This is a genomic window from Pseudomonas sp. AAC (genome assembly GCF_000725445.1).
Classification (GTDB): Bacteria; Pseudomonadota; Gammaproteobacteria; order Pseudomonadales; family Pseudomonadaceae; genus Pseudomonas; species Pseudomonas citronellolis.
This window is the reverse complement of the sequence record NZ_KL647096.1, coordinates 168,423-225,095: the sequence shown is the minus strand read 5'-3', so window position 1 is coordinate 225,095 and position 56,673 is coordinate 168,423. Positions and strand designations below refer to the sequence as shown.

48 protein-coding genes and 1 pseudogene (2 of these 49 running past the window's edge) are annotated in these 56,673 nt (G+C 67.5%); 19 read left to right on the top strand and 30 right to left on the bottom strand.

Going from position 1 to position 56,673, the window contains the following annotated elements; genetic code table 11:
• Both FG99_RS10820 and gshB read right to left on the bottom strand, forming a co-directional pair.
• Positions 1–686, bottom strand: the 5' portion of a protein-coding gene (locus tag FG99_RS10820; RefSeq protein ID WP_009615247.1) for an energy transducer TonB. 208 nt of this gene lie to the left of the window's left edge; the window shows 686 of its 894 coding nt (coding positions 1–686); the start codon lies at positions 684–686; the stop codon falls past the left edge of the window.
• An 84-nt stretch (positions 687–770) separates the two neighbouring features.
• Positions 771–1,742 (bottom strand): glutathione synthase, encoded by a 972-nt coding sequence (gene gshB / locus FG99_RS10815; protein ID WP_043269489.1) that lies wholly within the window; start codon positions 1,740–1,742, stop codon positions 771–773.
• Positions 1,743–1,989: 247 nt separating this feature from the next.
• On the opposite strand from gshB, the gene pilG reads away from it, so the two are divergent.
• From pilG to FG99_RS10765, 10 genes are all read left to right on the top strand, one after another.
• Entirely contained in the window at positions 1,990–2,397 is a 408-nt protein-coding gene (gene pilG, locus FG99_RS10810) for a twitching motility response regulator PilG (protein ID WP_009615249.1), read from the top strand.
• 44 nt (positions 2,398–2,441) lie between these two features.
• The gene (pilH, locus tag FG99_RS10805) at positions 2,442–2,807 is read left to right on the top strand and encodes a twitching motility response regulator PilH (RefSeq protein ID WP_009615257.1); all 366 of its coding nucleotides are present in this window, start codon (positions 2,442–2,444) and stop codon (positions 2,805–2,807) included.
• 45 nt (positions 2,808–2,852) lie between these two features.
• Complete coding sequence (locus FG99_RS10800) at positions 2,853–3,389, top strand: chemotaxis protein CheW (protein WP_043269487.1); 537 nt, start codon at positions 2,853–2,855, stop codon at positions 3,387–3,389.
• A gap of 83 nt (positions 3,390–3,472) precedes the next feature.
• Positions 3,473–5,521 (top strand): methyl-accepting chemotaxis protein, encoded by a 2,049-nt coding sequence (locus FG99_RS10795; RefSeq protein WP_043269485.1) that lies wholly within the window; start codon positions 3,473–3,475, stop codon positions 5,519–5,521.
• 59 nt (positions 5,522–5,580) lie between these two features.
• On the top strand, positions 5,581–6,438 hold the full coding sequence (locus FG99_RS10790; RefSeq protein ID WP_043269483.1) for a protein-glutamate O-methyltransferase: 858 nt from the start codon (positions 5,581–5,583) through the stop codon (positions 6,436–6,438).
• Positions 6,439–6,462: 24 nt separating this feature from the next.
• Positions 6,463–14,382, top strand: a complete 7,920-nt coding sequence (locus FG99_RS10785; protein WP_043269481.1) for a hybrid sensor histidine kinase/response regulator — start codon at positions 6,463–6,465, stop codon at positions 14,380–14,382.
• A complete protein-coding gene (locus tag FG99_RS10780) occupies positions 14,375–15,412 on the top strand; it encodes a chemotaxis protein CheB (protein WP_009615262.1) in 1,038 nt (345 codons plus the stop codon). Before FG99_RS10785 ends, FG99_RS10780 begins: the two co-directional genes overlap by 8 nt.
• Positions 15,409–15,921, top strand: a complete 513-nt coding sequence (locus FG99_RS10775) for a chemotaxis protein CheW (protein ID WP_009615263.1) — start codon at positions 15,409–15,411, stop codon at positions 15,919–15,921. The genes FG99_RS10780 and FG99_RS10775 overlap by 4 nt, the downstream gene beginning before the upstream one ends.
• Before the next feature lie 10 nt (positions 15,922–15,931).
• Complete coding sequence (locus FG99_RS10770) at positions 15,932–16,723, top strand: AraC family transcriptional regulator (protein WP_043269479.1); 792 nt, start codon at positions 15,932–15,934, stop codon at positions 16,721–16,723.
• A 79-nt stretch (positions 16,724–16,802) separates the two neighbouring features.
• Positions 16,803–17,414, top strand: a complete 612-nt coding sequence (locus tag FG99_RS10765) for a LysE family translocator (protein WP_043269477.1) — start codon at positions 16,803–16,805, stop codon at positions 17,412–17,414.
• Positions 17,415–17,701: 287 nt separating this feature from the next.
• Here the strand turns inward: FG99_RS10765 and FG99_RS10760 are convergent, their stop codons facing one another.
• Positions 17,702–18,421: a 16S rRNA (uracil(1498)-N(3))-methyltransferase gene (locus FG99_RS10760; protein WP_043269475.1), complete on the bottom strand. Its 720-nt coding sequence runs from the start codon at positions 18,419–18,421 to the stop codon at positions 17,702–17,704.
• Between the two features lie 85 nt (positions 18,422–18,506).
• The gene (locus FG99_RS10755) at positions 18,507–19,910 is read right to left on the bottom strand and encodes an adenosylmethionine--8-amino-7-oxononanoate transaminase (RefSeq protein ID WP_043269473.1); all 1,404 of its coding nucleotides are present in this window, start codon (positions 19,908–19,910) and stop codon (positions 18,507–18,509) included.
• Positions 19,911–20,064: 154 nt separating this feature from the next.
• Here FG99_RS10755 and FG99_RS10750 point away from each other — a divergent pair, with 154 nt between their 5' ends.
• From FG99_RS10750 to FG99_RS10740, 3 genes are all read left to right on the top strand, one after another.
• Entirely contained in the window at positions 20,065–21,549 is a 1,485-nt protein-coding gene (locus FG99_RS10750) for a flavin monoamine oxidase family protein (protein ID WP_043269471.1), read from the top strand.
• A gap of 237 nt (positions 21,550–21,786) precedes the next feature.
• On the top strand, positions 21,787–22,341 hold the full coding sequence (locus FG99_RS10745; RefSeq protein WP_009615275.1) for a cytochrome b: 555 nt from the start codon (positions 21,787–21,789) through the stop codon (positions 22,339–22,341).
• A 28-nt stretch (positions 22,342–22,369) separates the two neighbouring features.
• Positions 22,370–22,945, top strand: a complete 576-nt coding sequence (locus FG99_RS10740; protein ID WP_009615277.1) for a YceI family protein — start codon at positions 22,370–22,372, stop codon at positions 22,943–22,945.
• A 42-nt stretch (positions 22,946–22,987) separates the two neighbouring features.
• On the opposite strand, the gene FG99_RS10735 is transcribed toward FG99_RS10740, so the two are convergent.
• Positions 22,988–23,434: a MarR family transcriptional regulator gene (locus FG99_RS10735; RefSeq protein WP_009615279.1), complete on the bottom strand. Its 447-nt coding sequence runs from the start codon at positions 23,432–23,434 to the stop codon at positions 22,988–22,990.
• Positions 23,435–23,699: 265 nt separating this feature from the next.
• Between FG99_RS10735 and mexA the strand changes: the two genes are divergently transcribed.
• From mexA to FG99_RS10720, 3 genes are read left to right on the top strand one after another with little or no spacing between them, the layout of a single operon-like run.
• On the top strand, positions 23,700–24,848 hold the full coding sequence (gene mexA / locus FG99_RS10730) for a multidrug efflux RND transporter periplasmic adaptor subunit MexA (protein ID WP_009615280.1): 1,149 nt from the start codon (positions 23,700–23,702) through the stop codon (positions 24,846–24,848).
• A gap of 15 nt (positions 24,849–24,863) precedes the next feature.
• Positions 24,864–28,007: an efflux RND transporter permease subunit gene (locus FG99_RS10725; protein WP_043269469.1), complete on the top strand. Its 3,144-nt coding sequence runs from the start codon at positions 24,864–24,866 to the stop codon at positions 28,005–28,007.
• Position 28,008: 1 nt separating this feature from the next.
• The gene (locus FG99_RS10720; RefSeq protein ID WP_043269467.1) at positions 28,009–29,457 is read left to right on the top strand and encodes an AdeC/AdeK/OprM family multidrug efflux complex outer membrane factor; all 1,449 of its coding nucleotides are present in this window, start codon (positions 28,009–28,011) and stop codon (positions 29,455–29,457) included.
• 1,023 nt (positions 29,458–30,480) lie between these two features.
• On the opposite strand, the gene FG99_RS10715 is transcribed toward FG99_RS10720, so the two are convergent.
• The 13 genes and pseudogenes from FG99_RS10715 to ubiE all read right to left on the bottom strand — a co-directional run bounded on the left by FG99_RS10715 (position 30,481) and on the right by ubiE (position 40,905).
• Positions 30,481–30,909, bottom strand: a complete 429-nt coding sequence (locus FG99_RS10715) for a UPF0158 family protein (RefSeq protein WP_009615389.1) — start codon at positions 30,907–30,909, stop codon at positions 30,481–30,483.
• Between the two features lie 69 nt (positions 30,910–30,978).
• Entirely contained in the window at positions 30,979–32,553 is a 1,575-nt protein-coding gene (locus FG99_RS10710; protein WP_043269465.1) for a methyl-accepting chemotaxis protein, read from the bottom strand.
• Positions 32,554–32,772: 219 nt separating this feature from the next.
• Positions 32,773–33,636, bottom strand: a complete 864-nt coding sequence (locus tag FG99_RS33200) for a methyl-accepting chemotaxis protein (RefSeq protein WP_371263863.1) — start codon at positions 33,634–33,636, stop codon at positions 32,773–32,775.
• Positions 33,631–34,524, bottom strand: a pseudogene (locus FG99_RS33195) (methyl-accepting chemotaxis protein); the annotation flags it as partial. The pseudogene FG99_RS33195 and the gene FG99_RS33200, both read right to left, overlap by 6 nt.
• Positions 34,525–34,843: 319 nt before the next feature.
• On the bottom strand, positions 34,844–35,551 hold the full coding sequence (locus FG99_RS10700) for a 16S rRNA (uracil(1498)-N(3))-methyltransferase (RefSeq protein ID WP_043269460.1): 708 nt from the start codon (positions 35,549–35,551) through the stop codon (positions 34,844–34,846).
• Complete coding sequence (tatC, locus tag FG99_RS10695; RefSeq protein WP_009615398.1) at positions 35,548–36,348, bottom strand: twin-arginine translocase subunit TatC; 801 nt, start codon at positions 36,346–36,348, stop codon at positions 35,548–35,550. Before tatC ends, FG99_RS10700 begins: the two co-directional genes overlap by 4 nt.
• Positions 36,345–36,800 carry a Sec-independent protein translocase protein TatB gene (gene tatB / locus FG99_RS10690; protein ID WP_043269458.1) on the bottom strand — a complete coding sequence of 152 codons (456 nt, stop codon included), beginning with the start codon at positions 36,798–36,800 and terminating at the stop codon, positions 36,345–36,347. Before tatB ends, tatC begins: the two co-directional genes overlap by 4 nt.
• A gap of 13 nt (positions 36,801–36,813) precedes the next feature.
• Positions 36,814–37,059, bottom strand: coding sequence for a twin-arginine translocase TatA/TatE family subunit (locus tag FG99_RS10685; RefSeq protein ID WP_009615402.1), 246 nt, complete (start codon positions 37,057–37,059; stop codon positions 36,814–36,816).
• 25 nt (positions 37,060–37,084) lie between these two features.
• Positions 37,085–37,423: a phosphoribosyl-ATP diphosphatase gene (locus tag FG99_RS10680; RefSeq protein ID WP_009615404.1), complete on the bottom strand. Its 339-nt coding sequence runs from the start codon at positions 37,421–37,423 to the stop codon at positions 37,085–37,087.
• The gene (hisI, locus tag FG99_RS10675) at positions 37,416–37,820 is read right to left on the bottom strand and encodes a phosphoribosyl-AMP cyclohydrolase (RefSeq protein ID WP_009615405.1); all 405 of its coding nucleotides are present in this window, start codon (positions 37,818–37,820) and stop codon (positions 37,416–37,418) included. Before hisI ends, FG99_RS10680 begins: the two co-directional genes overlap by 8 nt.
• A gap of 82 nt (positions 37,821–37,902) precedes the next feature.
• Complete coding sequence (ubiB, locus tag FG99_RS10670; RefSeq protein ID WP_043269455.1) at positions 37,903–39,501, bottom strand: ubiquinone biosynthesis regulatory protein kinase UbiB; 1,599 nt, start codon at positions 39,499–39,501, stop codon at positions 37,903–37,905.
• Positions 39,498–40,121 carry a ubiquinone biosynthesis accessory factor UbiJ gene (locus FG99_RS10665; protein ID WP_043269453.1) on the bottom strand — a complete coding sequence of 208 codons (624 nt, stop codon included), beginning with the start codon at positions 40,119–40,121 and terminating at the stop codon, positions 39,498–39,500. The genes ubiB and FG99_RS10665 overlap by 4 nt, the downstream gene beginning before the upstream one ends.
• A 1-nt stretch (position 40,122) precedes the next feature.
• Entirely contained in the window at positions 40,123–40,905 is a 783-nt protein-coding gene (gene ubiE / locus FG99_RS10660) for a bifunctional demethylmenaquinone methyltransferase/2-methoxy-6-polyprenyl-1,4-benzoquinol methylase UbiE (RefSeq protein WP_043269451.1), read from the bottom strand.
• A 130-nt stretch (positions 40,906–41,035) separates the two neighbouring features.
• Here ubiE and FG99_RS10655 point away from each other — a divergent pair, with 130 nt between their 5' ends.
• From FG99_RS10655 to FG99_RS10645, 3 genes are all read left to right on the top strand, one after another.
• Positions 41,036–41,311 carry a polyhydroxyalkanoic acid system family protein gene (locus FG99_RS10655; RefSeq protein WP_009615409.1) on the top strand — a complete coding sequence of 92 codons (276 nt, stop codon included), beginning with the start codon at positions 41,036–41,038 and terminating at the stop codon, positions 41,309–41,311.
• Positions 41,312–41,440: 129 nt separating this feature from the next.
• Positions 41,441–41,863, top strand: a complete 423-nt coding sequence (locus FG99_RS10650; protein ID WP_009615411.1) for a phasin family protein — start codon at positions 41,441–41,443, stop codon at positions 41,861–41,863.
• A 10-nt stretch (positions 41,864–41,873) separates the two neighbouring features.
• Complete coding sequence (locus FG99_RS10645) at positions 41,874–42,737, top strand: phasin family protein (protein ID WP_043269448.1); 864 nt, start codon at positions 41,874–41,876, stop codon at positions 42,735–42,737.
• A gap of 50 nt (positions 42,738–42,787) precedes the next feature.
• Here FG99_RS10645 and FG99_RS10640 read toward each other — a convergent pair whose 3' ends face one another.
• The 12 genes from FG99_RS10640 to FG99_RS31300 all read right to left on the bottom strand — a co-directional run.
• Positions 42,788–43,402 carry a TetR/AcrR family transcriptional regulator gene (locus FG99_RS10640; RefSeq protein WP_043269446.1) on the bottom strand — a complete coding sequence of 205 codons (615 nt, stop codon included), beginning with the start codon at positions 43,400–43,402 and terminating at the stop codon, positions 42,788–42,790.
• A 275-nt stretch (positions 43,403–43,677) separates the two neighbouring features.
• Positions 43,678–45,360, bottom strand: a complete 1,683-nt coding sequence (phaC, locus tag FG99_RS10635) for a class II poly(R)-hydroxyalkanoic acid synthase (protein ID WP_043269444.1) — start codon at positions 45,358–45,360, stop codon at positions 43,678–43,680.
• Positions 45,361–45,538: 178 nt separating this feature from the next.
• Positions 45,539–46,549, bottom strand: a complete 1,011-nt coding sequence (gene phaZ, locus FG99_RS10630) for a poly(3-hydroxyalkanoate) depolymerase (protein WP_256204847.1) — start codon at positions 46,547–46,549, stop codon at positions 45,539–45,541.
• Positions 46,546–48,225 carry a class II poly(R)-hydroxyalkanoic acid synthase gene (phaC, locus tag FG99_RS10625; protein WP_043269442.1) on the bottom strand — a complete coding sequence of 560 codons (1,680 nt, stop codon included), beginning with the start codon at positions 48,223–48,225 and terminating at the stop codon, positions 46,546–46,548. Before phaC (FG99_RS10625) ends, phaZ begins: the two co-directional genes overlap by 4 nt.
• A 396-nt stretch (positions 48,226–48,621) precedes the next feature.
• Positions 48,622–48,993, bottom strand: a complete 372-nt coding sequence (locus FG99_RS10620) for a gamma-butyrobetaine hydroxylase family protein (RefSeq protein ID WP_009615423.1) — start codon at positions 48,991–48,993, stop codon at positions 48,622–48,624.
• A 165-nt stretch (positions 48,994–49,158) separates the two neighbouring features.
• A complete protein-coding gene (gene hslU / locus FG99_RS10615; RefSeq protein ID WP_043269440.1) occupies positions 49,159–50,499 on the bottom strand; it encodes an ATP-dependent protease ATPase subunit HslU in 1,341 nt (446 codons plus the stop codon).
• Between the two features lie 29 nt (positions 50,500–50,528).
• On the bottom strand, positions 50,529–51,065 hold the full coding sequence (hslV, locus tag FG99_RS10610; RefSeq protein WP_043269438.1) for an ATP-dependent protease subunit HslV: 537 nt from the start codon (positions 51,063–51,065) through the stop codon (positions 50,529–50,531).
• Positions 51,066–51,220: 155 nt separating this feature from the next.
• Positions 51,221–52,009: an SPOR domain-containing protein gene (locus FG99_RS10605; RefSeq protein ID WP_043269436.1), complete on the bottom strand. Its 789-nt coding sequence runs from the start codon at positions 52,007–52,009 to the stop codon at positions 51,221–51,223.
• A gap of 6 nt (positions 52,010–52,015) precedes the next feature.
• Positions 52,016–53,755, bottom strand: a complete 1,740-nt coding sequence (gene argS / locus FG99_RS10600) for an arginine--tRNA ligase (RefSeq protein ID WP_043269434.1) — start codon at positions 53,753–53,755, stop codon at positions 52,016–52,018.
• 351 nt (positions 53,756–54,106) lie between these two features.
• A complete protein-coding gene (locus FG99_RS32075) occupies positions 54,107–55,156 on the bottom strand; it encodes a hypothetical protein (protein ID WP_156060069.1) in 1,050 nt (349 codons plus the stop codon).
• A 17-nt stretch (positions 55,157–55,173) separates the two neighbouring features.
• On the bottom strand, positions 55,174–56,223 hold the full coding sequence (locus FG99_RS31305) for a hypothetical protein (RefSeq protein ID WP_256204846.1): 1,050 nt from the start codon (positions 56,221–56,223) through the stop codon (positions 55,174–55,176).
• A 21-nt stretch (positions 56,224–56,244) separates the two neighbouring features.
• Positions 56,245–56,673, bottom strand: the end of a protein-coding gene (locus tag FG99_RS31300; protein ID WP_256204845.1) for a hypothetical protein. 630 nt of this gene lie beyond the right edge of the window; 429 of the gene's 1,059 nt are visible here — the last part of the coding sequence; its start codon lies off the right edge, out of view — the gene reads right to left on this strand; it ends in the stop codon at positions 56,245–56,247.

Below are 56,673 nucleotides of genomic sequence, written 5' to 3'. Positions count from 1 at the left end.
AGCCGCAGGCTGCCGTAGATGCGCTGGCGGCGGGCCTCGTCGGGGTAGTTGAGGTTGCCGATGCGCTCGATCTTCTTGCGCCACTCCTCCTTGTACCAGGCGCCCTTGTCGCGCATGGTCGAGGCGGCGGTCAGGCGGTGGATGCGCGGGCGCTTGGCGTAGGCCTGGCGCTCCTTGGCAAGGTCCGCCTCGAGGCTGGAGATTTCCGCCGACAGCTGGCTGGAGTCGAACTGCGGCGCCGGCTGGGCGACCTGCTCGGCCTTGGGCTTCTGCGGCTTGGCCTGGACCTTCTGCGGCTTCGGCGCCTTGGTGGCCACGGCGGTCTTGGGCGATTCCGCCTCCTTGGCCTGCTTCGGCGTCGGTGGCGGGGCGACCTTCTTCGCCTCGCTGTCCTGGAACGGCGCCTGCTCGGTGGTCTTGGGGATGGCCTTGTGCTCGAGGGTGCCGCTGCCTTCCTGGTTCATCTGCGCCAGGTAGTCGGCCTTCTCCGGCTTCTTCTCGCTCTTGAAGGTGGCCAGGGTGATTTCCAGCGTCTTGCTCAACTGGCTCGGGTGGGGCATGGAGAAGCCCACGCCGAGGATCAGCGCCACATGCAGCACCGCCGCCACGAACAGGGTGAAGCCCAGGCGGTCCGCCGGGCGGACGCCGGAGGACGGGAAGGCTTGGGGGGAGGTTGCAGCGTTCATTGCATATAGGGTTGGCCGGGGTGGGCGAAGTCTGCTTTCCCCGGCCGCCGCCTGCAAGCGGCAAGCGTCAAGTTGTCGGCTGCGTCAAACTTGCGCCGCCGCCGCGCGGGCCTTGAGCTTGCCCTCGATGGCGTCCATCAGGCGCTCGCCGATGCGGGTGTCGTAGGCCTTGTCGATCTCGCGGATGCAGGTCGGGCTGGTGACGTTGATCTCGGTGAGGTAGTCGCCGATCACGTCCAGGCCGACGAACAGCAGGCCGCGCTCGCGCAGTTGCGGGCCGACCTGCTGGGTGATCCAGCGGTCGCGCTCGGTCAGCGGCTGGGCCACGCCGCGGCCGCCGGCGGCGAGGTTGCCGCGTGTCTCGCCCTGGGCCGGGATGCGCGCCAGGCAGTACTCCACCGGTTCGCCGTCGATCATCAGGATACGCTTGTCGCCGTCCTTGATCTCCGGGATGTAGCGCTGCGCCATGATCTGCTGGTGGCCGTGCAGGGTCAGTGTCTCGAGGATCACCGAGAGGTTCGGGTCGCCTTCGCGGTGGCGGAAGATCATGGTGCCGCCCATGCCTTCGAGGGGTTTGAGAATGATGTCACGATGTTCGGCGGCGAACTCGCGCAGAATGTCGGCTCGCCGTGTGACCAGTGTCGGCGGCGTGCACTGCGGGAACAGCGTGGCGAAGAACTTCTCGTTGCAGTCGCGCAGGCTCTGCGGGCGGTTCACCACCAGGGTGCCGGCGCGCTCGGCCTGTTCCAGCAGGTAGGTGGAATAGATGTACTCGTTGTTGAAGGGCGGGTCCTTGCGCATCAGGATCACGTCCAGCTCGGCGAGCGGCAGGTCGATCTCCTGGTCCAGCTCGTACCAGCGCTCGGCGTCGTCGAAGACCTTCAGGGGGCGGATCTTGGCCCGTGCGGCGTTCGCTTTCTGGTAAAGATCCTGTTGTTCCATGTAGAACAGCGTCCAGCCACGGGCCTGGGCCGCCAGCAGCATCGCCAGGGAGCTGTCCTTCTTGAAGTTGATGCTCGCGATGGGGTCCATCACGATGCCCAGGCGTACGCTCATGGGGAGTCCTCCGAAAGGGGGTGGTGCGGCGACGAACCGCGCCGAAAAGGGCGGAAAAGGATGCTCAGGGTGGCGCCGGATATGTGCCCGGTCAAGGAAAAAGCCAGCGCATCCGGGGTGTTATGGATGGATGCGGGAGAGTGTGCTAAAAGACTCCGACGATTGGGTCGCAGCCCGAACGGTGGCAGGGCGTCAGCGCACTGAATATAAGACAGTAACGATTCACCGAGATGGTAAAAGGGCGAACATGGAACAGCATTCCGATGGTTTGAAGGTGATGGTCATCGACGATTCCAAGACGATCCGTCGTACCGCCGAAACCCTGCTCAAGAAAGTCGGCTGCGATGTCATCACGGCCATCGATGGCTTCGACGCGCTGGCGAAGATCGCCGACACCCATCCGAACATCATCTTCGTCGACATCATGATGCCTCGGCTCGACGGCTATCAGACCTGCGCCCTGATCAAGAACAACAGCGCCTTCAAATCCACCCCGGTGATCATGCTGTCCTCCAAGGACGGCCTGTTCGACAAGGCCAAGGGTCGTATCGTCGGCTCCGACCAGTACCTCACCAAGCCCTTCAGCAAGGAAGAGCTGCTCGGCGCCATCAAGACCCACGTGCCCGACTTCACCCCGGTGGAGCAAGCTTCCTGATGTCCGGCCCTGCGTGCCGGTGATGCCTTTTCCTGGGGGACCCCATGGCTCGAATCCTCATTGTTGATGACTCTCCGACCGAGATGTACAAGCTGACCGCGATGCTGGAGAAGCACTCGCACCAGGTGCTCAAGGCGGAGAACGGCGCCGACGGCGTCGCCCTGGCCCGGCAGGAGAAGCCGGACGTGGTCCTGATGGACATCGTCATGCCCGGGCTGAACGGCTTCCAGGCCACCCGGCAGCTGTCCAAGGACCCGGAGACCAGCGCCATCCCGGTCATCATCGTCACCACCAAGGACCAGGAGACCGACAAGGTCTGGGGCAAGCGCCAGGGCGCTCGCGACTACCTGACCAAGCCGGTCGACGAAGAAACGCTGCTCAAGACCATCAATGCGGTACTCGCCGGCTGACGCCGGGCGGGGCCCGAATAACTATTAGAAAAGGCCAGGGCCGGCATGTCTGAAGTCCAGAGTCCCTTCCAGCTTCTCGTCGAGATCGATCAGCGCTGCCGTCGCCTGGCTGCCGGCCTGCCGGCGCAGCGCCAGGTCGTGCAGAGCTGGAACGGCATCGGCTTCCGCATGGCCGGCCGCCTGTTCGTGGCGCCCATGGGGGAGGTCGGCGAAGTGCTCCACGAGCCGCGCTACACCCTGTTGCCCGGCGTGCGCGAGTGGGTCCGGGGCGTGGCCAACGTCCGCGGTCGGCTGCTGCCGATCATGGACCTGTGCGGATTTCTCGGCGCGGAGCTGTCGCCGTTGCGCAAGCAGCGCCGCGTGCTGGTGGTAGAACACGGGGAGGTGTTCGCCGGGCTCATCGTCGATGAGGTCCTGGGCATGCAGCACTTCCCGGTGGATGCCTTCAGCGAGCAGTTGCCACCCCTTGAGGCGGCGCTGCAACCCTTTGTTCATGGCGTATTCCATCGAGAGCAGCCCTGGCTGGTATTCAGCCCGCATGCCCTGGCGCAGCACCCGGGCTTCCTCGACGTCGCCAGCTAGTTGAAAACGGTTGGGTCGGGAACTTCCGGCCCGTGTCGTGACATGGAAACCGAAATCGTGGTGGGTCCAGGCGGGGGCCGTATATGAAGAAAATCAAGACAGGCAATCTCTTTGCGGGAGCGCGCAGCAGTTCACTGATCGCGGGGCTGTTCATCGTCCTGATCGTCTCGATCGTGCTGCTGTTCGCCAACTTCGCCTACCTCAACACCCAGTCGAACCACGACAAGCAGTACATCGGCCATGCCGGCGAACTGCGCGTGCTGTCGCAGCGGATCGCCAAGAACGCCACGGAAGCCGCGGCGGGCAAGAGCGAGGCGTTCAAGTCGCTGAAGGATGCCCGCAACGACTTCGAGAAGCGCTGGAACGTGCTGCTCAAGGGTGACGAGAGCACCGGCCTGCCGCCGAGCCCGGCCGCCGTGCAGACGCAGATGGCCGACGTGCAGAAGGACTGGGACCTGCTGCGCAAGAACACCGACTCCATCCTCGCCAGCGAACAGACCGTGCTCTCGCTGCACCAGGTGGCCGCGACCCTCGCCGAGACCATCCCGCAGCTGCAGGTGACCTACGAGGAAGTGGTGGACATCCTCCTGGAAAGCGGCGCGCCGGCCGACCAGGTCGCCGTGGCCCAGCGCCAGTCGCTGCTCGCCGAACGTATCCTCGGCTCGGTGAACAAGGTGCTCGCCGGCGACGAGAACTCGGTGCAGGCCGCCGACAGCTTCGGCCGCGACGCCAGCCTGTTCGGCCGCGTGCTCAAGGGCATGAAGGAAGGCAACGCGGCGATGAGCATCTCCAAGGTGACCAACGCCGAGGCCGTCGATCGCCTCAACGAGGTTTCCGAGCTGTTCGAGTTCGTTTCCGGCTCGGTGGACGAGATCCTCGAGACCTCGCCGGAACTGTTCCAGGTCCGCGAATCCGCCAACACCATCTTCAGCAGCTCGCAGACCCTGCTGGACAAGGCCTCCAAGCTGGCCGACGGCTTCGAGAACCTGGCCGGCGGCCGGCACCTGAACCAGGTGGCGAGCGTCGCCCTGGGCATCCTCGCCCTCGGCTCGATCATCCTCATCGGCCTGGTGATGGTGCGCGAGACCAACCGCCGGCTGGCCGAGACCGCCGAGAAGAACGAACGCAACCAGGCGGCGATCCTGCGGCTGCTCGACGAGATCGCCGACCTCGCCGACGGTGACCTGACCGTGGCCGCGACCGTGACCGAGGACTTCACCGGCGCCATCGCGGACTCCATCAACTACTCCATCGACCAGCTCCGCGAGCTGGTGGAAACCATCAACCTCACTGCCGTGCAGGTGGCCGCCGCCGCCCAGGAAACCCAGGCCACGGCGATGCACCTGGCCGAGGCTTCCGAGCACCAGGCCCAGGAGATCGCCGGCGCCTCCGCGGCGATCAACGAAATGGCCGTGTCCATCGACCAGGTATCGGCGAACGCCAGCGAATCCTCCGCGGTGGCGGAACGTTCCGTGGCCATCGCCAACAAGGGCAACGAGGTGGTGCACAACACCATCACCGGCATGGACAACATCCGCGAACAGATCCAGGACACCTCCAAGCGGATCAAGCGCCTGGGCGAATCGTCCCAGGAGATCGGCGACATCGTCAGCCTGATCAACGACATCGCCGACCAGACCAACATCCTCGCCCTGAACGCCGCGATCCAGGCGTCCATGGCCGGTGACGCGGGCCGCGGCTTCGCCGTGGTGGCGGACGAGGTACAGCGCCTGGCGGAACGTTCCTCCGCCGCGACCAAGCAGATCGAGGCGCTGGTGAAGACCATTCAGACCGACACCAACGAAGCGGTGATCTCCATGGAGCAGACCACCTCCGAAGTGGTGCGCGGCGCCCGCCTGGCGCAGGACGCCGGTGTGGCCCTGGAAGAGATCGAGAAGGTATCCAAGACCCTGGCGGCGCTGATCCAGAACATCTCCAACGCCGCCCGTCAGCAGGCGTCGTCCGCCGGCCACATTTCCAACACCATGAACGTGATCCAGGAGATCACCTCGCAGACCTCCGCCGGTACCACCGCCACTGCGCGCAGCATCGGCAACCTGGCGAAGATGGCGAGCGAGATGCGCAACTCGGTATCCGGCTTCAAACTGCCGGACCTGGCAGAACGGGCCTGAGCGGAGGTGCGCGGGGCTGAAGGGCGCCGCGCACGACAGTCTTGAGCGAGAGGCGCGACATGCAGGCAACTGGCGTCTGGTCGTTGCAGCCGTTGGCCGACATGTCGGCGGCGGAGTTCCGCGACTGGCAGGCTCTGCTGGAAGAACGCACCGGCGTTGTAGTCAACGAACAACGCCGGACCTTCCTGCAGACCAGCCTGGGCGCGCGCATGCGCGAGCTGGGCATCGGCGACTACGCCAGCTACTACCGCCAGGTCACCGACGGCCCGCGGGGCGCAGTGGAGTGGTCGAACCTGCTGGACCGCCTGACCGTCCAGGAAACCCGCTTCTTCCGCCACCTTCCGTCCTTCGAGCTGCTCGCCGGCTACGTCCGCGAGCGCCTGCCGGCGCTGGGGCGGCCGCTGGCGCTGTGGAGCGTGGGTTGTTCCAGCGGCGAGGAGCCGTACTCGCTGGCCATGGTGGTCGCCGAGGCGCTGCGCGAGCTGGAACTGCCGTCGCTGTACGGGGTGAGCGGCACCGACATCAGCCTCAGCGCCCTGGGCAAGGCCCGCGAGGCGCTGTACCCGGCGCGCAAGCTGGCGGATGTCGAGGACGAACTGCGGCAACGCTATTTCCGGGAAGAGGCCGACGGCCGCTACCGGGTGCGACCCGAGCTGGCCGAGCGGGTGTGCTGTACGCGATTGAACGTGCTGGACCTGGGGCAGGCGCCCATGTCCGGCCTGGACGTGATCTTCTGTCAGAACCTGTTGATCTACTTCCGCCGCTGGCGGCGCCGGGACATCCTCAACCGCCTGGCCGAGCGCCTGGCGCCGGGTGGGCTGCTGGTGATAGGCGTTGGCGAGGTTGCCGAATGGCAGCACTCGGACCTGGTGCCGGTGGCCGACGAGCGGGTTCTGGCCTTTACCCGGAAGGGATGACACAGACACATGAGTGGAGTGGCTATGGGTGATCGGCACGATTATGTCGCCCTGGAATGGGTGAAAGGCGAGATCGCCGAGACCCTCAAGCAGGCGCGGCAGGCCCTGGAGGCGTTCGTCGAGAACCCGCAGGACCCCACGCGCATGGGTTTCTGCCTGGCCCACGTCCACCAGGTGCGGGGCACCCTGCAGATGGTGGAGTTCTATGGCGCCGCCCTGCTCGCCGAGGAAATGGAGCAGCTCACCCAGGCGCTGATCGACCAGCGCGTGCCCAGCCAGGGCGAGGCCCTGGAAGTGCTGATGCAGGCCATCCTGCAGTTGCCGGTGTACCTGGACCGTATCCAGAGCGCGCGCCGCGACCTGCCGATGGTGGTGCTGCCGCTGCTCAACGACCTGCGCGCCGCCCGCGGCGAGAAACTGCTCTCGGAAACCAGCCTGTTCGCCCCCGACCTGTCCGGCGGCAAGCCGCTGCTGCCCCACGACGCCCTGGCGCGCCTGCGCACCTCCGAGCTGCCGACGCTGCTGCGCAAGCTGCGGCAGATGCTGCAGGTGGCGCTGGTCGGGGTGATCCGCAACCAGGACCTGCCGACCAACCTGGGCTACATGGCGCGGGTCTTCGCCCGCCTCGAATCGCTGTGCAAGGAGGCCCCGCTGGGCCGCCTGTGGACCATCGCCTCGGCCATGGTCGAGGGCCTGGCCAACGGCAGCATCGCCAACGGCACCACGGTGCGCAACCTGCTGCGCCAGGTCGACCGCGAGTTCAAGCGCCTGGTCGAGGAGGGCGCCGACGGGATGAACCAGGCGGCGCCCGACGAACTGGTGAAGAACCTGCTGTTCTATGTGGCCAAGGCGTCCGACCAGTCGCCCAAGGTGCGCGAGGTCAAGGACGAGTACCGTCTCGACGAGGCGCTGCCCGGCGCCGCCGTGGTGGACGAGGAGCGCGCCCGCCTGGCCGGCCCGGACCGCGACGCCATGCGCTCGGTGGTCGGCGCCCTGTGCGAGGAACTGGTGCGGGTCAAGGACAGCCTCGACCTCTTCGTGCGCAGCGACCGCTCCTCGGTGGCGGACCTCCAGGCCCTGGTGACGCCGCTCAAGCAGATCGCCGACACCCTGGCGGTGCTCGGCTTCGGCCAGCCGCGCCGGGTGATCCTCGACCAGCTCGAAGTGGTCGGCGCCCTGGCCGACCGGCGCCGCGAGCCCAGCGACGCCACCCTGATGGACGTCGCCGGTGCGCTGCTCTACGTCGAGGCCACCCTGGCCGGTATGGCCGGGCCCAGCGAGGAACATGGCGACGAGGAGAGCCGCCTGCCGACCACCGACGTGGCGCAGATCCACCAGGTGGTGATCAAGGAGGCGCGCAACGGCCTGGAGCTGGCCAAGGACGCCATCATCGAGTTCATCGCCTCGCAGTGGAACCACGAGCACCTGGCGCGGGTGCCGGAACTGCTGACCCAGGTCCGCGGTGGCCTGGAAATGATCGACCAGGGGCGCGCGGCCCGACTGCTGGAGGCCTGCAACCGCTACATCCAGGAACAGCTGCTGGCGCGCCAGGCGGTGCCGGACTGGCACAGCCTGGACACCCTGGCCGACGCCATCACCGGCGTCGAGTACTACCTCGAACGCCTCTCCGAGGACCAGGGCAGCTCCGGCGAGCTGATCCTCGACGTCGCCGAGGAGAGCCTGGAGCAGCTGGGCTATCCGCTCAAGCCGCGGCCTTCCATCCTCGACACGCCGACGCCCGACGCCCCGGCGGACGAGGCGCTGGCGGAAATCGACCTGCTGGCGACCAGCGCCGCCGCCGACGTGCTGGCGGAACAGGGCGTCGTCGACGAGCTGCAGGCGCCGGACGACATAGTGCCCGAGGCCGCCCAGGCCTTCGCCGCCGAGCCCGGCTGGGAACCGGCCAATGCCGGCGATCTCGCCCAGCCCGGCGACGAGTTGGCCTGGGACCTGCCGGCCACCGAGGAAGCGGCGCCGATCCGCGAGGACGTCGAGGCGCCGTTGCTGGTCTCCGACGACAACTGGACCCTCGCCGAGCCCGAGACACCGGCGCTCGACGATGCCGGCGTCGACTTCAGCCTGGACGCGCCGCTGGAATCGCCCGCCGAGCCGGTGGAGCCGAGCTGGTCGCTGGACGAGAGCCTGTCCCTGGACGGCCTGGAGCCGCTGCCCGGCTCCGAAGTGGCGCCCGCAGCCCCGGGCCTGGCGGCCGCGGGCGATTCCTGGACCCTCGACGACCTGCCGGCCCTGGATGCCGCCGCGAGCCCCGCAGCCGCGGAAGGCGAAATCCATTGGACGCTGGACGAAGAAACCCCCTCCACCTCCGACACCTCGTGGAGCCTGGACGACCTGCCGGCCCTGGATGCCGGGGCCGAGCCGCAAACCAACCCGTCGGCGCCGGCCAGCGAACTCGAATGGGACCTGGCGTTCGACGCGCCGCAACCTGGCGATAGCGCACCGGCCCTGGGCGAATGGAGCCTGGAACCCCTCGCCGACGAGCCGCCGGCGAGCGACGAACTGCCCGCGCTGGAGCTGGATGCCCCGCTCGATGCGCCTGGGTCATCTCTGGAAGAACTGCCCGAGCTAGCGGCCCCGGACCTCGACGAGGCCCCGGCCAGCGAGCAGCCCAGTGCCGCGGACCAGGCCTGGGAGGACTTGGACATGGCCGCGCTGGACCTGCCCGAGGTCGAGCTGCCGTCACCGCCGGCCGAGCCCGAGGCCGAGCCGGAGGAGGCGAAACCGCTGTCCCTGGCCGAGGTGATGGCCACCCCGGCCCAGGCGATCAATCCGCCGGCCCGCGAGGTGCCGCCCAGCCTGCTGCCGCCGCCGGCCGACGAGGAACCGGTGGACGAGGAGCTGCGCGAGGTCTTCATCGAAGAGGCCGGCGAGGTCCTGGAAACCATCAACGAATACCTGCCGCGCTGGCAGGCCGACGTCGACGACCGCGAAGCGCTGACCGAGATCCGCCGCGCCTTCCACACCCTCAAGGGCAGTGGGCGCATGGTCCGGGCGCTGGTGGTCGGCGAACTGGCCTGGTCCATCGAGAACCTGCTCAACCGCGTGCTCGACCGCAGCATCGCGGCCAGCGCGCCGGTGCTGCAGGTGATCGGCGACGTGGTGGCGCTGATGCCGTCGCTGGTGGACGAGTTCGCCGCCAGCGCGCAGCGCCAGCGCGACGACGTCGACCAGCTCGCCGCCACCGCCCACGCCCTGGCCAAGGGCGAACCGGTGCCGCCGCCGGAAGGCGGGGAAACACCGGCGGTCGAAGAGGTGGCGCTGGAGCCGGCGGTCGAAGCCGCGGCCCTGGACGAAGGTCTCGACCCGCAGCTGCTGGAAATCTTCCGCAACGAGGCCGAAGCCCATCTGGAAACCCTCGGCGGCTTCCTCGCCGACTGCGACCGCGAGCTGCCCCAGCCGGTCACCGACGACCTGCAACGCGCCCTGCACACCCTCAAGGGCAGCGCGCACATGGCCGGCATCCTGCCGATCGCGGAAATCGCCACGCCGCTGGAGCGGCTGGTGAAGGAGTTCAAGACCAACCTGCTGCAGGTCGACCTGCGCGAGGCCGAGCTGCTGCGCGAGGCCGAGCGCCTGCTCAGGGTGGGTCTGCAACAACTGGACGCCGGCCGTCCGCTGGCGCACATCGACGGCGGCGACGAGTTGCTGCAGCGCATCGCCCAGGTCCAGCAGGAGCGCCTGGAGGCCGCGGAGGCCAAGCGTCGCGGCGAAAGCGGCGAGAGTGGCGGCGATCCGCAGATGCTCAGCCTGTTCCTCGCCGAGGGCATGAACATCCTGCTGGACGCCGAGGACCTGCTCGGCCGCTGGCGCGAACACCCCCACGAAGGCCAGGAGCTGGGCGCCCTGCACGAGGAGCTGGCGACACTGGCCAAGGGCGCGCAGCAGGCCGAGCTGCCGCAGATGGCCGAACTCTGCGAGGCGCTGCTGGCCGTCTACGGCGCGGTGCAACAGGGCCGGCTGGCGGTGAGCGACGACTTCTTCGGCGCCGCCGAAGACGCCCACGAGGCGTTGATCGGCATGATGGACCAGGTGGCCGCGGCGTTGCAGGTCAGCGCCTGCCCGCAACAGGTCGAGGCCCTGCAGCGCCTGCTCCAGGCGCCTGCGGTGGAGGCCGACGAGGCACCCGTGTCGGTGCAGGCGGAGGCCGACGGCGAGAGCGATCTCATCGACCTCGACCAGCTCACCGCCGACGATTTCCCGCTGGAGGACGAAGAGCTGCTGCTCGACCGCCCCACCGCGCCGGAAGACCTGCCCGAGGACCTGCAATGGTCGGCGGCGCCTCCGCCCGCAGAGGCGCAGGAGCCCACGCCGGTCGAGCCGGAAGACGTTCGCGCGGCCAACCCCGTGCAGACGCTGGACGAGGAAATGGTGGCGATCTTCCTCGAAGAGGCCGTGGACATCCTCGACAGCGCCGGCCAGGCCCTGGCGCAGTGGAGCCAGGCCCCGGAGACGCCGGCGCCGCTGTCCACCCTGCAGCGCGACCTGCACACCCTCAAGGGTGGCGCGCGCATGGCCGAGATCCGCGAGATCGGCGACCTGTCCCATGAACTGGAATCGCTCTACGAAGGTCTGCTCGACCAGCGCTTCCAGGCCGGCCCCGGCCTGGCCGGGCTGCTCCAGGCCTGCCACGACTGCCTGGCGCAGCAGCTCGACCAGTTGCAGGCCGGGCAGCCGCTGACCGACCCGGACGCCCTGATCCAGCGCATCCGCGCCTTCCGCCAGAACCCCGAGTCGGCCTTGACCGCCGCGCCGGCCGAGCCGCAGCCTGAACCCGAAGCCGAAGCCGAAGCCGAAGCCGAAGCCGAAGCCGAAGCCGAAGCCGAAGCCGAAGCCGAAGCCGAAGCCGAAGCCGAAGCCGAGCCGCTGGCGGACGAGCCGCCGCTGCCGATCGTCGACGAGAGCGAATCCGAGCCCGAGCCCGAGCAGGAGCCGGAGACCGAAGGCACGGCGCCCGAGGCGATCGACCCGGTGCTGGAGGAAATCGACCTCGCCACCTTCCTCCATGAGGCGGAAAGCGATCCCAGCGCCCAGGCCCTGGAGCAGTCCGACGACGTCGAGCCCGCGGCGGAACCGGCGTTCGAACCGCTGGAAGTGCACGACCAGGAGTTGGTGGACATCTTCCTCGAAGAAGGCTTCGACATCCTGGAAAGCGCGGCCGGCGCGCTGCAGCGCTGGATGGGCAACGTCGACAACGGCGTCGAGCTCGAAGCCCTGCAGCGTGACCTGCATACCCTCAAGGGCGGCGCGCGCATGGCCGAGATCCGCCCCATCGGCGACCTCGCCCACGAACTGGAATACCTCTACGAAGGCCTCTGCGGCGGGCGCCTACGCGCCAGCGACGGGCTCTTCGCCCTGCTCCAGCGCTGCCACGACCGCCTGGCGGAAATGCTCGAGGCGGTGCAGGGCCGGCGGCCGGTTCCCGAGGGCGAGTCGCTGATCGCGGCGATCCGCGAATTCCGCGCCAACCCCGACGAACAGTTGAGCATGCCCAGCAGCGTCAGCCTGCAGCCGCTGGTGCCGTCGCTGCTGGCCGGCGACGAGCCGGCGGCGGACATCATCGACATCTTCCTGGAAGAGGCCGACGACCTGCTCGAAGGCATGGAGCACGCCCTGGGCCGCTGGGACGCCGATGGCGACCACGGCGCCCTCGACGAGCTGCTGCGCATCCTCCACACCCTCAAGGGCGGTGCGCGGCTGGCCGGGCAGAACGCCCTCGGCGACCTCGCCCACGACCTCGAGGAACACCTCACCGAAGCCCAGCGCCAGGGCGCGCCCTGGCCGGACAGCCTGCTGCTCGACGTGCAGTCCGGCTTCGACGGCCTGCAGAACGAAGTGGACCACCTGCGCCAGCAGGTCGGCGAGGCCGATGCCGCCGCGGAAAGCGCCGCGGCCGTCACGCCGCCGCCCGCCAGCGAGCCGGCGCTGGTCGAGCCGCCGCTGCCGGTCCTGGCCGCCGGCGCCATCATGGCCGTCGCCGAGCCGCCGCGCAGCGAAGCGCCCAAGGTGCTGCCCTTCGTCCAGCGCGCCCAGGAGGCCGCGCAGCAGGCCGCCGCGCGGCGCGCCCCGCAGGAACTGGTGAAGGTCCCGGCGCCGCTGCTGGAGAATCTGGTCAACCTGGCCGGCGAAACCTCCATCTTCCGCGGCCGCGTCGAGCAACAGGTGAGCGACGTCGGCTCCACGCTCACGGAGATGGACGCCACCATCGAGCGGGTGCGCGACCAGTTGCGCCGCCTCGACACCGAGACCCAGGCGCAGATCCTCTCGCGCCACCAGGCCGACGCCGAGCGCGCCGGCTACGAAGACTTCGACCCGCTGGAGATGGACCGCTACTCGCAGCTGCAGCAGCTGTCCCGCGCGCTGTTCGAGTCCGCCTCCGACCTGTTCGACCTCAAGGAAACCCTGGCCGCGAAGAACCGCGACGCCGAGACCCTGCTGCTGCAGCAGGCGCGGGTCAACACCGAGCTGCAGGAAGGCCTGATGCGCACCCGCATGGTGCCCTTTGACCGCCTGGTGCCGCGCCTGCGGCGCATCGTCCGGCAGGTCGCCGGCGAACTGGGCAAGCAGGTGGAATTCATCGTCGGCAACGCCGAAGGGGAAATGGACCGCACCGTGCTGGAGCGCATAGTCGCGCCCCTGGAGCACATGCTGCGCAACGCCGTCGACCACGGCATAGAATCCGCCGACGCGCGCCGCGCCGCCGGCAAGCCGGAGGCCGGCAGCATCCGCCTGGAGCTGGGCCGCGAGGGGGGCGACATCCTCCTCAGCCTGGCCGACGACGGCGGCGGCATCCGCCTCGACGCGGTGCGCCGCAAGGCCGTCGAACGCGGCCTGATGGCGGCCGATGCCGAGCTTTCCGACCACGAGGTGCTGCAGTTCATCCTCGAGGCCGGCTTCAGCACCGCCGAGAAGCTCACGCAGATTTCCGGGCGTGGCGTCGGCCTGGACGTGGTCAACGCCGAGGTCAAGCAGCTCGGCGGTTCCATGAGCATCCACTCGGAGACGGGGCAGGGCACCCGCTTCGCCATCCGCCTGCCCTTCACCGTGTCGGTGAACCGCGCGCTCATGGTGCTTTCCGGCGAGGACCTGTACGCCGTGCCGCTGAACACCATCGAGGGCATCGTGCGCGTCTCGCCCTACGAGCTGGAGGCCCTCTACGAGGAGGGCGGCAGGCAGGGCCATGCGCCGCACTTCGAATATGCCGGGCAGGACTACGAGCTGAAATACCTGGGCGACCTGCTGAACAACGGCCAGCAGCCCAAGCTGGTGGGCCAGTCGTTGCCGTTGCCGGTGATCCTGGTGCGCTCCGCGGAACACGCGGTGGCGGTGCAGGTGGACGCCCTGGCCGGCTCCCGCGAGATCGTGGTGAAGAGCCTGGGCGCGCAGTTCGCCGGGGTCAGCGGCATCTCCGGGGCGACCATCCTCGGCGACGGCCGCGTGGTGGTGATCCTCGACCTGCTGGCGACCATCCGCGCCCGCCTGGCCAGCCTCGCCCTGCATGCCCAGCCGCGCCGCGCGCTGCCCAATGCGCCGCAGGCGGACAGCGAGCAGCAGCGCCCGACCCTGGTCATGGTGGTGGACGACTCGGTCACCGTGCGCAAGGTCACCAGCCGCCTGCTGGAACGCAACGGCATGAACGTGCTGACCGCCAAGGACGGGGTGGACGCCATTGCCCAGCTGCAGGAACACAAACCCGACATCATGCTGCTGGACATCGAGATGCCGCGCATGGACGGCTTCGAGGTGGCCACCCTGGTGCGCCACGACGAGCGCCTGAAGGACCTGCCGATCATCATGATCACCTCGCGCACCGGCGAGAAGCACCGCGAGCGGGCCCTGGCCATCGGCGTCAACCGCTACCTGGGCAAGCCCTACCAGGAGTCCGAGCTGCTCGACAGCATCCAGGCGCTGGTGACCGCCCATGCCTGAGCAGAGCGGCGCAAGGATCGCGATCATCGCCGACACCTCGCTGCAGCGCCACGTGCTGCAGCAGGCGCTGGCCGGGCATGGCTACCAGGTGGTGCTCAACGCCGACCCCGGGCGCCTGGACGAGGCCCAACTGGCCGCCTGCGAGACCGACCTGTGGCTGGTCGACCTGGCCCAGCAGGAGGACACGCCGCTGCTCGACAACCTGCTGGAGCAGGCCCAGGTGCCGGTGCTGTTCGGCGAGGGCCATGCCCCCGAGCGGCTCTCCGAACACTATCCGCGCTGGGAACGGCGCCTGGTGGGCAAGCTGCGGCGCCTGGTGGGCGACCCCAGTGCCAATGTCGGCCAGAGCCTGGAGGCGCTGCTGAGCGAGGCGCAGCGGCCCAACCGCATCGCCTTGCCCGACGACCTGGCGGCCTCGCCGCTGCAGGTGGGCGAGCCGGCGCGCCAGGTCTGGCTGCTGGCCGCATCCCTGGGCGGCCCGGCGGCGGTCAAGGCGTTCCTCGATGCGCTGCCGGGCGGCCTGCCGCTGGCCTTCCTCTATGCCCAGCACATCGCCCCGTCGTTCGAGCAGAGCCTGCCGCAGGCGGTGGGGCGGCATAGCCAGTGGCGCGTCAACCTCGCCCGCGACGCCGACTGGCTGCGCTGCGGCGAAGTGGTGGTGGTGCCGGTGCAGCACGAGCTGGGCTTTGCCGAGGATGGCCGCATGCGCCTGGGCCAGCGGGCCTGGCCGGAGCCCTACAGCCCGTCCATCGATCAGATGATGCTCAACCTCGCCCAGCAGTTCGGCAGCCGCTGCGGGGTGATAGTCTTCAGCGGCATGTGCAGCGACGGCAGCGCCGCGGCCGCCTATGTGCGCCGCCAGGGCGCCGAGATCTGGACGCAGCGCGCGGACGGCTGCGCCTGCTCGAGCATGCCCGACAGCCTGCGCGAGGGCGGCTACAGTACCTTCTCGGCCGATCCGCGCGAGCTCGCCGCGGCGCTGGTCGAACACCTGGCCGCGCAGTGTGCGGCCACTGGAGTGGAGTCATGAGTGATCTTTCCCTGCCGCAGGAAGCCCCTGTGAACGGCACCCCTGCCAACCTCGGCGCCGACGAGGCGCCCGCCAGCCTGACCGGGCTGCTGGTGCCCCTGGCCGACCGCACCCTGCTGCTGCCCAACGTGGCCGTGGCCGAACTGATCGCCTACCGCGCGCCCCAGGCGCAACCGGGCCTGCCGGCCTGGTACCTGGGCCAGGTGGCCTGGCGCGACCTGCGCCTGCCGCTGCTGTCCTTCGAGGCGGCTTCCGGCGGCGCGGCCCAGGTCGGCCCAGGGGCGCGGGTCATCATCCTCAACGCCCTGGGCGGACGGCCCCACGTGAAGTTCCTGGCGCTGCTGGCCCAGGGCATCCCGCGTTCGCTCAAGGTCGGTCCCGAGCTGCCTCGCGCCGAGGCCGAGCTGGCGCCGCTGGAACTGGCGGCGGTGAGCGTCGGCGACGACCTGGTGCGCATCCCCGACCTGGTGGCGCTGGAGCAGAAGCTCGCCGACGCCGGGCTGATCTGAGCCCCCGGCCATGGCGCTGCGTCACGCCTGGCTGGGCGATGGCTGCGAAGTGGCCAGCGCGGCGCTGAGCGGGCACCGCTTCGACAAGCACAGCCACGACGAATTCGTCATCAGCGCCAACCTCTGCGGCAGCGAGGACGTCTGGCTGGACGGCCGCAGCTTCCAGGCCGGCGCTGGCGACATCACCCTCTACAACCCGGGGCAGATCCAGGGCGGCGGCGCCGCCGACGGCCAGCCCTGGCGCTTCGTCAGCCTCTACCTGCCGGAAAGCGTGCTGGCCGCCAGCCTTGGCCTGCAGCGCCTGGCCTTCGAGCGGCCGCTGTTGGCGCATCCGCAACTGGCTGGGGAACTGGCCCGTGCGGTGGAACTGGCCCTTTCCGGCGATCCCTTCCTGCGCGAGCGCGGCGAGGAGCGCCTGACCCTGGTGCTGGCCGAGCTGGCGCGGCACGCGGGCACCCGTCCTCCGGCCACGGCAGCCCTTGGCCGGCGCCCGGTGGAGCGCCTGCAGGAACTGCTCGCCGCCAACCTTGCCGAACCGCTGAGCTTGGAGGCCATGGCGCAGCAGGTGCAGGTCTCCAGGTTCCACCTGCTGCGGGCCTTCAAGCAGCACACCGGGATGAGCCCGCGGCAGTGGGCCATGCAGCTGCGCACCCGGCGCGCGCTGGCGCTGCTGCGGGCAGGCGTCGCCGTGGGCGATGCCGCCCATGCCCTGGGTTTTGCCGACCAGAGCCACCTGGCCCGTCACTTCCGCAGCGCCTACGGCATCAGCCCCGGCCGCTACCAGCGCACGCTGCGCGGCTGAAGCGGCGCAATCCGGTTCAAGTTTTTCCGTCGCCGCCTGGCGAGAATGGGCGCATTTCCGCTTTCCGGAGTCCCGCCCCATGCTCGCCATCTTCCTTGCCGCCCTGCTGTTCGGCTTCGCCTTCAACATCTCGCCGGGGGCGGTGTTCAGCGAAACCCTGCGCCGTGGCCTGACCGGCGGCTTCCGCCCGGCGCTGCTGGTGCAGCTCGGTTCGTTGATCGGCGATGCGGTCTGGGCGCTGCTGGGGCTGACCGGCCTGGCCCTGCTGCTGGCCCACGAGCAGGTGCGCGTGCCCCTGACCCTGGCCTGCGCCGGCTACCTGGCCTGGCTCGGCATCCAGGGCCTGCGCGACGCCTGGCGCCCGCCGCTGGACGACCTGGAGGCGGCCACCAGCGCCGGCAACGCCTTCGCCTCCGGGGCGGCCATCTCGCTGTCCAACCCGAAGAACGTGGTCTACTGGGGCGCGCTGGGCAGCGCCCTGGCCGGCATCGTCGAAGGCGCCCCGAGCCAGGCGCAGTCGCTGGTGTTCTTCGCCGGCTTCATGCTCTCGTCGCTGATCTGGTGCTTCCTCTGCGCCGGCCTGGTGGACTGGCTGCGGCGCAACACCTCGCTGTTCTGGCACCGCGTCAGCTACGCCGGCTGCGGCCTGCTGCTGCTCGGCCTGGCCGGATTGGCGCTGCGCGGGCTTTGAGGGCGCGCGTCTGGCGCGCCAATCGCTACGGCGATGGGTATCGCTTCGCTCAACCCATCCTACGGGGCTTCGAACCCACCTGTAGGAGCGGATTCATCCGCGATCCGGCCGACGGGCCGGTTCCGGGATATCGCGGACGGAGTCCGCTCCTAGGCTGCGCCAACCGCGGCGTTCCCCTGTAGGAGCGCGCCCTGCGCGCGAACCGCGGGCATGGCCCGCCACGATGGGGCCGGGGAGGCACGGTCGCAGGACCTTGTCCGCGATAGCCGAGGGTTCCGGCGGCTACCTCAGAAATCGCCCCACAGCTGCTGCGCCACGCTCAGTGCCACCACCGGCGCGGTCTCGGTGCGCAGCACCCGCGGGCCCAGGCGGGCGGCGTGGAAGCCGGCGGCCCTGGCCTGTTCCACCTCGGCGTCGCTCAGGCCGCCTTCCGGGCCGATGAGGAAGGCCAGGCTGCCCGGGCGGGCGTGGCTGGCCAGGGGCTCGGCCACCGGGTGCAGCACCAGCTTGAGGTCCGCTTCGGTGGCCTGCAGCCATTCGGCGAGGCTGACGGGGGCGTCTATCTGCGGCAGCACCGAGCGGCCGCATTGTTCGCAGGCGCTGATGGCGATCTGGCGCCAGTGGGCGGTGCGCTTGTCGGCGCGTTCGTCCTTCAGGCGCACTTCGCAGCGTTCGCTGACGATCGGGGTGATCCGCGCGGCGCCCAGTTCGGTGGCCTTCTGGATCGCCCAGTCCATGCGCTCGCCGCGCGACAGGCCCTGGCCCAGGTGCAGGCGCAGCGGCGACTCGGCCAGGCCGGCGAAGCTTTCGCGCAGCTCCACGCGCACGTTCTTCTTGCCCACCTCCACCAGTTCGCCGAGGAATTCCTGGCCGGAACCGTCGAACAACTGCACGGCATCGCCGGCGGCATGCCGCAGCACGCGGCCGATGTAATGGGCCTGGGCCTCGGGCAGCTCGTGCTGGCCGAGGGAGAGGGGGGCGTCGATGAAGAAGCGGGAAAGGCGCATAGGGGCTGGAAGCTGGAGGCTGGAAGCCGGAAGTCTACCCGCGGTGCGCTTCCGGCTTCCAGCTTCAGGCTTTCAGCTTTTTGGGCTAGCCCGGATCCCGATGATCCGGGTACAACCCGCTGACCGCCACGCTCACCGAGTCCCGGCAGGCGATGTCGATGCCTTCGCTGGCCACTTCGGCGAGGAAGTCGATTTCCTCCGGGGTGATCACGTAGGGCGGCAGGAAGTACACCACGTTGCCCAGCGGGCGCAGCATGGCGCCGCGTTCCAGGGCGTGCTGGTAGACCTTCAGGCCGCGGCGCTCCTGCCAGGGGTAGGCCGCGCGGCTGGTCTTGTCCTGGACCATCTCGATGGCCAGGGCCATGCCGGTCTGGCGGACCTCGGCCACGTGGGGATGGTCGGCCAGGTGCGCGGTGGCCGAGGCCATGCGCGCGGCCAGGGCCTTGTTGGCCTCGATCACGTTGTCCTGCTCGAAGATGTCGAGGGTCGCCAGGGCCGCGGTGCAGGCCAGCGGGTTGCCGGTGTAGGTGTGCGAATGCAGGAAGGCGCGCAGGGTGGCGTAGTCGTCGTAGAAGGCCTGGTAGACCTTGTCGGTGGTCAGCACCGCGGCCATCGGCAGATAGCCGCCGGTCAACGCCTTGGACAGCACCAGGAAGTCCGGGGTGATGCCGGCCTGCTCGCAGGCGAACATGCTGCCGGTGCGGCCGAAGCCGACGGCGATCTCGTCGTGGATCAGGTGCACGCCGTAGCGGTCGCAGGCTTCGCGCAGCAGCTCGAGGTACACCGGGTGGTACATGCGCATGCCGCCGGCCCCCTGGATCAGCGGCTCGACGATGACAGCGGCGACTTCCCGGTGATGCTGTTCCAGGGTGCGCTCCATGTGCTCGAACATGGTCCGCGAATGGGCTTCCCAGCTCTCGCCCTCGGCGCGCAGGTAGCAGTCCGGGCTGGGCACCTTGAGGGTGTCGAGCAGCAGCGACTTGTAGGTTTCGGTGAACAGCGCCACGTCGCCCACCGACATCGCCGCCACGGTCTCGCCGTGGTAGCTGTTGGTCAGGGTGACGAAACGCTTCTTCGCCGGCTGGCCGCAGTTCTGCCAGTAGTGGTAGCTCATCTTCAGCGCCACCTCGATGCCCGAGGAGCCGTTGTCGGCGTAGAACACCCGCGACAGCCCCTCGGGCGTGAGGCGCACCAGGCGCTCGGACAGCTCGACCACCGGCGCATGGGTGAAGCCGGCGAGGATCACGTGCTCCAGTTGGTCGACCTGGTCCTTGATGCGCTGGTTGATGCGCGGGTTGGCGTGGCCGAAGACGTTCACCCACCAGGAGCTGACCGCGTCCAGGTAGCGCTTGCCCTCGAAGTCCTCCAGCCACACACCCTTGCCGCGGCGGATGGGGATGACCGGCAGGCGCTCGTGGTCTTTCATCTGGGTGCAGGGGTGCCAGAGCACCTCCAGGTCGCGCTGCATCCACTCGGCGTTCAGGCCCATGGAAGGTCTCCTCTTGAAGTCGTCGGGCAAGCCTATGCAATGGGACATGGACGGACAAGGCGCGCGCCGCGACACACGGCAGAGGGTGGCATCTGGCCGGCCACTGGGCGCTGGCGTATGCTGCGCGCCTTCGCACCAAGTTGGGGGATGCACGATGAAGATTCGATGGCTGCGCGCGGCCTCGCTGCTGGCGCTGGCGGCGTTCAGCGCGTTCGCGCTGGGCAAGGACAAACAGCCGACCGCGATCGTGGTCGGCGGGGGGCTGGCCGGTCTCAGCGCCGCCTATGAACTGCAGCAGTCGGGCTGGCAGGTCACCCTGCTGGAGGCCAAGCCGCAGATCGGCGGGCGCTCGGGCCTGGCCACCAGCGAATGGCTGGGCAACGCCAAGGCCCAGCCGACCCTCAACGGCTACCTGGACACCCTCAAGCTGAAAGCGGTGCCGGCGCCGGAATTCGTGCGTACCCCCAGCTACCTGATCGACGGCGTCTACTACAGCTCCGCCGACCTGAAGCAGAAGATGCCCGCCGTGGCCGCCGACCTGGAGCGCTTCGAGAAGTCGCTGAACGATCTCTCGGCGTCCATCGACGACCCGCTCGACCCGCTGGCCAACAAGACTCTGTTCGCCCTCGACCAGCTCAACGTCGCCCGCTGGCTGGACAAGCTGAACCTGTCGCCGACCGCGCGCCTGCTGGTCAACCAGCGCATCCGCTCGCACTACGACGAGCCCTCGCGCCTATCGCTGCTGTACCTCGCCCAGCAGGGCCGGGTGTACCGCAACGTCGACGACCGCGACCTGCGCGCCGCGCGCCTGCCGGGCGGCAGCCAGGTGCTGGCCCAGGCCTTCGTCAAGCAGTTGAAGACCATCAAGACCAACGCCCGCGTCAGCGCCATCGTGCAGGACAAGGACGGCGTCACCGTCAAGGCAGGCAGCACCGGCTACAGCGCCGACTACGCGGTGCTCGCCGTGCCGCTGCGCGCCCTGGCCCAGATCCAGCTGACCCCGGGGCTCAACGCCAGGCAGCAGGAAGCGCTGAAGAACACCAACTACGGCTGGCGCGACCAGATCCTGCTGAAGTTCAAGCGCCCGGTGTGGGACGACAAGTCGCGCCTGTCCGGCGAGATCTACAGCGACCAGGGCCTGGGCATGATCTGGGTCGAGCCCGCGCTCAAGGGCGGCGCCAACGTGCTGATCAACCTCTCCGGCGACAATGCCCGGGTACTGCAGGCCTTCGGCGACCGGCAGATGGTCGACCAGGTGCTGATCCGCATGAACAAGTACTACCCGAAGATGCGCGGCGCCTATTCCGGCTACGAAATGCGCCGCTACAGCACCGACGTCAGCACCGGCGGCTCCTACCTGGCCTACGGCCCGGGGCAGATCAGCCGCTTCTGGCGCGCCTGGGAACAGCCGCTGCCGCGCGTCGCCTTCGCCGGCGAGCACACCGACGCGCTCTACCCGGGCACCATCGAGGGCGCCCTGCGCAGCGGCAAGCGCGCCGCCGCGCAACTGCGCGACCTGGCCGACGGCAAGAACGTCAGCATCCCCGCGCCGGCCAAGGCCAGCGAAGCGCCGGCGGCGCCGGCCGCGGGCGAGGGCAAGAAGAAGGGCGCGTTCTCCTGGTTCACCGACATGTTCTGAGCCGCGGCTCCCGCCACTGCCTGTGAAAAAGGGGCGCCTTCCAGCGCCCCTTTTTCTTTGGCGGCGAATAATTCCCGCGCCCGGGGTGTTATCTCGAAAGAGGCACAGAAGGCTCTGGAATGCTCGTTAGCCAGCGAAGCTATCTTGTGAATCGATGTTTCAAAGCAGTAATTTCCACTTTTATCCGATCGTTTTGCCGCTAGTCTTGATGCTCCGGCTTTATCAGGAAACCTTTCGATGCAATGGCGTAATTCGCCCTCCCGTTACGGTCTGGTCAGTCTCTTCCTGCACTGGGGCAGCGCCCTGGTGGTCTTCGGCCTGTTCGGCCTGGGCCTGTGGATGCGCGAGCTGGACTACTACGACACCTGGTATCACCGCGCCCCGGAAATCCACAAGAGCATCGGCATCCTGCTGGCCATCGCCCTGATCGTGCGCATCGCCTGGCGCTTCCTCAGCCCGCCGCCGCCGGCCCCGGCCAACCATGGCGCGCTGACGCGCAAGGCCAGCAAGCTCGGCCACCTGGCGCTGTACGGGCTGCTGATCGCGGTGATCGTCGCCGGTTACCTGATTTCCACCGCCGAGGGCAAACCCATCAGCGTGTTCGGCTGGTTCGACGTGCCGGCGACCCTGAGCGGGCTGCCCGAGCAGGCCGACACCGCCGGCGCCATCCACCTGTACCTGGCCTGGGCCCTGGTGGTCTTCGCCGTACTGCACGCCCTGGCGGCGCTCAAACACCATTTCCTCGACCGCGATGCGACCCTCACGCGCATGCTCGGCCGTTCCACGGATTGACCCCACCTAGCACCATATGGAGATCACCATGCTGAAGAAGACCTTCGCCGCCCTGGCCCTGGGTACCGCCCTGTTCAGCGCCGGCCAGGCCATGGCCGCCGACTACAAGATCGACAAGGAAGGCCAGCACGCCTTCATCGAGTTCCGCATCAAGCACCTGGGCTACAGCTGGCTGTACGGCCGCTTCGACGACTTCGACGGCGCCTTCACCTTCGACGAGAAGAACCCGGCCGCCGACAAGGTCAAGGTGACCATCAACACCAACAGCGTGAACACCAACCACGCCGAACGTGACAAGCACCTGCGCAGCGGCGACTTCCTCAACGTCTCGAAGAACCCCACCGCGACCTTCGAGTCCACCGGCGTCAAGGCCGACGGCAAGAACGCCGAGATCACCGGCAACCTGACCCTCAACGGCGTGACCAAGCCGGTCACCATCAAGGCCGAGCTGGTCGGCCAGGGCGACGATCCGTGGGGCGGCTACCGCGCCGGCTTCCTCGGCACCACCACCCTGAAGCTGAAGGACTTCAACATCCAGCGCGACCTCGGCCCGGCTTCCCAGGAAGTCGAGCTGACGCTGTCGGTAGAGGGTGTGCGTCAATAAGACGCGGTTGCAGCGAAACGCCGGCGCAAGCCGGCGTTTTCGTTACTGCGGCAGCTCTTCCTGGGCGTCCAGGCAGCGTTGCAGCAGGTGCGCCATGCAGCGCTGCTCCTCGGCATCCAGTGGTGCAAAGAGCCTGTCATGGGTGCATGCGAGAATCGCCTGGGCCTGGGCATGGACGACCTTGCCGGCCTCGGTGAGGAACAGCTGGAAGCTGCGCTGGTCCCCCGGGTTGCGCTCGCGGCGGACCAGGCCGCGGCTCTCCATCTCGCGGACCTTGCGGGTGATCAGCGCCTTGTCGCGGCACATCTGCCGGCCGACGTCCTGCAGGTTGATGAGGCCCTCGGCCTCGGCGATCAGCTCCAGCAGACGGATGTCCGGCGGCGCCAGGTCGATGCCCTGGGCGAGCAGGCCCATCTGCAGCTGGTTGCGCAGATGCTCGAAGAGCGCCATCAGGTTCTCTGGCAGGTCGGGATTCACGGGACGGGTCATGGCCTGGACGGGGTAAACGGAATGTAAAGCCGATTGATCGGCCGATTCATTTTCCTTATTTTAGTTGACGCTATCAACTTTATGACAAGCCGCTCACGCCGAATGGGAATCGTCTGAAGCGCCCGCCATGGGCTAAAACGTTTCAGGTGGTTACCGACAAGGCTTTCGGTCGTTTACAAACAAACCTGAATGTAAGTATTTTGCCAGCCTTTCCGGCCCGGCTGCCGCCGTGGTGCCGGATGCTTTCGCTTACGAGGACAACGATATGCAACGAACGCCAGCCAAGCGCGCCCTGGTTCCGGCCCTGCTCGTCGCCATGGCTACCCTTGCCGGTTGCGGCAAGAACGAGGCCCCGCAGCAGGCGCAGACCCCCGAGGTCGGCGTGGTGACCCTGCAGGCCCAGACGGTGCCGCTGAGCACCGAGCTGCCCGGCCGCACCACGGCGTTCCGGGTGGCCGAAGTCCGGCCGCAGGTCAACGGCATCATTCTCAAGCGCCTGTTCAAGGAAGGCAGCGACGTCAAGGAAGGCCAGCAGCTGTACCAGATCGACCCGGCCACCTACGAAGCCACCTACCAGAGCGCCAAGGCCAACCTGATGTCCACCCAGCAGCAGGCCGAGCGCTACAAGCTGCTGGTGGCCGACGAGGCGGTGAGCAAGCAGCAGTACGCCGATGCCCAGGCCGCCGCGCTGCAGGCCAAGGCCGCCGTCGACCAGGCGCAGATCAACCTGCGCTACACCAAGGTGCTGTCGCCCATTTCCGGGCGCATCGGCCGTTCGGCGGTGACCGAGGGCGCGCTGGTGACCAACGGCCAGGCCACCGCCATGGCCACGGTGCAGCAACTGGACCCCATCTACGTCGACGTCACCCAGCCCTCCACTTCGCTGCTGCGCATGCGCCGCGAGCTGGCCGCCGGCAACCTGCAGAAGGCCGGCGACAACGCGGCCAAGGTCAAGCTGTTCCTCGAGGACGGTTCGGCCTACCCGCTGGAAGGCAGGCTGGAGTTCTCCGAGGTCTCGGTGGACCAGGGCACCGGCTCGGTGACCATCCGCGCGGTGTTCCCCAACCCCAGGCATGAGCTGCTGCCGGGCATGTTCGTGCATGCCGTGCTGCAGGAAGGGGTGAAGGACAAGGCCATCCTCGCGCCCCAGCAGGGCGTCACCCGCGACCTGCGCGGCCAGCCCACCGCCCTGGTGCTGGGCGCCGACGACAAGGTCGAGCTGCGCAACATCAAGACCGACCGCACCGTCGGCGCCTACTGGCTGGTCACCGAGGGCCTGAAGCCCGGCGACCGCCTGATCACCGAAGGCCTGCAGTACGTCCAGCCCGGCGCCAAGGCCAAGGCCGTGCCGGCGAAGAACGTCGCCCCCGCGCCTGAGGCCGGCAAACCCGCCGCCTCGGACAGCCAGGGTTAACCAAGGGGTTTCGCAATGTCGAAGTTTTTCATTGACCGGCCTATCTTCGCCTGGGTTATAGCCCTGGTGATCATGCTGGCGGGCGGGTTGTCGATCCTCTCGCTGCCGGTGAACCAGTACCCGGCCATCGCCCCGCCGGCGATCGCCATCCAGGTCAGCTACCCGGGCGCCTCCGCGGAAACCGTGCAGGACACGGTGGTCCAGGTGATCGAGCAGCAGATGAACGGTCTCGACCATCTGCGCTACATCTCCTCGGAGAGCAACGCCGACGGCAGCATGACCATCACCGTGACCTTCGACCAGGGCACCAGCCCGGACATCGCCCAGGTCCAGGTGCAGAACAAGCTGCAGCTGGCCACGCCGCTGCTGCCGCAGGAAGTGCAGCAGCAGGGCATCCGCGTGACCAAGGCGGTGAAGAACTTCCTGATGGTCGTCGGCATCGTCTCCGAAGACGGCAGCCTGACCAAGGAAGACCTGTCGAACTACATCGTCTCCAACATCCAGGACCCGCTGTCGCGTACCGCTGGCGTGGGCGACTTCCAGGTGTTCGGTTCGCAGTACGCCATGCGCATCTGGCTGGACCCGGCCAAGCTCAACAGCTACCAGCTGACGCCCAGCGACATCGTCACCGCGGTGCAGGCGCAGAACGTGCAGATCTCCTCCGGCCAGCTGGGCGGCCTGCCCGCCTTGCCGGGGCAGCAGCTCAACGCGACCATCATCGGCAAGACCCGCCTGCAGACCGCCGAGCAGTTCGGCGACATCCTGCTCAAGGTCAACACCGACGGCTCCCAGGTGCGCCTGAAGGACGTCGCCCAGGTGGGCCTCGGCGGCCAGGACTACAGCATCAACGCGCAGTTCAACGGCAAGCCGGCCTCGGGTATCGCCATCAAGCTGGCCACCGGCGCCAACGCGCTGGACACCGCCAAGGCGATACGCGCCACCATCGGCCGCCTGCAGGAGTTCATGCCCGAGGGCATGAAGGTGGTCTACCCGTACGACACCACCCCGGTGGTCTCCGCTTCCATCCATGAAGTGGTCAAGACCCTCGGCGAGGCGATCCTCCTCGTGTTCCTGGTGATGTACCTGTTCCTGCAGAACTTCCGCGCCACCCTGATCCCGACCATCGCCGTGCCGGTGGTGCTGCTGGGCACCTTCGGCGTGCTGGCGGCGTTCGGCTTCTCGATCAACACCTTGACCATGTTCGGCATGGTGCTGGCCATCGGCCTGTTGGTGGACGACGCCATCGTGGTGGTGGAGAACGTCGAGCGGGTGATGGCCGAGGAAGGCCTGCCGCCCAAGGAAGCGGCGCGCAAGTCCATGGGCCAGATCCAGGGCGCGCTGGTGGGCATCGCGATGGTGCTCTCGGCGGTGTTCCTGCCGATGGCCTTCTTCGGCGGCTCCACCGGGGTGATCTACCGGCAGTTCTCCATCACCATCGTCTCGGCCATGGCCCTGTCGGTGCTGGTGGCGCTGATCCTCACCCCGGCGCTGTGCGCCACCATGCTCAAGCCCATCGAGAAGGGCGACCACGGCGAACACAAGCGCGGCTTCTTCGGCTGGTTCAACCGCAAGTTCATCGACACCACCCACGGCTACGAGCGTGGCGTGACCTCGATCCTCAAGCACCGCTCGCCGTACCTGCTGCTGTACGTGGTCATCGTCATCGGCATGGCCTGGCTGTTCACCCGCATCCCCACCTCCTTCCTCCCCGACGAGGACCAGGGCGTGCTCTTCGCCCAGGTGCAGACGCCGCCGGGCTCCACCGCCGAGCGCACGCAGAAGGTGGTCGACCACATGCGCGAGTACCTGCTGGACAAGGAAGGCCAGGCGGTCAGCTCGGTATTCACCGTGACTGGCTTCAACTTCGCCGGCCGCGGCCAGAGCTCGGGCATGGCCTTCATCATGATGAAGCCCTGGGAAGAGCGCCCCGGCTCGGAGAACAGCGTGTTCGCCGTGGCCCAGCGCGCCCAGCAGTACTTCTTCAGCATCAAGGACGCGATGGTCTTCGCCTTCGCCCCGCCGGCGGTGCTGGAACTGGGCAACGCCACCGGCTTCGACATCTACCTGCAGGACCAGGCGGGCGTCGGCCACGACGCGCTGATGCAGGCGCGCAACCAGTTCCTCCAGCTCGCCGCGCAGAACCCCGTGCTGCAGCGCGTGCGCCCCAACGGCCTGAACGACGAGCCGCAGTACCAACTGCTGATCGACGACGAGAAGGCCAGTGCGCTGGGCATTTCGCTGGCGGACATCAACAGCACCATCTCCATCGCCTGGGGTTCGAAGTACATCAACGACTTCATCGACCGCGGCCGGGTGAAGAAGGTGTACGCCCAGGGCGAACCCGGTGCGCGCATGAGCCCGGAAGACCTGGCCAAGTGGTACGTGCGCAACAGCAGCGGCGAGATGGTGCCCTTCACCGCCTTCGCCACCGGCAAGTGGGCCTACGGCTCGCCGAAGCTGGCGCGCTACAACGGCGTACCGGCCATGGAAATCCTCGGTGAGCCGGCCCCGGGCCGCAGTACCGGCGAGGCCATGGCGGCGGTGGAAGAGATCGTCCAGCAACTGCCCAAGGGCATCGGCTACTCCTGGACCGGCCTGTCCTACGAGGAACGCCTGGCCGGCTCGCAGACCACCTCGCTGTTCGTGCTCTCGGCCATCGTGGTGTTCCTCTGCCTGGCGGCGCTGTACGAGAGCTGGTCGATCCCGTTCTCGGTGATGCTGGTGGTGCCCCTGGGGATCATCGGTGCGCTGCTGGCCACCTCGATGCGCGGGCTGTCCAACGACGTGTTCTTCAAGGTCGGCCTGCTCACCACCATCGGCCTGTCGGCGAAGAACGCCATCCTCATCGTGGAGTTCGCCAAGGAACTGCACGAGCGCGAGGGCAAGCACATCGTCGACGCGGCCATCGAGGCCTGCCGCATGCGTCTGCGCCCGATCGTCATGACCTCGCTGGCGTTCATCCTCGGCGTGGTGCCGCTGGCGATTTCCAGCGGCGCCGGCTCCGGCAGCCAGCACGCCATCGGTACCGGCGTGATCGGCGGCATGGTCACCGCGACCGTGCTGGCGATCTTCTGGGTGCCGTTGTTCTACGTGGTGGTCAGCACCCTGTTCAAGGACAAGGCGTCCAAGGAACAGGCGACCACCGAGAAGGGGCATTGATATGAGAAAGTCCTTACTCAGCCTGGCCCTGGCGACCGCCGCGCTGTCCGGCTGTTCGCTGATCCCGGACTACCAGCGCCCCGAGGCGCTGGTAGCCCAGGCCTACCCCCAGGGCCCGGCCTACGCCGGCGCCCAGGGTGGCGGCGCGACCGCCGCCGCCGACCTCGACTGGCAGAGCTTCTTCAGCGACCCGCAACTGCGCCGCCTGGTCGAAGTGGCCCTGGACAACAACCGCGACCTGCGCGTCGCCGCGCTGAACGTCGAGGCCTACCAGGCGCAGTACCGCATCCAGCGCGCCGAGCTGTTCCCGGCGGTGAGCGCCGACGTGAGCGGCTCGCGCCAGCGCCTGCCGGAGCGGGTGTCGACCACCGGCAACGACATGATCAGCAGCCAGTACGGCGCCACCCTGGGCGTCACCGCCTGGGAAGTGGACCTGTTCGGCCGCCTGCGCAGCCTGCGCGATGAGGCCCTCGAGCAGTACCTGGCGACCGAAGAGGCGCGCCGCAGCACCCAGACCGCGCTGGTGGCCAACGTCGCCAACGCCTACCTGACGCTGCGCGCCGACCAGGCCCAGCTGCAGCTGACCCGCGACACCCTGGCCACCTACCAGAAGACCTACGACCTGACCAAGCGCAGCAACGAGGTCGGCGTCGCCTCGGCCCTGGACCTGCGCCAGGCGCAGACCTCGGTGGAAAGCGCGCGGGCGACCCTGGCGCAGTACACCCGCCTGGTGGCCCAGGACCAGAACGCCCTGACCCTGCTGCTGGGTTCCGGCGTGCCGGCCGACCTGCCGCAAGGCATGGACCTGGAGCAGCAGGTGCTGGCCCAGGTGCCGGCGGGCCTGCCCTCGGACCTGCTGCAGCGGCGCCCGGACGTGCTGGAAGCCGAGCACCAGCTCAAGGCGGCCAACGCCAACATAGGCGCGGCGCGGGCGGCTTTCTTCCCGAGCATCAGCCTGACCGCCAACGCCGGCAGCCTGAGCCCGGACCTGTCCGGCCTGTTCGACGCGGGTTCCGGCACCTGGCTGTTCAAGCCGTCCATCAGCCTGCCGATCTTCAACGCCGGCAGCCTGAAGGCCAGCCTGGACCTGGCCAAGGTGCAGAAGAACATCTACGTCGCGCAGTACGAGAAGGCCATCCAGACCGCCTTCTCGGAAGTCGCCGACGGCCTGGCCGCACGGGGCACCTACGGCGAGCAGCTGACCGCCCAGCGCGCCCTGGTCAAGGCCAGCGAGGACTACTATCGCCTGGCCGAGAAGCGCTACCGCACCGGCGTGGACAACTACCTGACCCTGCTCGACGCCCAGCGCTCGCTGTTCAGCGCCCAGCAGCAGTTGATCACCGACCGCCTGAACCAGCTCACCAGCGAGGTGAACCTGTACAAGGCGCTCGGCGGCGGCTGGCAGGAAAGCACCGCGCAGAAGCAGTCCAAGGCGCAGCCCAAGGGCTGAGGCCCATGCCCACGAAAACGCCGCCCCTCGGGGCGGCGTTCTCGTTTGTGGAGCCCGGCGATTTTTGTCCTGCAGGCCGCGCCGGGATGCTCTTCGTAGGAGCGGGCCCTGCCCGCGATTCGCGCGCAGGGCGCGCTCCTACAGGGGAATGGCGCGGGTGGGGTTGCGTAGGAGATCTCATCCGCGAATCGCGCCGGGACGTTCGGCTATCGCGGACAAATTCCGCTCCTACGACCGCGCTTCCCTGGAATTGTAGGAGCGGGCCCTGCCCGCGATTCGCGCGCAGGGCGCGCTCCTACAGGGGAATGGCGCGGGTGGGGTTGCGTAGCGGATCTCATCCGCGAATCGCGCCGGGACGTCCGGCTATCGCGGACAAGGTCCGCTACGACCGTGCCTCCCTGGAATTGTAGGCGGGCCCTGCCCGCGATTCGCGCGCAGGGCGCGCTCCTACAGGGGAATGGCGCGGGTGGGGTTGCGTAGCGGATCTCATCCGCGAATCGCGCCGGGACGTCCGTCTATCGCGGACAAGGTCCGCTACGACCGTGCCTCCCTGGAATTGTAGGCGGGCCCTGCCCGCGATTCGCGCGCAGGGCGCGCTCCTACAGGGGAATGGCGCGGGTGGGGTTGCGGATCTCATCCGCGAATCGCGCCGGGACGTCCGGCTATCGCGGACAAGGTCCTACGATCGTGCCTCCCTGGAATTGTAGCGGGCCCTGCCCGCGATTCGCGCGCAGGGCCCGCTCCTACAGGGGAATGGCGCGGGTGGGGTTGCGTAGGAGCGGATCTCATCCGCGAATCGCGCCGGGACGTCCGGCTATCGCGGACAAGGTCCGCTCCTACGATCGTGCCTCCCGGGAATTGTAGGAGCGGGCTCTGCCCGCGATTCGCGCGCAGGGCGCGCTCCTACAGGGGAATGGCGTGGGTGGGGTTGCGTCGACATCGTAGGATGGGTTGAGCGGAGCGATACCCATCGCCATGGTCCGATGGGTATCGCAAGCTCAACCCATCCTACGAAGAGCGTCCCTACAACGCGGCGCCTTGCCCGGCCGGGCGGATGTCGTGGTCGGCCAGCCAGTCCAGGGCGCATTCGCGCAGGCGTTCGGCCTGGTAGTCGTACCAGGCCTGGAGCAGGTCGGGGTAGCCCATGAGCACGTGGCGGAAGGCCTTGAACGGCTTGCGGCCTTCCAGGGCCGAGGCCATGGCGGCGTAGGCGTGGGGTTCGCCGACCTCGCGGAGGAAGTCGCGCATCAGTTCCAGGGATTCGCGGCTGCTCAGCGGCTCGATCGGCAGCAGGCGCTCCGGGTCCTGCTCCAGCAGGAGCAGCAGGTCCGGGTCGGGGGAGTCGCTCAGCAGCGGCACCACCTGGCCGCTGCCCAGGTCCAGGTAGTGCTCTATGTCGCTGGTGTCGAGGGCGACGGCGAGTTCGTCGAGGTCGATGGTCAGCGGGCGCATGGTCACTCTCCGGTTGGGCGAGAGCCCCAGCCTATCCCATGCGCGGCCTTCCTGTCCGCTGCAATCCTGTTACAGGCGGAAGCGCCCGACCTGGCCCTGCAGGTCGCTGCCCAGGCGCGCCAGTTCGTTGCTCGAGGCGGCGGTCTGCTGGCTGGCGGCGGCCGATTGCTCGGCGATGTCGCGGACCTGGCCGACGCTGCGGCTGATCTCGGCGGCGACGCTGCTCTGCTGTTCGGCGGCGGAGGCGATCTGCAGGTTCATGTCCTGGATCTGCGCCACGCTGCGGGCGATGGCGGCCAGCGCGTCGCCGGCGCGGCGCGTCAGCTCGACCGAGTCGCCGGTCAGCTCGCGGCTGTCGTCCATGCACTGCGCGGCGTCCTCGGCGCCGCGCTGCAGGGCGGCGATCAGCGCCTCGATCTCGGCGGTGGACTGCTGGGTGCGCTGGGCCAGCGCGCGCACTTCGTCGGCGACCACCGCGAAGCCGCGCCCGGCCTCGCCGGCGCGGGCGGCTTCGATGGCGGCGTTGAGGGCCAGCAGGTTGGTCTGCTCGGCCACCGACTTGATCACGTCGAGCACGCTGCCGATCTTCCCGCTGTCGCCGCGCAGGCGCGCCATGGCCTGGGTGGAGCGTTCCACCTCGGCGGCCAGTTGGTCGATGCGGGCGATGGCCTGGCCGACCACCTGCTCGCCGTCGCGGGCCTGGGCGTCGGCCTGGCGGGCGGCGCCGGAAGCCTGCTCGGCGTTGCGCGCCACTTCCTGCACGGTGGCGGCCATTTCCTCGATGGCGCTGGCCACCTGCTCGGTTTCCAGGCGCTGGCTGTCGACGCCGGCGCGGGTCTGCTCGGTGACCGCCGACAGCTCGTCGGCGGCGGTGGCCAACTGGCCGACGCTGCCGCCGATGTGGCCGATCAGCTCGCCCAGGCTGTCGCGCATGCGCAGCATGGTGCGCTGCAACTGGCCCAACTCGTCGCGGCGCTGCAGGTGCAGGTCGCCGCCCAGGTCGCGGGACAGGTCGCCCTGGGCGATGTGCTCGGCCAGTTCGAGGGATTCGTGCAGCGGGCGGACGATCTGGCGGTTGATCGCCCACACCGAGAGGGCGCCGAAGAACAGCGCGAACAGGGCGGTCAGCGCTTGGTGCCATTGCGCCTGGCTGGCCGCCGCGTCGCGCTGCTGCAGCCCTTCTTCGAACAGGGCGCCGCTGGCGCGGAACAGGGCTTCGGCACGGCTGTCGAGGCCGGGGTTGGCTTGCCCGCGCTGTTGTGCGTCGGCGCGCAGCAGGTCGTCGGCGGCCCGGGCGTAGTCGGCAAGGGCCTGGCGCAGGGCGTCGAGACGGGGCCCGGCGAGGCCGTCGCGGGCCAGGCGCTCGCTGCCGGCTTGCAGCTCGCCCAGTACCGAACGCAGGCGCTGGGCCTGCTCCGCGCTGCCTTCGAGCTGGTAGCGCAGGCGCGCCAGTTCCGCCTGGCGGGCGCCGCCGTCGAGCTGGCCGATGTGCGTCAGGCGTTCGCTGTAGGCGCCCTGTTCGTTCAGGCCCTGGATGCCGCCGAGCAACACCAGCAGGGTCAGCAGCAGGCAGATGCCGAAGCCCACGGCGAGCTTGAGGCTGACGTTCATGCGGCCGAGCTGAAGGACCAGCCAATCGTACATGTCGAATACTCCAGGCAGACGAGGCCGCGGGACGGGCCCGAAGCCGGAAATGCAGGCTGTTTTGTCGTTCTTCTTGTCGTGCAGGCGAGGGACTTTTTCGGGACGCATCTGTGTGCGTCACAGCTTATCGGCGATGCTGTCTGAAACTTCAGTGCCAGATTGGTAATTTTTCTTACGTCGGCAAAGGCCCGCCAGGACGGCGGGCCGGAGGGGGAGGGCTCAGAGGCGGAAGCGGCCGACCAGGCCCTGCAGCTCGGTGCCCAGGCGCGCCAGCTCGACGCTGGAGGCGGCGGTCTCCTCGCTGGCGGCGGCGGTCTGCTCGGAGATGTCGCGCACGCTGAGCACGCTGCGGTTGATCTCCTCGGCCACCGCGCTCTGCTGTTCGGCGGCGGCGGCGATCTGCTGGTTCATCGACTGGATGCCGGAGACGGTGCGGGTGATGGCCTCCAGCCGCTCGCCGGCGCGGCGCGCCAGTTCCAGGGTGTTGTCGGTGAGCGCGCGGCTGCTCTCCATGCGCTGCACGGCCTGCTGGGTGCCGCTGTGCAGGCCGGCGATCAGTTCCTCGATCTCCTCGGTGGACTGCTGGGTGCGCCGGGCCAGGGCGCGCACTTCGTCGGCGACCACGGCGAAGCCGCGCCCGGCGTCGCCGGCGCGGGCCGCCTCAATGGCGGCATTGAGGGCCAGCAGGTTGGTCTGCTCGGCCACCGCTTTGATCACGTCGAGCACGCTGCCGATCTTCTCGCTCTCGCGCTTGAGCTGCTGCACCGCTTCGTTGGAGCGGCCCACCTCGCCGGCCAGGCGGTCCATCTGCCCGACCGCCTCGCTGACCGCCTGGGCGCCGGCGCCGGCCTCGCGGTCCGCGGCGCTGGCGGCTTCCGAGGCTTCCTCGGCGTTGCGCGCCACTTCCAGCACGGTGGTGGCCATCTCGGTCATGGCCGTGGCCACCTGGTCGGTCTCGCTCTTCTGGTTGTTCACCCCGGCGCTGGTCTGCTCGGTGACCGCCGAGAGTTCCTCGGCGGCGCTGGCGATCTGGGTGACGCCGTCGTGGATGCGGCCGATCAGCTCGCGCAGCGACTGGTTCATGCGCTGCATGCTGGCCTGCAGCTGGCCCAGCTCGTCGCGGCGTTCGACGCGCAGTTCCTGGCTGAGGTCGCCGTCGGCGATGCGCGCGGCGGCGGCCAGCGACTGGCGCAGCGGCAGGACGATCTGCCGGGTGATCAGCCAGGCCGCCAGCACGCCCAGCACCAGGACCAGCAGCGAGGCCAGGGCCAGCAACTGCTTGGCGTGGCTGGCGTCTTCATTGCGCTTGGCGGTCTGGCCGTCGCTCAGTTCAACGCTGAGTTTCTCGATCAGCAGGCCGCTGTCGCGCATCTGGTCGCGCGCCTGCTGGCTGTTGTTGACTTCGTTGCGGTAGCGGTCCAGCGCCTTGCGGTAGTCGCGCAGGGCGTTCACCACGGCCTGGTAGTTGGCCTGCTGCTCCGGCACGGCGGCCTGGGCGCGTTGTTCCACGGTGGCGGTGACCTGCTCCAGGGCGCTGAACGCGCCCTGTTCGAGGCTGGGGTCTTCGTTGGCGGTGTAGCTGAGCACCTGGAAGCGGGCGTCCATCAGCTGGCGGCCCAGCTCGGAGACGTCGGCGATGGCCTTGAGGGAGTCGACGCTGCCGCTCTCCACCAGGTGCTGCTCCACCAGCTCCAGCCCCTGGGTGACCACCGAGGCCTTGCGGATCAGCGTCTTGCGCGCGCTGTCGCGGCTGTCGAAGGACTTCTGCAGGCCCTTGAACAGGGTGCGGTACTGGCTGGTGAGCTGGCGTTGCTGCTCGACCTTCTCCAGGTCCGAGGGCACGACGAGCAACTGGCCGACGCGCTGTTGCTGCCGGTCCAGCTCGTTGATGCTCTGTTCCACCAGCTTGGCGTCTTCCGCGGTGCGGCTGGACTGGTATTTCAGGCGGGTAGTGCGCAGGTCCTTGGTCATGGCGAGCAGCTTGGAGATTTCGCCGATCTTGTCGCCCCGGGATATCAGGCTGTTCAGGTTGAGCGCGCCGGTCAGCGCGATGAGCAGGGTGAGCAGCAGCACCAGGCCGAAGCCGATGGCGAGTTTCCAGTTGACCGTGAGATTGCTGAACCAGCGGGACATGAACGCGGCGCTCCAGGGGACGATGGGGCTGCGGCTGCCGCGGGGGCGGCCGCCGATTGACCAATGCCTGTCATATCGGCGAGGCGACACGAATCTGAAATTTCTTTAGTGATTTTCTGACGGACGCTCTCCGGCGGGCCTGCCGCGGCGCTTGGCCTCAGAACAGCCGGGCCAGCAGGGCGGTGACCGCGGTTTCCACGCGCAGGATGCGCTCGCCCAGTTGCACCGGGGCCAGCCCGGCCTCGCGCAGCTTCTCGACTTCGTAGGGAATCCAGCCGCCTTCGGGGCCGATGGCCAGGGTCACGGCCTGCTCGACCGCGCGCGGGCAGGCCGGCCAGGGCCCGGGGTGGCCGATCAGCCCCAGGCTGCCGGCGGCCAGGGCCGGCAGGCGGTCTTCGACGAAGGGCTTGAAGCGCTTTTCGATGGTCACTTCCGGCAGCACGGTGTCGCGGGCCTGCTCCAGGCCCAGGACCAGTTGCTCGTGGATGGCCGCGGGCTCCAGGAAGGGCGTCTGCCAGAAGCTCTTCTCCACCCGGTAGCTGTTCAGCAGCACCAGGCGCGGCACGCCCATGGCGGCCACGGTCTGCAGCACGCGGCGGAGCATCTTCGGCCGCGGCAGGGCCAGCAGCAGGGTCAGCGGCAGCTTGGCCGGCGGCGCCTGGGTGAAGCTCACCTGCAGCTGCGCCTCGTCGCGGGAAAGGCTCAGCAGGCGGCCTTCGCCCATCAGCCCGCCCAGGCGGCCGACGCGCAGGCTGTCGCCGCTTTCGGCGCGGTGCACTTCGTGCAGGTGGGTGAGGCGGCGGTCGCGCAGCAATACGCGGTCCGCCGCGACGAAGTCGGCGTCGTCGAGCAGCAGCAGGTTCACGGGCGCGTCGCTGGCGGCTGGTCGCCTTTCTCTTCGGGCTGCTCATCCTCGTCGCGGTTGCGCTTGCGGATCAGCCGGCTGAACAGCACGCCGGCCTCGAACAGCATCCACATGGGCACGGCCAGCAGCGTCTGCGACATCGGGTCCGGCGGGGTGAGGACCATGCCGACCACGAAGCAGCCGATGATGACGTAGGGGCGGATTTTCTTCAGGTAGGCCACGTCGACCACCCCGATCCACACCAGCAGCACCGTGGCCACGGGGATTTCGAAGGCCACGCCGAAGGCGAACAGCAGGGTGAGGAAGTCCAGGTAGCTGTTGATGTCGGTCATCGGCGTCACCCCTTCCGGGGCCTGGCCGAGGAAGAAGTGGAACATCAACGGGAACACCAGGAAGTAGGCGAAGGCCATGCCGGTGTAGAACAGCACCACGCTGGAGGCCAGCAGCGGCAGGGCCACGCGCTTCTCGTGCTTGTACAGGCCGGGGGCGATGAAGCCCCAGATCTGCGCCAGGATCACCGGCATGGCCAGCAGCACGGCGACGATCATGGTCAGCTTCAGCGGCGCGAGGAAGGCCGAGGCCGGGTCGATGGCGATCATGGTCGCGCCTTCCGGGAGGAAGCGGCGCAGCGGCGCGGAGGCCAGGGCGTAGATCTTCTGCGAGAAGTACAGCAGGCCGATGAAGATCACGAAGATCGCCACCACGCAGCGCAGCAGGCGCGTGCGCAGCTCGGTCAGGTGCGAGACCAGGGGCATTTCCTGGTCGTTTTCGGGCTGTTCGGGTTTTTCGTCGCTCATGGGGTACGCGGCGTCTCGGACGGAGGGGCGGCGGCCGGCGCGGCCGGGGCCTCGGGCGCTGCTGGCGCGGCGGGTGCCTCGGGTGCGGCCGGGATACCGACGCCGGGCATGTTGGCCAGGCGGCTGTTCGGGGCGATGGTCGGCGGCGCCGGCGGTGCCGTGGGCTCGGCCTGCGCGGCGCTATCGGCCGGCGGCTGCTGGCCGGTGAGCGGCGCCATCAGCTTCTGCGCTTCACGCTCCATCTGCAGGATGTGCTCGTTGTGCAGTTGCCGGCGGATTTCGTCGGCGCCCAGCTCGCGCTCCACTTCCTGCTTGATGGCGTTGAAGCTGCGTTTCAGCCGGCCGATCCACAGGCCCGCGGTGCGCGCGGCGCCGGGCAGGCGCTCGGGGCCGAGCACCAGCAGGGCGACCAGGCCCACCAGCAGCAGTTCGCTGAAGCTGATTCCGAACATGGCGTTCTTCCCATCAGTCCTTGCGCTGCGGCTCTTCGACCTTCTGCGCCTGGGCGTCGATGGTGTGCGGCTGGTTCAGCGGCGGGTTGGCCGGCGGCTGCTGCTGGGGCTTCTCGTCCTCTTCGGTGTTCATCGCCTTGCGGAAGCCCTTGACCGCCTCGCCGACGTCCGAGCCCAGGGTCTTCAGGCGCTTGGTGCCGAATACCAGCACCACCACGATCAGGATGACGACCCAGTGTTTCCAGTCAAAGATGCCCATCTTGTTCTCCTCGAAGTAATCGGGTTCAGGCCGACGGCTGGCGCGCAGCTTTCTCGTCGTGGCCGGAGAGGCCGAAACGGCGCTCCAGCTCGTCCAGCACCGCCTGGGGATGCTGGCCGAGGGCGGCGAGCATGACCAGGGAATGGAACCAGAGGTCGGCGGTTTCGTAGATCAGGTCCGTGCAGTCGCCGCTCTGCGCGGCGTCCTTGGCGGCGAGGATGGTTTCCACCGATTCCTCTCCGACCTTTTCCAGGATCTTGTTCAGTCCCTTGTGGTACAGGCTGGCCACGTAGGAGCTTTCGGGGGCGGCGTTCTTGCGCCCCTCCAGCACCTCGGCCAGGCGCGCGAGGGTGTTGTCACTCATGGCTGTGCCCCGGCTTGTCGTAGATGGCGTGCGGGTCCTTGAGCACCGCGTCGACGACCTTCCAGCCGCCGTCCTGGTAGACCCGGTAGAAGCAGCTTTCGCGGCCGGTGTGGCAGGCGATGCCGCCGACCTGCTCGACCATCAGGATGACGACGTCGGCGTCGCAGTCCAGGCGCAGTTCGTGCAGCTTCTGTACGTGGCCGGACTCCTCGCCCTTGCGCCAGAGCTTGCCGCGCGAGCGCGACCAGTAGATGGCGCGGCCCTCGGCGGCGGTCAGGGCCAGGGACTCGCGGTTCATCCAGGCCATCATCAGCACGCGGCCCGTCTTGTGGTCCTGGGCGATCGCCGGCACCAGGCCGTCGGCGTTCCAGTGAATTTCGTCCAGCCAGTCTTTCATCTTCGCTTCCGTACAGCGGGCGTTTTCGCGCCCCGCGGCAGTTTCATCAACGACCAAGTGTGCCAGCAGTGGCGACGACTGGCTATCGGCGCAGAATCAGATACAGACCGCCGGCCAGCATGGCCCAGGCCGGCCAGGCCTCGATACTGTGGGTGGCCAGGCCGATCTGGGTGGCGCCGGCCACCAGCACTGCGCCGATCAGTCGCGGCACCCAGGCGCCGGCCAGGGGCTGGGCGCCGGTCGCTTGCGGCTCCCGGGGCTGCGCCAGGCGCTCCAGGGTGTCGCGGGTCATCTGCGCCAGGTGCGGCAGCTGCTCGACGTGCTGCTGGGCGTTGCGCAGCAGCTGGGCGGGGCTCATGCGCTCGCGCATCCAGCGTTCCAGGTAGGGCTGGGCGGTGCTCCACAGGTCCAGCTCGGGGTAGAGCTGGCGGCCCAGGCCCTCGATGTTCAGCAGGGTCTTCTGCAGCAGCACCAGTTGCGGCTGCACTTCCATGTTGAAGCGCCGCGCGGTCTGGAACAGGCGCAGCAGCACCTGGCCGAAGGAGATGTCCTTGAGCGGCTTCTCGAAGATCGGCTCGCACACCGTGCGGATCGCCGCCTCGAAGTCGTTGACGCGGGTTTCCGCCGGCACCCAGCCGGAGTCGATGTGCAACTGGGCGACCTTGCGGTAGTCGCGCTTGAAGAAGGCGATCAGGTTGCGCGCCAGGTAGTCCTGGTCCTCGTCGGTGAGGCTGCCGACGATGCCGCAGTCCACCGCGATGTACTGCGGGCTCCAGGGCGTGCGGGTGCTGACGAAGATGTTGCCCGGGTGCATGTCGGCGTGGAAGAAGCTGTCGCGGAACACTTGGGTGAAGAAGATTTCCACGCCGCGCTCGGCCAGGGCCTTGAAGTCGGTGCGCTGGTCGCGCAGGGTGTCCAGGTCGGTGACCGGGATGCCGTAGATGCGCTCCATCACCAGCACCTTGGGCCGGCACCAGTCCCAGTACACCTGGGGCACGTAGAGCAGCGGCGAGCCGTCGAAGTTGCGCCGCAGCTGGCTGGAGTTGGCCGCCTCGCGCAGCAGGTCGAGTTCGTCGTAGATGGTCTTCTCGTAGTCGCTGACCACCTCCACCGGGTGCAGGCGGCGGGCGTCGGCGGAGACGCGCTCGGCCAGGCGGGCGAGGATGAACAGCCAGGACATGTCGGCGCGGATCACCGGCTTGAGGCCCGGGCGGATCACCTTGACCACCACTTCCTCGCCGCTTTTCAGCTGCGCAGCGTGGACCTGAGCTACCGAGGCCGAGGCCAGCGGCTCGCGCTCGAAGCGGGCAAAGACCTGCTCGACCTTCGCCCCCAACTGCTCCTCGATCAGCGCCACCGAGGCTTCCGGCGGGAACGGCGGGACCTTGTCCTGCAGGCGCGCCAGCTCGTTGGCGATGTCGTCGGGCAAGAGGTCGCGGCGGGTGGAGAGGATCTGCCCGAACTTGATGAAGATCGGCCCCAGGCCTTCCAGGGCCAGGCGGATGCGCTCGCCGCGGCTCAGCTCCAGCTTGCGCCGCGGCAGCCAGCGCCAGGGCAGCAGGCCGCCGAGCAGGCGCAGATACCAGGGCAGCATCGGCAGTTCGAGGATGAGGTCGTCGAGGCGGTAGCGGATCACCACGCTCTGGATGCGCAGCAGGCGGCGGAAGGCGAGCAGCTTCATGCGTCGGGTTTCAGCTTCTTGGACAGGCGCGCCAGGCGCGCGTCGAGGCGATCGAGGGCGATCTTCAACTGGTCGAGTTCGGCGAAGCGCGCTTCGGCCTCGTTGCGCCCGACCAGGGTGCGGCTTTCCTCGGCGAGGTAGTCGGCCAGGCTCAGGCGCAGGCTTTCCAGGCTGTCGCCGGCCCAGCGCGCGCCGCCGCGCACGCGGCTGCCGAGCAGTTGCGCGGGCAGCGGGCCGAGCCAGCGCTGCACTTCGTATTCCCAGTCCAGCTCCAGGCTCTGGAGGATGTCGGCCAGCTCCAGGAGCAGGGCGCTATCGCCGCCCATCTCCACTTCCGGGCTGTGCAGCACGCTGGTCTTGTCGGCCGCCAGGGCCAGCTGCAGCAGGCGCCCGGCCGGGGCGCGCAGGGTGCAGTCGACCGCGGCCTCGTGGTGCGCGGCCAGGTGCAGGCCGTCGGCGTCGGGGAGGATGAACAGGCGCAGCGGCGGCGCCTGGCAATCCACTTCCAGGACCCGCCCGGCGAGCCGGGCGAGACGCTGCAGGGCCACGCCGTCCAGGCGCAGCACGCGGTTCACGCCGGCTTCGGCGCTGGCCAGCAGCGCCTGGGTCAGGAGCGCCATTTCAGGGCTTGATGCCGCGGTGCAGGGCGACCACGCCGCCGGTCATGTTGTGGTAGGTGACGCGGTCGAAACCGGCCTCGACCATCATCGACTTCAGGGTTTCCTGGTCCGGGTGCATGCGGATCGACTCGGCCAGGTAGCGGTAGCTCTCGGCGTCGTTGGTGACCAGCTTGCCCATCAGCGGCAGCAGGGTGAAGGAGTAGGCGTCGTAGGCCTTGGACAGCAGGCTGCTGGTGGGCTTGGAGAATTCCAGCACCAGCAGGCGCCCGCCCGGCTTGAGCACCCGCAGCATGGAGCGGATGGCGGCGTCCTTGTGGGTGACGTTGCGCAGGCCGAAGGCGATGCTTACGCAGTCGAAGTGGTTGTCCGGGAAGGGCAGCTTCTCGGCGTCGGCCTGGACGAAGCTGACGTTGCCGGCCACGCCGCTGTCCAGCAGCTTGTCGCGGCCGACCTTGAGCATGGAGGCGTTGATGTCCGCCAGCACCACCTCGCCAGTGGGGCCGACCAGGCGCGAGAACTGGCGGGTCAGATCGCCCGTGCCGCCGGCGATATCGAGCACGCGGTTGCCGGCGCGCACGCCGGACAGCTCGATGGTGAAGCGCTTCCACAGGCGGTGGATGCCACCGGACATCAGGTCGTTCATCAGGTCGTACTTGGCGGCGACCGAGTGGAACACCTCGGCGACCTTCTCGGCCTTCTCGCTCTCGCGCACGGTCTTGTAGCCGAAGTGCGTGGTGGGGTCGGCGGGGCCCTGGTCCCCGGCGGGTTTGCGCGGCTCGCTCATGGCGTTTCTACCCTGGAAGTCAATGGCGGGCATTCTAACAGGATGTGGGAAAAACGCCGCCCCGTGGCGCGGGGTGCGGCGAAACGTCGTGCGGCGTATCATCCACCGGTCTGTCATTCCGGAGTCGCCCATGTCCCGCATCCACGTCGAACGTCCCCATTGCCTCGGCCGCGAAGCCGCCCGCGAGAAGGCCCAGAAGCTGGCCGAGAAGCTCGCCCGCGAGCACGGCGTGAGCTACGAGTGGCAGGGCGACGTGCTGACCTTCAAGCGCAGTGGCGTGGACGGGCGCATCGAGGTGGGCGAGGACCGCGTGGCGGTGGAGGTCAAGCTGGGCCTGCTGCTGTCGGCCATGGGCGGGATGCTCAAGGGCGAGATCGAGCGCGCGCTGGACAAGGCGCTGGCCTGAGGCCGAGCACCTTGTCCGGCGCTCCGCGCCGGCTGGTATGTGTTTTCTAATTTTCCCCGATACCTTGCACTCAAGCTCGCAACGCTGCGGGCCTCTACGGACCCCCGAGAACAGTGTGAGGAAACCATCATGGCCAAGGTCGCCAGCAAGAAGAAAGTCGAGAAAGCCGTCAGCGAATCGTCCCTGATCACCGACGTCAAGCACTACGCCCGCCAGATCTGGCTGGCCGGCCTGGGCGCCTATGCGCGCGTCGGCGCCGAAGGCACCGAGTACTTCAAGTCGCTGGTGAAGGAAGGCGAAGGCCTGGAAACCAAGGGCCGCCAGCTGGTGACCGAGCAGGTCGAGTCGGCCAACGACAGCGTCAAGAGCAGCGTCTGGCTGGTGAAGGACAAGTTCGAGGTGCAGCTGGACAAGGTCGAGAAGGCTTTCGACAGCCGCGTGGCCTCCGCGCTGAACCGCATGGGCATTCCGTCGCGGCAGGATGTCGAGGCGCTCTCTGCTAAGCTTGACGAGCTGAGCGCGGTGCTCGAGCGTGTCGCGAAAACTCATTGAGGAGAGCGGGATGGCTGGCAAGAAAACTACCGATAAAAAAGAGTCCAGTTGGGTCGGCGAGATCGAGAAATACTCGCGGCAAATCTGGTTGGCTGGTCTGGGGGCCTACTCGAAGGTCAGCAAGGACGGCAGCAAGCTGTTCGAGACCCTGGTCAAGGATGGCGAGAAGGCCGAGAAGCAGGCCCGGACCGAAGTCGATAAATCCGTCGGCGCGGTGAAGTCCACCGCCCGTTCGGCGCGTTCCAAGGTCGACGAAGTGAAGGACCGCGCCCTGGGCAAGTGGGGTGAGCTGGAGGAGGCGTTCGACAAGCGCCTGAACAGCGCCATCTCGCGCCTGGGCGTGCCGAGCCGCAACGAGGTGAAGGACCTGCATGCGAAGGTCGAGACCCTGACCAAGCAGATCGAGAAACTCACCGGCATCAGCGTCAAGTCGGTGGCCAAGCCCGCCGCCGCCAAGGCCGCTGCCAAACCTGCGGCCAAGGCTGCAGCGAAGCCCGCAGCCAAGCCGGCTGCCAAGACCGCGGCGGCCAAGCCTGCTGCCAAGGCTGCTGCGAAACCGGCTGCGGCCAAGGCCGCGGTGAAGCCTGCAGCCAAGCCGGCCGCCAAGCCTGCTGCTGCGAAGGCCGCGGCGAAACCGGCCGCCAAACCGGCTGCCGCCAAGCCTGCTGCGAAACCGGCTGCTGCGAAACCGGCAGCCAAGCCTGCCGCAGCGAAGAAGCCGGCGGTGAAGAAGCCTGCGGCGCCCAAGGCGGCCAAGCCTGCTGCAGCGGCCACGCCGGCCGCGGCTCCGGCTCCGGCGGCCACCCCGGCGCCGGCTGCGGCAGCTCCGGTCGCTCCGGTAGCGGCTCCGGCCACGCCGCCGACCCAGGCCTGACGCGTTACCCGTGGTACCCGACGCCCGGCCTCGTGCCGGGCGTCTTCATTTCAGGCGTTCAGGTAGCGCTGCGCCAGGCGCTCGGCGGCGAGTCGCGAGTCGCCGCGCAGGTGCGGCGCCACCAGCATCATCACCTGGTAGACCACCAGGCGTATCTCGCCTTCGCGGCCGAGGATGCGCTGGTAATCCAGGGAGAACAGCAGGGTCAGGGTGATCTGCTCCACCAGTTGGCCGAGGGCGTCGGTGTCGCTGGTCAGCTCGCCGTCGGCCTTGAGCCGGGCGAGCAGGGCGGCCAGGGTGCGCTTGAGCGCATTGAGCCAGCTGCGCATGCCGCGGGCCAGCTTGGGCAGGCGCCCGGCCAGGTTGGAGAGGTCCTGGAAGAGGAAGCGGTAGTGCGCCAGGCGCTCGACGATCAGGTGCAGGAACAGCCAGTAGTCCTCGGCGCCCAGGCGCGCGTCGGCGGGCGGGTCGAGCAGCGGCTGCAACTCCTCCTCGAAACGGGCGAACAGGCCCAGCACCAGCGGTTCCTTGCCGTGGAAGTGGTAGTACAGGTTGCCGGGGCTGATACCCAGCTCGGTGGCGATCTCCAGGGTGGAGACGTTGGGTTCGCCCTGCTCGTTGAACAACAGCAGGGCGCATTCGAGGATGCGGTCGCGGGTTTTCATCCGTGTGCTGGTTCCGGCTTCGGGAGGCTCGACGATAGCCGGGGCGGGGCGCGCCGGCCAGTCCCTCGAAAGCGTGAGGGGGTGGGTTTTCTGCGACCGTGCTGCCCTGAAGTCGTAGGGCGCATAACCGTTCGCGGTTATCCGCCGATGCGCCGGGGCCACAGCCAACGCCCAGGTCAACCCCGGAGCCGCCGGAAACCAAGGCCAAACGGCGGATAACGCCGTAGGCGTTATGCGCCCTACGTCAGACCTGTCCGGTACAGCTCCATCGAGACTCACCGCTCGTGCACGTAAGTCCCCGGCGCCGCTTCCATCGGCGGGTGCTCGGCGTTGCCCAGTTCGAAGCTCACCGGCCGGCGTTCGCCCGAGCGTTCCTGGATCCACGCCAGCCACACCGGCCACCAGCTGCCTTCCTGGCGCTGGGTGTCGTAGTACCAGGCGCGCGGGTCGGAGGCGAGCTTGCCGTTCTCGAAGTAGCAGGCCTTGGGGTTGCCCGGCGGGTTGAGGATGCTCTGGATGTGCCCGCTGTTGGACAGCACGAAGCGGCTGTCGCCGCCCAGCAGCAGGGCCGAGCGGTAGACCGCGTCCCAGGGGGTGATGTGGTCGGTGATGCCGGCGACGTGGAAGTTGTCCACCGCCACCTTCTTCAGGTCGATGGGCGTGCCGCAGATTTCCATGGCGCCGGGGCGGGCCAGCGGGTTGTGTTTGAAGAAGTCGAGGAAATCGCCGTGCAGCGCCGCCGGCAGGCGGGTGTTGTCGTTGTTCCAGTAGAGGATGTCGAAGGCCGGCGGCAGCTTGCCCAGCAGGTAGTTGTTGACCCAGTAGTTCCACACCAGGTCGTTGGGGCGCATCCAGGCGAACACCTTGGCCATGTCCTTGCCCTCCAGCACGCCGTGCTGGTAGGAGCGGCGCTTGGTGCTTTCCAGCGTCTGCTCGTCGGCGAACAGCGCCGCCGGGGTTTCCACCTGGCTGTCCAGCAGGCTCACCAGGTAGGTGGCGCTGCTGATTTTGCGCAGTTGCCGGCGCGCCTGCAGGTGGCCCTGCAGCGCGGCGATGGTCAGGCCGCCGGAGCAGGCGCCCATCAGGTTGACGCTGCGGCTGCCGCTGATCGAGCGGACCACCTCGATGGCCTCGTCCAGGGCCTTCACGTAGGTCGACAGGCCCCACTCGCGGTGGCGCGCATCGGGGTTGCGCCAGCTGACCATGAACAGCTGCAGGTTGTTCTTCAGGGCGTACTGGACGAAGCTCTTTTCCGGGCTCAGGTCGAAGATGTAGTACTTGTTGATCTGCGGCGGGACGATCAGCAGCGGCTTGGCGTGCAGGTGCTCGCCCAGGGGCTTGTACTGGATGAGTTCGAGCATCTCGCTGCGGAACACCACGGCGCCCGGGGTGGTGGCCAGGTTGCGGCCGACCTCGAAGGCGTGCTTGTTGACCTGGCTGGGCATGCCGCCGTTGTGCAGCAGGTCGTCGAGCATCTGGCGGCCGCCCTTGAGCAGGCTCTGCCCGCCGGTGTTGAACAGCTCTTTCACCGCCAGCGGGTTGATCAGGCTGTTGGTCGGCGCCATGGCGTCGGCGAACAGCGACAGCAGGAAGCGCGCGCGGGCGCGGTCGTCGCCGTCCAGGTCGCTCTCGTCGATCCACGCCAGCAGTTGCTGTTGCCAGGCCAGGTAGGCCTGCAGGGTGCGCCGGTAGAAGGGGTTGAGGCGCCAGGACGGGTCCTGGAAGCGGCTGTCCTGGGGGTTGGGCTGCAACGGCGAGTCACCCAGCAGCACGTGGCCCATCTGCTTGCCGAAGGCCGCCAGGTGGCGGGCGCTGTGCAGCGGCCGGCGCACGCCCTGGACGGCGAGCTGGCGCAGGGTGGACAGCATGTCCTTGCCGCGCAGGCCGAGCATGGCGCTCTGGGCGTTCATGAAGTCGGCGGGGGCCGGCAGCCTGCCGGTGCTGGAGTTCTCTCGCATGTGCAGCTCTCCCTGGGAAAAGAACCGTCGTCAGTCGGGCGCAGCAAGGCCCGTACCAGAATCGGCGCAGGTGCATTCCTGACGCACGCAGGGGCTGAAGCATAGGCACGAATCGGCGCGCCTGCCGGTCACCGACGATGAACGTGCACTGTTACGAGGCGATGATCGAGGCCGGGGGTCAGCCGGCCTTGGGGGCGAACGGACGCGGGTGCATGACCGCGCGCTGCCGTTCCTCGGCGAGGAACTTCATGATGATCGGCGCCACCGTCTCGGCGCGGGTCACCAGGAACAGGTGGCCGTCGTCGATCACGTGCAGCTCCGCGTTGGGGATGCGCCAGGCCAGCAGGCGCATGTTCACCAGCGGGATGATCGGGTCGTCGTCGCCGGCCAGCACCAGGGTCGGCTGCTGGATGCGGTGCAGCCAGTGGATGCTGGTCCAGCCCAGGCCGGCGAACAGCTGCCAGTAGTAGCCCAGCTTGCCCGAGGAGCGCACCTTGGCGGCGAAGGCCATGGCCAGCCGGGGATCGCGGCGGAAGGCCCCGCCGTAGATGTCCGGGGCGATGTGCGCGCCATAGGACGGCTGGATGTAGCGCCGCGGGCTGGCCATGCGCCAGAGCACCTTGGGCTTGCCCGGGACCATCACCGCCCCGGCGGCGGTGGCCGCCAGGATCAGCTTCTTGCAGCGCTCGGGGTAGTCGTGGGCGAACTGCTGGGCCAGGGCCCCGCCCCAGGACACGCCGATGGCGGTGACCTGCCCGTAGTCCAGGTAATCGAGCATGCGCGCGGCCAGCTTGGCCAGGCCGGGGAAGCGGTAGGGCGTGCTCGGCGTGGACGAGCCGCCGACGCCGGGCACGTCGAAGGCGATCACCTCCAGGTCCGGGTCCAGCGCGGCGACGAAGGGGAACACCAGCTCCAGGTTGGCGCCGATGCCGTTGAAGATCAGCAGCGGCGTCATGTGCCCCTTGCCCGGGCGCACGGCGGTGCGGATGGTCTGCCCGTCGAGGTCGATGGTGCGGAACACGAAGGGCTGCGGCGCGAGCACGCGCGCCCGCGTCTCGGCCGGCTGCTGCGGCTCGGCCGCCTTGGCGGCGGGGCGCGCCTTGCGCTGGCGCGTGGCCTGCGGCGCCAGCTCGGGCTGGGCCGGCGCGTCCTGCTGCGCGGTGGCGTCGGGTAGGTTTTCTGTCTTCATCGTTCGTGTACGTAGGTGCCGGGGGATGCTTCGCCAGCCGGGTGGGCCTTGTTGCCCAGGGCGGTCGGCGCCTTTTTCAGCTTGCCCGCGCGCTCGGCCAGCCACTGTTGCCAGTGCAGCCACCAGGAGTCGGCGTGCTTGCTCGAGTTTTCCTGCCAGGTCTTCGGATCGACGGTCAGGTCCGGGCCGGTCATGAAGCGGGCCTTGGGGTTGCCAGGCGGGTTGAGGATGCTCTGGATGTGCCCGCTGTTGGAAAGGATGAACTCGCACTTGCCGCCGAGCAGGCGCGCCGAGCGGTAGCAGGCTTCCCAGGGGGTGATGTGGTCGCTGAGGCCGGCCACGCAGTAGAAGTCGCAGGTGACCTGCCTGAGGTCGATGGGCGTGCCGCCCACTTCCAGGGCGCCGGGGCGCGTCAGCGGGTTGCTCTTGAACATCTCCACCAGCTCGCCGTGCAGCGCGGCCGGCAGGCGCGTGGTGTCGTTGTTCCAGAACAGGATGTCGAAGGCCGGCGGCTCGTTGCCCAGCAGGTAGTTGTTGACCCAGTAGTTCCAGATCAGGTCGTTGGGGCGCATCCAGGCGAACACCTTGGCCATGTCCTTGCCCTCCAGCACGCCGGACTGGTAGGAGCGGCGCTTGGCGGCCTCGAGGGTCTTCTCGTCGGCGAACAGGGCGACGGTGGTGTCCAGCTCGAAGTCCAGCACGCTGACCATCTGGGTGAAGGCGTGCACCTTCTCCTCGCCCAGGGCCGCGTAGTGGCCGAGCAGGGTGACGGTGGTGATACCGCCGGAGCAGGCGCCGAGCATGTTCAGGTCCTTGCTGCCGGTGATGGCCAGGACCACGTCGATGGCTTCCTTGAGCGCCTCGATGTAGGTAGTCAGGCCCCATTCGCGCTGGGCCTTGGTCGGGTTGCGCCAGCTGACGATGAAGGTCTGCACCTGGTTGCGCAGGCAGAAGCGCGCCAGGCTCTTCTCCGGCGACAGGTCGAAGACGTAGAACTTGTTGATCTGCGGCGGCACCACCAGCAGCGGGCGCTCGTGCACGCTCTCGGTGATCGGCCAGTACTGGATCAGCTCCAGCACGTCGTTGCGGAACACCACCGCGCCCTCGGTCAGGGCCAGGTTCTTGCCGACCTCGAAGGCGTCCATGTTGACCTGGCTGGGCATGCCGCCGTTGTTCACCAGGTCCTTGGCCAGGTGGCTGAGGCCGTCGAGCAGGCTCTTGCCGCCGGTCTCGAAGAAGCGTTTGACCGCGGCCGGGTTGCTCAGGGTGTTGGTCGGCGCCATGGCTTCGGTCATGAGGTTGATGACGAACTGGCCGCGGTTGATGTCCTGGGGCGACAGGTCGCTGTTGCCGATCCACTGCTGCAGCTCCTTGCGCCAGGCCAGGTAGGTCTGCAGGTAGCGGCGGTACAGCGGGTTCTGGCTCCAGGCCGGGTCGTTGAAGCGGCGGTCGTCGTCGGCCGGGCGCAGCTGCGAGGTACCGAGCAGGACATTCTTCAGCTCCAGGCCGAAATGGCCGACGTGCTTGACGCTGTGGAAAGGCTGCCGGAGGGCCTGCAGCAGCACCATGCGGGCAGTGGACAACAAATCCTTGCCGCGAATGCCTATCACCGGGTTGAGGTTCAGGGTGTTTTCCGCGGCTTGCTGGGGCAGATCGTTGTTCTTCTTTTCGGTCATCGGCGACGCTCCATTGTCCTGAGACGAATACTGGCGGGGCTGCACCTAGGTGACGGGCCAAGTACTGCTCGGGTTAGCGGAACGTGGAGCAGGCTCCACGCAGGTCAACACTTGGCGGCATCGCTGGGGTCCTGGGCCCGCGTCTGCAACGGCGTTGCACTGACTTGGTTACCCGAGATTCCCCCGCCGCGCAAGCTGGTGCAGCGTGGTTCCCTGCGCCCGAGTATCGCGCGAAAGATTAGAAAACGCGCCCTAGAGCGCTCGCTCGTCCGCGACTCGAACACGGGAAACACGTCGCTTCCAGTGTGCAGGGCGAATGTTGCAAATGACGTGCCCTGATCGGGGGCAGGAGGATGGCGAGGCGCCGGCGCCGGGTAAACCGGCGCAAAGGTGGGTTCAGAGCATCAGCCGGACCACCGACTCGTCGGGGTCGCGGGACTTGCCGGCGGCGGCCAGCTCGGCGAGGTATTCGGCCCACAGCTGGTCCTTGCGGGTGCACAGCTGGTAGAGGTAGTCCCAGCTGTACAGGCCGCTGTCGTGGCCGTCGTCGAAGGTCAGCTTGAGCGCGTACTGCCCGGCCGGCTCCAGGCCGATGAGGGCGACGTTCAGCTTGCCGACCTGCAGCACCGGGTTGCCATGGCCCTGCACCTCGGCCGAGGGCGAGTGCACGCGCAGGAACTCGGCGGAGAGGTCATAGGACTGCTCGCCGTACTTCAGCGTGAGGGTGCGCGAGGCCTTGTGCAGCTGGATGGCGGTGGGGATGTGCATGGGAAACTCCGACTAAAGGCTGCTCTTCGTAGGATGGGTTGAGCTTGCGAAACCCATGCGGTTGCGGCGATGGGTATCGCTTCGCTCAACGCCATCCTACGACGGTGAGGGGCATCGGCTTTTCGCTCTTGCCTATAGCCTCCAGCCTATAGCCTCCAGCGGCTGTTAGAGAATATACCGCGACAGATCCTCGTCCTGCGCCAGCTCGCCCAGGTGGCCGTTGACGTAGGCGGCGTCGATCACGATCGGCTTGTCGCTGTGCTCGCTGGCCAGGTCGGCTGCGTCGAAGGAGACTTCCTCCAGCAGGCGTTCCAGCAGCGTGTGCAGGCGGCGGGCGCCGATGTTCTCGGTCTTCTCGTTGACCTGCCAGGCGATCTCCGCCAGGCGCTGGATGCCGTCGTCGGCGAAGGCGATGTCCAGGCCCTCGGTCTTGAGCAGCGCGGTGTACTGCTCGGTGAGCGAGGCGTGCGGCTCGCGCAGGATGCGCTTGAAGTCGTCCGGGCTCAGGGCCTTGAGCTCGACGCGGATCGGCAGGCGGCCCTGCAGCTCCGGCACCAGGTCGCTGGGCTTGGACAGGTGGAAGGCGCCCGAGGCGATGAACAGGATGTGGTCGGTCTTGACCATGCCCAGCTTGGTGTTGACGGTGCAGCCTTCGATCAGCGGCAGCAGGTCGCGCTGCACGCCCTCGCGGGAGACGTCGGCGCCGCCGACGTTGCCGCGCTTGGCGATCTTGTCGATCTCGTCGATGAAGACGATGCCGTTCTGCTCCACGGCTTCCAGGGCGCGGGCCTTGAGGTCCTCTTCGTTGACCAGGCGCTGGGCCTCTTCGTCGCGGATCAGCTTCATGGCCTCGGCGACCTTCAGCTTGCGCGTCTTGCGCTTGCCCTTGCCCATGTTGGAGAACAGGTTCTGCAACTGGTTGGTCATCTCCTCCATGCCGGGCGGCGCCATGATTTCCACGCCGGCCGGGACGTCGGCCACCTCGATGTCGATTTCCTTGTCGTCCAGCTGGCCTTCGCGCAGGCGCTTGCGGAACAGCTGGCGGGTGTTGGAGTCCTCGCGCGCCGGCTCGTCGCCGAAGCCGCCGGTGCGCGCCGGCGGCAGCAGGGCGTCGAGGATGCGTTCCTCGGCGGCGTCCTCGGCGCGGTACTTGACCTTCTGCACTTCCTGCTCGCGGAGCATCTTGATCGCGGCGTCGGCCAGGTCGCGGATGATCGACTCGACGTCGCGGCCGACGTAGCCCACCTCGGTGAACTTGGTCGCTTCCACCTTGATGAACGGGGCGTTGGCCAGCTTGGCCAGGCGCCGGGCAATCTCGGTCTTGCCGACGCCGGTGGGGCCGATCATCAGGATGTTCTTCGGCGTCACCTCGGCGCGCAGCTCGGCCGGCAGCTGCATGCGCCGCCAGCGGTTGCGCAGGGCGATGGCCACGGCGCGCTTGGCGTCGTCCTGGCCGATGATGTGGCGGTTGAGTTCGTGGACGATCTCGCGGGGAGTCATGGACATTTGTTCGGCTACTCCGGAGCGACAGGGCCTCAGATGGCGCTGTCGAGCTCCTCGATGGTGAGGTTCTGGTTGGTGAACACGCAGATGGAGCCGGCGATGTTCAGCGCCGTTTCGGCGATCTCGCGGGCGGACATGGCGTCATCGGCCTTCTGCAGCAGGGCCATGGCCGCGGCCTGGGCGAAGCCGCCGCCGGAGCCCATGGCGATCAGGCCGTGCTCGGGTTCGACCACGTCGCCGTTGCCGGTGATGATCAGCGAGGCGTCCTTGTTGGCCACCGCCAGCATGGCTTCCAGGCGGCTCAGGGAGCGGTCGGTGCGCCAGTCCTTGGCCAGCTCGACGGCGGCGCGGACCAGGTGGCCCTGGTGCTTTTCAAGCTGCTGCTCGAAGCGTTCGAAGAGGGTGAAGGCGTCGGCGGTGGCGCCGGCGAAACCGGCCAGCACCTGGCCGTGGTAGAGGCGGCGGACCTTCTTCGCGTTGCCTTTCATGACGGTGTTGCCAAGGGAAACCTGGCCGTCGCCGCCCATGACGACTTTGCCGTTGCGGCGGACAGAAACGATAGTGGTCAAGGGGGAGTTCTCCACACAGCGGGGCATTGGTGCCCGAATGCGGAGTCATATGGGGATGAAGGACGCGGCCTTCAAGGCAGGGCGACGGACGTGCCTTGAAGGCGTCGTCCGACAGCCGCCGCGCGAGCCCGCTTGAGGCGGGCCCGCGCGGGGCTTCAGCGGGTCTGGCGCTGCTGTAACAGCAGGTTGCTGAAGCCGTTGGCCGACAGTTGCTTCTGCGCCGCGGAAACCTGCGAGCGGTCGCTGAACGGCCCGACCATCACCCGGTACCAGGTCTCGTCGCGCACCGCGCCGGATTCCACCCGCGCGCTCTGGCCGAGGAGGATCACCTGGGCGCGCACGCGGTCGGCGTCGGCCTGCTTGCGGAACGAACCGGCCTGCAGGAAGAACTGGGTGGCGGCCACCGCCGGCGGGGCGATCGGCTTGCTCGCCGGGGCCGTGGCCGGCGGCGTGGCCTTGGCCTGGGCGGCCGGCTGCTGCGCCGTTGCCGGTTGCGGCGGTGTGGCCGGCTTGACCACCGCCGGCGGCGGCGGAACCTGGCCGTTGAGCGCGGCCTGGGCGCGGGCGGCGTCGATCTTCGCCGCTTCCTCCGGGGTGCTGACCACCGTCGGCGTCTGCGGCTTCTCCGGCACGGCTTCCGGCGGCACCACCACTTCCGAGCCCGGCAGCAGGGTGTAGAAGTCGTACTTGGGCTTCACCGCGATGGCCGCCGGCGGCTGCGCCGGCGTGGCCGGCTTGGCGCCCTGGGATATGCCCGGCTTCTGCTGCTCGGGCTTCTCCCGGCGCACGTCGTTGCGGCCCGGTTCCAGCTTCGTCAGGAACATGATGAAGCCGCCGATGGCAAGGCCTGCGACCAGCCACACCCAGCCGGGGACCGAGGTCTTCTTGGCCGGGGCCTGGTAGCGGCTGGCGCCGCGCTTGGGAGCGGGTTTCTTCTTGGCCATGGAGGGTTACATGCGTTCCAGGGTTTCCAGGCCCAGCAGTTCCAGGCCCTGCTTGAGGGTGCGGCCCGTCAGTGCGGCCAGTTTCAGGCGGCTTTCCTGCTGCTCCGGGGTCTGCGCGGCGAGGATCGGGCAGTGCTCGTAGAAGCTGGAGAACAGCCCGGCCAGTTCGTACAGGTAGGCGCAGAGGATGTGCGGCACGCCCTTGAGCGCGACATTGTTGAGCAGGTCGCCGAACTGCGCCAGCTGGGCGGCCAGGGCCTGCTCCTGCGGGGCTTCCAGGACGATCTTGCCGCCGACCTCGTCATAGCCCTTGCCCAGCTTGCGGAAGATGCTGGCCACGCGGGTGTAGGCGTAGAGCAGGTAGGGCGCGGTGTTGCCCTCGAAGCTGAGCATCTGCTCGAAGTTGAAGCTGTAGTCGCTGGTGCGGTGCTTCGACAGGTCGGCGTACTTCACCGCGCCGATGCCCACGGCATGGGCGATGTGGCGCAGTTCGTCCTCGCCCAGCTCGGGGTTCTTGGCCTTCACCAGGGTGTAGGCGCGTTCCTCGGCCTCGTCGAGCAGGTCGATCAGCTTCACGGTGCCGCCGTCGCGGGTCTTGAACGGCTTGCCGTCGGCGCCGTTCATGGTGCCGAAGCCCATGTGCTCCAGGTCCATGCCGGCCGGGACGAAGCCGGCGCGGCGCGCCACCTCGAACACCTGCTGGAAGTGCAGGGCCTGGCGCTGGTCGACGAAGTACAGCACGCGGTCGCAGTGCAGCACCTTATTGCGGTAGCGCATCGCCGCCAGGTCGGTGGTGGCGTACAGGTAGCCGCCGCCGGCCTTCTGCACGATCACCGGCAGCGGGTTGCCCTCGGCGTTCTTGAACTCGTCGAGGAACACGCACAGGGCGCCGTCGTCCTCGGTCAGCAGGCCCTTGGCCTTGAGTTCGTCGACCACGTTGGCGAGGTCGTCGTTGTAGGCGCTCTCGCCCTTGACGTCGGCCATGGTCAGCTTCACGCCCAACTGGTCGTAGACCTTCTGGCAGTGCGACAGGGAGATTTCGTTGAAGCGCGTCCACAGGCGCAGGCACTCGGCGTCGCCGGCCTGCAGCTTGACCACCAGCTCGCGGGCGCGGTCGGCGAACTCGGCGGACTCGTCGAAACGCTTCTTGGCGGCGCGGTAGAAGACTTCCAGGTCGTGCAGTTCGGCCTGGGCGTCCACCGGCTGCTCTTCCAGGTAGGCCAGCAGCATGCCGAACTGGGTGCCCCAGTCGCCCACGTGGTTCTGGCGGATCACGGTGTCGCCGAGGAACTCCAGCACCCGGGCCACGGCGTCGCCGATGATGGTCGAGCGCAGGTGGCCGACGTGCATCTCCTTGGCCAGGTTCGGCGAGGACATGTCGATGGCCACGCGCTGCGCCGGGCCGGCCTTGCGCACGCCCAGGCGGTCGTCGCCCAGGGCGGCGTCGAGGCTCGCGGCCAGCCAGGCCTGGTCCTGGAAGAAGTTGAGGAAGCCGGGGCCGGCGATCTCCACCTTGGCCACCTGCGGGTTGGCCGGCAGCGCGGCGACCAGCTTGGTCGCCAGGTCGCGCGGCTTCAGGCCGGCGGGCTTGGCCAGCATCATGGCGATGTTGCTGGCGTAGTCGCCGTGGCTGCGGTCCTTGGTGGTCTCGACCTGGATGTCCGGGCTCAGCCCGGCCGGCAGGGTGCCGTCCTCGACGAGGCTGGCGAGGGCGTGCTGGATCAGCTGGCGGATGGTGTCTTTCATGGCGTTTCTCCGTGCTCGCGCGCGACTCGGGGCGCTCGACCGCATATCTGGCTCAGAACCGCGCATTATCGGTGCCTGAAGGGCGCAGCAGCAAGCCGTAAGCTTAAAGCTACAAGCAAAAGCCCATCTGGACCTTGATTTCTGCCAGGGTGGGAGAGGGCGGTGGGGCGTATACCCTACTGTGGCTATGGCGTATCGGGTCGTGATTGCCACTTAAAGAGCGCGCTGTAGTGCCTTGGCGAGCTGTCTTGTCAGGAGCGCCGGTGCTTCCTGGTATGAGCGGGCTTTCATTGAGGCTCTGAATATAACGGCCTCTTTCTTATATTGATGGCACCGTAAATCACTATCTTCCTAATTCAGATATTCGACATGCCGAGCCATCAGGTTGGGGCGGGAGAAGGTGTCGATGGCTTCTATTTTTACTGCCATCTCACGGCAACGGGCTTTGAAGGTCTCATCGTCCATATCGCTCCAATAACGAGGGTTGCGGCCGGTCTTGCGGTCATGCTCGGCAGTGATCGGGTCGTTGGCGCGGTACTCTTCCAGGCTCGGCACGTCGGGTAATGGCCGGCTGGTATCCATAAAGTTCTGTAGGTAGTCCCAAAGGGCGCAGACCTCTTGTGGCGTCTGCTCCGCTCCGAGCAGTGCACCGACCTTGACTCGGATATCGCGGTAGCGATGCATCAGGAACAGCACATTGAGCGGGGAGCCTTGGCGATCCGGGCTGGTATGGATATAGGCATCGAATTCATAGAAAGGCGCGCTGATTTCACCGATCGCACCGGTCTTTTTGAAGGCTTTATAGTCATACAGCGTGACGAGACCTGTTCGGCGATTCAAGTCCCATAGCGGACCTTTTGGGAGGCGAAACCAAATTCTTGGAAAGTAATCGGTAACTATAAGCGTAACTGCCCAGCAGACTGTAAAAGGGCCCACCATTATAAGAAGGCTTCCAAATAGCAGTTCAAAGGAAGGCTCAGATTCTTTCACTTTGCCTAGGCTTATCAGCCAAGTTAAAGAAACTATTATTGAAAGAATAATTGTTCCATACTTTCCTAGTATTCTCAGGATAATCCAAATCTGTGAGCTAAGAGGTAGCTTTGCCATCCTGATGTGCTCATGATCATATTTCTGGTGAAAATCGATACCATCAAGTGGTGTTGGCTTATATGAGCCACTTTTTTGTTTTTCGGATTTTTCCTTTAGATTCTTTTCGTCCTGGCGTATAGCTTTTGGAGAAGAATCTCTCATGAGAGATACAGGTCCAATATCTTGCGTATTTCCCCAAGGTAGGCGCGTGCACGAAAAAATTTTATATAAATCACGCGCAAGAGATGCCGGTTGATCTGGGATTCGATCTGGTCGATAACTGGTCAAGGAATAGTAATCTTGGCTTGCCATCAAGTTCCTTGCATCCCCTAGTCTGTGTATTCAACATGTTTAGCCATCAGGTTGGGGCGCGAGAAGGTATCGATGGCTTCTATTTTTACTGCCATCTCACGGCAACGGGCTTTGAAGGTCTCATCGTCCATATCGATCCAATAGCGAGGGTTGCGGCCGGTCTTGCGGTCATGCTCGGCAGTGATCGGGTCGTTGGCGCGGTGCTCTTCCAGGCTCGGCACGTCGGGTAATGGCCGGCTGGTATCCATAAAGTTCTGTAGGTAGTCCCAAAGGGCGCAGACCTCTTGTGGCGTCTGCTCCGCTCCGAGCAGTGCACCGACCTTGACTCGGATATCGCGGTAGCGATGCATCAGGAACAGTACATTGAGCGGGGAACCTTGGCGATCCGGGCTGGTATGGATATAGGCATCGAATTCATAGAAAGGCGCGCTGACTTCACCGATCACACCGGTCTTTTTGAAGGCTTTATAGTCATACAGCGTGACGAGACCTGTTCGGCGATTCAAATCCCAGAGTGGGCCTTTGGGAGGGCGGAACCATATTTTAGGGAAGTAATTTACAATGACATGGCTGATAAGCCAGAAAAATGCAAAAGGTCCGGCAATGAAGATTTGGCTTTCAATTAATGATTTTATAGCTTCGTCCGTTTCTCCTCGCTCATCAAAAGTGAGTATCCCAATGATAAATAAAATTGCAGACAAGGTTATTGCGCCAAACTTCCCTATAATTCCTAGTATTAGCCAGGCTTGTGATCCTAAGGGAAGTCTTGCCAGCCTAATATGTTCGTGATCATATTTTTGATGGAAGTCTACTTTGTCGAAAAGGGTTGGTTTGTAAGTCCCGCTAGACAACTGCTCGGCTTTTTCTCTACGGTTCTTCTCATCCCTGCGCATGTTCTCTGGGGAGGAAACATTCATGAGATTGGAAGGTTCAAGTTCCTGCGTACTTCCCCAGGGCAGACGAGTGCAGGAAAATTTCTGGTACAGACCTCGCGCCTGCGAGGCTGGTTGATCCGGAATCCGATCCGGGCGGTAACTGGTAGGCGAGTAGTATTCCTGGCTTGTCATCAAGTGCTTGCCTTGCAGCCCCTAGCCTGTGTATTCGACATGCCTAGCCATTAGGTTGGGGCGCGAGAAGGTGTCGATGGCTTCTATTTTTACTGCCATCTCACGGCAACGGGCTTTGAAGGTCTCATCGTCCATATCGCTCCAATAACGAGGGTTGCGGCCGGTCTTGCGGTCATGCTCGGCAGTGATCGGGTCGTTGGCGCGGTACTCTTCCAGCGCTGGCGTGTCGGGCAGAGGGCGGCTGGTATCCATGTAGTTCTGAAGCAGATCCCAGAGTGCACAAACTTCCTGTGGAGTCTGTTCGGCTCCGAGCAATGCGCCGACCTTGACCTGGATATCGCGGTACCGATGCATCAGGAACAGCACATTGAGCGGGGAACCTTGGCGATCCGGGCTGGTATGGATATAGGCATCGAATTCATAGAATGGTGCGGTGACTTCACCGATCAC

Coding starts and splice junctions, on each gene's coding strand:
- FG99_RS10605 (WP_043269436.1), bottom strand. CDS start 52,009: ATGGCCAAGAAGAAACCCGCTCCCAAGCGCGGCGCCAGCCGCTACCAG.
- ubiE (WP_043269451.1), bottom strand. CDS start 40,905: ATGAGCGAGCCGCGCAAACCCGCCGGGGACCAGGGCCCCGCCGACCCC.
- FG99_RS10775 (WP_009615263.1), top strand. CDS start 15,409: ATGAGTGATCTTTCCCTGCCGCAGGAAGCCCCTGTGAACGGCACCCCT.
- FG99_RS10750 (WP_043269471.1), top strand. CDS start 20,065: ATGAAGATTCGATGGCTGCGCGCGGCCTCGCTGCTGGCGCTGGCGGCG.
- FG99_RS10800 (WP_043269487.1), top strand. CDS start 2,853: ATGTCTGAAGTCCAGAGTCCCTTCCAGCTTCTCGTCGAGATCGATCAG.
- FG99_RS10640 (WP_043269446.1), bottom strand. CDS start 43,402: ATGAAAACCCGCGACCGCATCCTCGAATGCGCCCTGCTGTTGTTCAAC.
- FG99_RS32075 (WP_156060069.1), bottom strand. CDS start 55,156: ATGGCAAGCCAAGATTACTATTCCTTGACCAGTTATCGACCAGATCGA.
- mexA (WP_009615280.1), top strand. CDS start 23,700: ATGCAACGAACGCCAGCCAAGCGCGCCCTGGTTCCGGCCCTGCTCGTC.
- FG99_RS33200 (WP_371263863.1), bottom strand. CDS start 33,636: ATGAACCAGTCGCTGCGCGAGCTGATCGGCCGCATCCACGACGGCGTC.
- FG99_RS10720 (WP_043269467.1), top strand. CDS start 28,009: ATGAGAAAGTCCTTACTCAGCCTGGCCCTGGCGACCGCCGCGCTGTCC.
- FG99_RS10770 (WP_043269479.1), top strand. CDS start 15,932: ATGGCGCTGCGTCACGCCTGGCTGGGCGATGGCTGCGAAGTGGCCAGC.
- FG99_RS10655 (WP_009615409.1), top strand. CDS start 41,036: ATGTCCCGCATCCACGTCGAACGTCCCCATTGCCTCGGCCGCGAAGCC.
- FG99_RS10725 (WP_043269469.1), top strand. CDS start 24,864: ATGTCGAAGTTTTTCATTGACCGGCCTATCTTCGCCTGGGTTATAGCC.
- FG99_RS10645 (WP_043269448.1), top strand. CDS start 41,874: ATGGCTGGCAAGAAAACTACCGATAAAAAAGAGTCCAGTTGGGTCGGC.
- tatC (WP_009615398.1), bottom strand. CDS start 36,348: ATGAGCGACGAAAAACCCGAACAGCCCGAAAACGACCAGGAAATGCCC.
- FG99_RS10735 (WP_009615279.1), bottom strand. CDS start 23,434: ATGACCCGTCCCGTGAATCCCGACCTGCCAGAGAACCTGATGGCGCTC.
- FG99_RS10765 (WP_043269477.1), top strand. CDS start 16,803: ATGCTCGCCATCTTCCTTGCCGCCCTGCTGTTCGGCTTCGCCTTCAAC.
- FG99_RS10715 (WP_009615389.1), bottom strand. CDS start 30,909: ATGCGCCCGCTGACCATCGACCTCGACGAACTCGCCGTCGCCCTCGAC.
- FG99_RS10780 (WP_009615262.1), top strand. CDS start 14,375: ATGCCTGAGCAGAGCGGCGCAAGGATCGCGATCATCGCCGACACCTCG.
- FG99_RS10710 (WP_043269465.1), bottom strand. CDS start 32,553: ATGTACGATTGGCTGGTCCTTCAGCTCGGCCGCATGAACGTCAGCCTC.
- phaZ (WP_256204847.1), bottom strand. CDS start 46,549: ATGAAGACAGAAAACCTACCCGACGCCACCGCGCAGCAGGACGCGCCG.
- gshB (WP_043269489.1), bottom strand. CDS start 1,742: ATGAGCGTACGCCTGGGCATCGTGATGGACCCCATCGCGAGCATCAAC.
- FG99_RS10745 (WP_009615275.1), top strand. CDS start 21,787: ATGCAATGGCGTAATTCGCCCTCCCGTTACGGTCTGGTCAGTCTCTTC.
- FG99_RS10620 (WP_009615423.1), bottom strand. CDS start 48,993: ATGCACATCCCCACCGCCATCCAGCTGCACAAGGCCTCGCGCACCCTC.
- FG99_RS10680 (WP_009615404.1), bottom strand. CDS start 37,423: ATGAGTGACAACACCCTCGCGCGCCTGGCCGAGGTGCTGGAGGGGCGC.
- hslU (WP_043269440.1), bottom strand. CDS start 50,499: ATGTCCATGACTCCCCGCGAGATCGTCCACGAACTCAACCGCCACATC.
- tatB (WP_043269458.1), bottom strand. CDS start 36,800: ATGTTCGGAATCAGCTTCAGCGAACTGCTGCTGGTGGGCCTGGTCGCC.
- FG99_RS10790 (WP_043269483.1), top strand. CDS start 5,581: ATGCAGGCAACTGGCGTCTGGTCGTTGCAGCCGTTGGCCGACATGTCG.
- pilG (WP_009615249.1), top strand. CDS start 1,990: ATGGAACAGCATTCCGATGGTTTGAAGGTGATGGTCATCGACGATTCC.
- ubiB (WP_043269455.1), bottom strand. CDS start 39,501: ATGAAGCTGCTCGCCTTCCGCCGCCTGCTGCGCATCCAGAGCGTGGTG.
- phaC (WP_043269442.1), bottom strand. CDS start 48,225: ATGACCGAAAAGAAGAACAACGATCTGCCCCAGCAAGCCGCGGAAAAC.
- FG99_RS10755 (WP_043269473.1), bottom strand. CDS start 19,910: ATGGGCCTGAACGCCGAGTGGATGCAGCGCGACCTGGAGGTGCTCTGG.
- pilH (WP_009615257.1), top strand. CDS start 2,442: ATGGCTCGAATCCTCATTGTTGATGACTCTCCGACCGAGATGTACAAG.
- FG99_RS10665 (WP_043269453.1), bottom strand. CDS start 40,121: ATGGCGCTCCTGACCCAGGCGCTGCTGGCCAGCGCCGAAGCCGGCGTG.
- phaC (WP_043269444.1), bottom strand. CDS start 45,360: ATGCGAGAGAACTCCAGCACCGGCAGGCTGCCGGCCCCCGCCGACTTC.
- FG99_RS10685 (WP_009615402.1), bottom strand. CDS start 37,059: ATGGGCATCTTTGACTGGAAACACTGGGTCGTCATCCTGATCGTGGTG.
- argS (WP_043269434.1), bottom strand. CDS start 53,755: ATGAAAGACACCATCCGCCAGCTGATCCAGCACGCCCTCGCCAGCCTC.
- FG99_RS10785 (WP_043269481.1), top strand. CDS start 6,463: ATGGGTGATCGGCACGATTATGTCGCCCTGGAATGGGTGAAAGGCGAG.
- hisI (WP_009615405.1), bottom strand. CDS start 37,820: ATGAAAGACTGGCTGGACGAAATTCACTGGAACGCCGACGGCCTGGTG.
- FG99_RS10740 (WP_009615277.1), top strand. CDS start 22,370: ATGCTGAAGAAGACCTTCGCCGCCCTGGCCCTGGGTACCGCCCTGTTC.
- FG99_RS10760 (WP_043269475.1), bottom strand. CDS start 18,421: ATGCGCCTTTCCCGCTTCTTCATCGACGCCCCCCTCTCCCTCGGCCAG.
- FG99_RS10650 (WP_009615411.1), top strand. CDS start 41,441: ATGGCCAAGGTCGCCAGCAAGAAGAAAGTCGAGAAAGCCGTCAGCGAA.
- FG99_RS31305 (WP_256204846.1), bottom strand. CDS start 56,223: ATGACAAGCCAGGAATACTACTCGCCTACCAGTTACCGCCCGGATCGG.
- FG99_RS10795 (WP_043269485.1), top strand. CDS start 3,473: ATGAAGAAAATCAAGACAGGCAATCTCTTTGCGGGAGCGCGCAGCAGT.